Source organism: Vibrio sp. Hep-1b-8 (assembly GCF_006124995.1).
In the GTDB taxonomy this organism is placed as follows: Bacteria; Pseudomonadota; Gammaproteobacteria; order Enterobacterales; family Vibrionaceae; genus Vibrio.
The window spans coordinates 1-57671 of the sequence record NZ_QEWN01000008.1 but is presented as its reverse complement, the minus strand read 5'-3'; the positions used below and the strand labels follow the sequence as shown (position 1 = coordinate 57671).

The 57671-nt window shown below is 45.1% G+C and carries 50 protein-coding genes and 2 pseudogenes (1 of these 52 running past the window's edge); 14 read left to right on the top strand and 38 right to left on the bottom strand.

The features are described 5' to 3' along the window. From menE to DA100_RS03065, 6 genes are all read right to left on the bottom strand, one after another. Window positions 1-708: the 5' portion of an o-succinylbenzoate--CoA ligase gene (menE, locus tag DA100_RS03090; RefSeq protein WP_138970828.1), read on the bottom strand. 663 nt of this gene lie to the left of the window's left edge; 708 of the gene's 1371 nt are visible here — the first part of the coding sequence; it begins with the start codon at window positions 706-708; its stop codon lies off the left edge, out of view. Further along, the gene (gene menC / locus DA100_RS03085; protein WP_138970827.1) at window positions 705-1694 is read right to left on the bottom strand and encodes an o-succinylbenzoate synthase; all 990 of its coding nucleotides are present in this window, start codon (window positions 1692-1694) and stop codon (window positions 705-707) included. The genes menE and menC overlap by 4 nt, the downstream gene beginning before the upstream one ends. Window positions 1695-1857: 163 nt before the next feature. Next, window positions 1858-2724: a 1,4-dihydroxy-2-naphthoyl-CoA synthase gene (gene menB / locus DA100_RS03080; RefSeq protein WP_138970826.1), complete on the bottom strand. Its 867-nt coding sequence runs from the start codon at window positions 2722-2724 to the stop codon at window positions 1858-1860. Between the two features lie 38 nt (window positions 2725-2762). Next, the gene (gene menH / locus DA100_RS03075; protein WP_138970825.1) at window positions 2763-3551 is read right to left on the bottom strand and encodes a 2-succinyl-6-hydroxy-2,4-cyclohexadiene-1-carboxylate synthase; all 789 of its coding nucleotides are present in this window, start codon (window positions 3549-3551) and stop codon (window positions 2763-2765) included. Then, entirely contained in the window at window positions 3541-5271 is a 1731-nt protein-coding gene (gene menD, locus DA100_RS03070) for a 2-succinyl-5-enolpyruvyl-6-hydroxy-3-cyclohexene-1-carboxylic-acid synthase (RefSeq protein ID WP_138970824.1), read from the bottom strand. Before menD ends, menH begins: the two co-directional genes overlap by 11 nt. Beyond that, the gene (locus tag DA100_RS03065) at window positions 5272-6612 is read right to left on the bottom strand and encodes an isochorismate synthase (RefSeq protein WP_138970823.1); all 1341 of its coding nucleotides are present in this window, start codon (window positions 6610-6612) and stop codon (window positions 5272-5274) included. It lies immediately after the preceding gene. 186 nt (window positions 6613-6798) lie between these two features. Between DA100_RS03065 and DA100_RS03060 the strand changes: the two genes are divergently transcribed. Both DA100_RS03060 and yfbR read left to right on the top strand, forming a co-directional pair. Next, entirely contained in the window at window positions 6799-8013 is a 1215-nt protein-coding gene (locus tag DA100_RS03060) for a pyridoxal phosphate-dependent aminotransferase (protein WP_138970822.1), read from the top strand. Between the two features lie 73 nt (window positions 8014-8086). Next, entirely contained in the window at window positions 8087-8695 is a 609-nt protein-coding gene (gene yfbR, locus DA100_RS03055; protein ID WP_138970821.1) for a 5'-deoxynucleotidase, read from the top strand. A gap of 16 nt (window positions 8696-8711) precedes the next feature. Here the strand turns inward: yfbR and DA100_RS21575 are convergent. Next, window positions 8712-8846, bottom strand: a pseudogene (locus tag DA100_RS21575) (LysR family transcriptional regulator); the annotation flags it as partial. Between the two features lie 224 nt (window positions 8847-9070). On the opposite strand from DA100_RS21575, the gene DA100_RS03045 reads away from it, so the two are divergent. Further along, entirely contained in the window at window positions 9071-10387 is a 1317-nt protein-coding gene (locus DA100_RS03045) for an anti-phage deoxyguanosine triphosphatase (RefSeq protein WP_138970820.1), read from the top strand. Window positions 10388-10496: 109 nt separating this feature from the next. Here DA100_RS03045 and DA100_RS03040 read toward each other — a convergent pair whose 3' ends face one another. After that, window positions 10497-11105: a DTW domain-containing protein gene (locus tag DA100_RS03040; protein ID WP_138970819.1), complete on the bottom strand. Its 609-nt coding sequence runs from the start codon at window positions 11103-11105 to the stop codon at window positions 10497-10499. Window positions 11106-11108: 3 nt separating this feature from the next. Between DA100_RS03040 and rrtA the strand changes: the two genes are divergently transcribed. Both rrtA and DA100_RS03030 read left to right on the top strand, forming a co-directional pair. Further along, window positions 11109-11672: a rhombosortase gene (rrtA, locus tag DA100_RS03035; protein ID WP_138970818.1), complete on the top strand. Its 564-nt coding sequence runs from the start codon at window positions 11109-11111 to the stop codon at window positions 11670-11672. A 103-nt stretch (window positions 11673-11775) separates the two neighbouring features. Beyond that, entirely contained in the window at window positions 11776-13212 is a 1437-nt protein-coding gene (locus DA100_RS03030) for a DEAD/DEAH box helicase (protein WP_138970817.1), read from the top strand. Window positions 13213-13320: 108 nt separating this feature from the next. Here the strand turns inward: DA100_RS03030 and DA100_RS03025 are convergent, their stop codons facing one another. The 5 genes from DA100_RS03025 to sohB form a co-directional block, all read right to left on the bottom strand. Beyond that, the gene (locus DA100_RS03025) at window positions 13321-13767 is read right to left on the bottom strand and encodes a PTS sugar transporter subunit IIA (protein ID WP_171052122.1); all 447 of its coding nucleotides are present in this window, start codon (window positions 13765-13767) and stop codon (window positions 13321-13323) included. Next, window positions 13764-15020 (bottom strand): PTS ascorbate transporter subunit IIC, encoded by a 1257-nt coding sequence (locus tag DA100_RS03020; RefSeq protein ID WP_138970815.1) that lies wholly within the window; start codon window positions 15018-15020, stop codon window positions 13764-13766. Before DA100_RS03020 ends, DA100_RS03025 begins: the two co-directional genes overlap by 4 nt. 12 nt (window positions 15021-15032) lie before the next feature. Beyond that, window positions 15033-15302 carry a PTS sugar transporter subunit IIB gene (locus tag DA100_RS03015; RefSeq protein WP_138970814.1) on the bottom strand — a complete coding sequence of 90 codons (270 nt, stop codon included), beginning with the start codon at window positions 15300-15302 and terminating at the stop codon, window positions 15033-15035. Window positions 15303-15580: 278 nt separating this feature from the next. Beyond that, window positions 15581-16063 carry a hypothetical protein gene (locus DA100_RS03010; protein WP_138970813.1) on the bottom strand — a complete coding sequence of 161 codons (483 nt, stop codon included), beginning with the start codon at window positions 16061-16063 and terminating at the stop codon, window positions 15581-15583. A gap of 202 nt (window positions 16064-16265) precedes the next feature. Further along, window positions 16266-17327, bottom strand: coding sequence for a protease SohB (sohB, locus tag DA100_RS03005; protein WP_138970812.1), 1062 nt, complete (start codon window positions 17325-17327; stop codon window positions 16266-16268). A gap of 87 nt (window positions 17328-17414) precedes the next feature. Here sohB and DA100_RS03000 point away from each other — a divergent pair, with 87 nt between their 5' ends. From DA100_RS03000 to DA100_RS02985, 4 genes are all read left to right on the top strand, one after another. After that, on the top strand, window positions 17415-18158 hold the full coding sequence (locus tag DA100_RS03000; protein ID WP_138970811.1) for a YciK family oxidoreductase: 744 nt from the start codon (window positions 17415-17417) through the stop codon (window positions 18156-18158). Between the two features lie 144 nt (window positions 18159-18302). Beyond that, on the top strand, window positions 18303-18980 hold the full coding sequence (gene imuA, locus DA100_RS02995) for a translesion DNA synthesis-associated protein ImuA (RefSeq protein ID WP_138970810.1): 678 nt from the start codon (window positions 18303-18305) through the stop codon (window positions 18978-18980). 2 nt (window positions 18981-18982) lie between these two features. Continuing rightward, window positions 18983-20383, top strand: a complete 1401-nt coding sequence (locus tag DA100_RS02990) for a DNA polymerase Y family protein (RefSeq protein ID WP_138970809.1) — start codon at window positions 18983-18985, stop codon at window positions 20381-20383. 11 nt (window positions 20384-20394) lie between these two features. After that, window positions 20395-23466 (top strand): error-prone DNA polymerase, encoded by a 3072-nt coding sequence (locus DA100_RS02985; RefSeq protein ID WP_138970808.1) that lies wholly within the window; start codon window positions 20395-20397, stop codon window positions 23464-23466. Window positions 23467-23544: 78 nt separating this feature from the next. Here the strand turns inward: DA100_RS02985 and DA100_RS02980 are convergent, their stop codons facing one another. Continuing rightward, entirely contained in the window at window positions 23545-24492 is a 948-nt protein-coding gene (locus DA100_RS02980; RefSeq protein ID WP_138970807.1) for a chemotaxis protein CheV, read from the bottom strand. Between the two features lie 129 nt (window positions 24493-24621). Beyond that, window positions 24622-25839, bottom strand: coding sequence for an ROK family protein (locus DA100_RS02975; protein ID WP_138970806.1), 1218 nt, complete (start codon window positions 25837-25839; stop codon window positions 24622-24624). A 339-nt stretch (window positions 25840-26178) separates the two neighbouring features. Here DA100_RS02975 and pyk point away from each other — a divergent pair, with 339 nt between their 5' ends. Further along, window positions 26179-27621 carry a pyruvate kinase gene (gene pyk / locus DA100_RS02970; RefSeq protein ID WP_138970805.1) on the top strand — a complete coding sequence of 481 codons (1443 nt, stop codon included), beginning with the start codon at window positions 26179-26181 and terminating at the stop codon, window positions 27619-27621. A 43-nt stretch (window positions 27622-27664) separates the two neighbouring features. Here the strand turns inward: pyk and DA100_RS02965 are convergent, their stop codons facing one another. Both DA100_RS02965 and DA100_RS02960 read right to left on the bottom strand, forming a co-directional pair. Beyond that, complete coding sequence (locus DA100_RS02965) at window positions 27665-28813, bottom strand: patatin-like phospholipase family protein (protein ID WP_138970804.1); 1149 nt, start codon at window positions 28811-28813, stop codon at window positions 27665-27667. A gap of 7 nt (window positions 28814-28820) precedes the next feature. Next, window positions 28821-28913, bottom strand: coding sequence for a YnhF family membrane protein (locus DA100_RS02960; RefSeq protein WP_138970803.1), 93 nt, complete (start codon window positions 28911-28913; stop codon window positions 28821-28823). A gap of 132 nt (window positions 28914-29045) precedes the next feature. Between DA100_RS02960 and DA100_RS02955 the strand changes: the two genes are divergently transcribed. After that, window positions 29046-29633 (top strand): outer membrane beta-barrel protein, encoded by a 588-nt coding sequence (locus DA100_RS02955; protein WP_138970802.1) that lies wholly within the window; start codon window positions 29046-29048, stop codon window positions 29631-29633. A gap of 77 nt (window positions 29634-29710) precedes the next feature. Here DA100_RS02955 and ptsG read toward each other — a convergent pair whose 3' ends face one another. From ptsG to yceD, 14 genes are all read right to left on the bottom strand, one after another. After that, window positions 29711-31141, bottom strand: coding sequence for a PTS glucose transporter subunit IIBC (gene ptsG / locus DA100_RS02950; RefSeq protein WP_138970801.1), 1431 nt, complete (start codon window positions 31139-31141; stop codon window positions 29711-29713). Window positions 31142-31585: 444 nt separating this feature from the next. Further along, window positions 31586-32353 (bottom strand): TatD family hydrolase, encoded by a 768-nt coding sequence (locus DA100_RS02945; RefSeq protein WP_138970800.1) that lies wholly within the window; start codon window positions 32351-32353, stop codon window positions 31586-31588. Continuing rightward, complete coding sequence (gene holB / locus DA100_RS02940) at window positions 32344-33306, bottom strand: DNA polymerase III subunit delta' (protein WP_138970799.1); 963 nt, start codon at window positions 33304-33306, stop codon at window positions 32344-32346. The genes DA100_RS02945 and holB overlap by 10 nt, the downstream gene beginning before the upstream one ends. Window positions 33307-33309: 3 nt before the next feature. After that, window positions 33310-33939, bottom strand: coding sequence for a dTMP kinase (gene tmk, locus DA100_RS02935; RefSeq protein WP_138970798.1), 630 nt, complete (start codon window positions 33937-33939; stop codon window positions 33310-33312). Then, on the bottom strand, window positions 33936-34952 hold the full coding sequence (gene mltG / locus DA100_RS02930; RefSeq protein WP_138970797.1) for an endolytic transglycosylase MltG: 1017 nt from the start codon (window positions 34950-34952) through the stop codon (window positions 33936-33938). The genes tmk and mltG overlap by 4 nt, the downstream gene beginning before the upstream one ends. Next, window positions 34949-35752, bottom strand: coding sequence for an aminodeoxychorismate lyase (gene pabC, locus DA100_RS02925; RefSeq protein ID WP_138970796.1), 804 nt, complete (start codon window positions 35750-35752; stop codon window positions 34949-34951). Before pabC ends, mltG begins: the two co-directional genes overlap by 4 nt. A gap of 112 nt (window positions 35753-35864) precedes the next feature. Then, entirely contained in the window at window positions 35865-37106 is a 1242-nt protein-coding gene (gene fabF, locus DA100_RS02920) for a beta-ketoacyl-ACP synthase II (protein WP_138970795.1), read from the bottom strand. A gap of 90 nt (window positions 37107-37196) precedes the next feature. Continuing rightward, window positions 37197-37430, bottom strand: a complete 234-nt coding sequence (gene acpP, locus DA100_RS02915; protein WP_004406112.1) for an acyl carrier protein — start codon at window positions 37428-37430, stop codon at window positions 37197-37199. Window positions 37431-37736: 306 nt separating this feature from the next. Beyond that, on the bottom strand, window positions 37737-38471 hold the full coding sequence (gene fabG, locus DA100_RS02910; RefSeq protein ID WP_171052126.1) for a 3-oxoacyl-ACP reductase FabG: 735 nt from the start codon (window positions 38469-38471) through the stop codon (window positions 37737-37739). 27 nt (window positions 38472-38498) lie between these two features. After that, window positions 38499-39422: an ACP S-malonyltransferase gene (gene fabD, locus DA100_RS02905; RefSeq protein WP_138970793.1), complete on the bottom strand. Its 924-nt coding sequence runs from the start codon at window positions 39420-39422 to the stop codon at window positions 38499-38501. A 66-nt stretch (window positions 39423-39488) separates the two neighbouring features. Next, the gene (locus DA100_RS02900) at window positions 39489-40439 is read right to left on the bottom strand and encodes a beta-ketoacyl-ACP synthase III (protein ID WP_138970792.1); all 951 of its coding nucleotides are present in this window, start codon (window positions 40437-40439) and stop codon (window positions 39489-39491) included. A 5-nt stretch (window positions 40440-40444) separates the two neighbouring features. Next, window positions 40445-41470 carry a phosphate acyltransferase PlsX gene (gene plsX, locus DA100_RS02895; protein ID WP_138970791.1) on the bottom strand — a complete coding sequence of 342 codons (1026 nt, stop codon included), beginning with the start codon at window positions 41468-41470 and terminating at the stop codon, window positions 40445-40447. 9 nt (window positions 41471-41479) lie between these two features. Continuing rightward, window positions 41480-41650: a 50S ribosomal protein L32 gene (gene rpmF, locus DA100_RS02890; RefSeq protein ID WP_004414666.1), complete on the bottom strand. Its 171-nt coding sequence runs from the start codon at window positions 41648-41650 to the stop codon at window positions 41480-41482. Window positions 41651-41681: 31 nt separating this feature from the next. Beyond that, complete coding sequence (yceD, locus tag DA100_RS02885) at window positions 41682-42209, bottom strand: 23S rRNA accumulation protein YceD (protein WP_138970790.1); 528 nt, start codon at window positions 42207-42209, stop codon at window positions 41682-41684. A gap of 148 nt (window positions 42210-42357) precedes the next feature. Between yceD and DA100_RS02880 the strand changes: the two genes are divergently transcribed. Then, window positions 42358-42939, top strand: coding sequence for a nucleoside triphosphate pyrophosphatase (locus DA100_RS02880; protein ID WP_138970789.1), 582 nt, complete (start codon window positions 42358-42360; stop codon window positions 42937-42939). On the opposite strand, the gene rluC is transcribed toward DA100_RS02880, so the two are convergent. Further along, a complete protein-coding gene (rluC, locus tag DA100_RS02875; RefSeq protein ID WP_138970788.1) occupies window positions 42936-43889 on the bottom strand; it encodes a 23S rRNA pseudouridine(955/2504/2580) synthase RluC in 954 nt (317 codons plus the stop codon). The genes DA100_RS02880 and rluC overlap by 4 nt on opposite strands. 572 nt (window positions 43890-44461) lie before the next feature. Here rluC and rne point away from each other — a divergent pair. Both rne and DA100_RS02865 read left to right on the top strand, forming a co-directional pair. Next, window positions 44462-47461 (top strand): ribonuclease E, encoded by a 3000-nt coding sequence (gene rne, locus DA100_RS02870; protein WP_138970787.1) that lies wholly within the window; start codon window positions 44462-44464, stop codon window positions 47459-47461. A gap of 325 nt (window positions 47462-47786) precedes the next feature. Next, the gene (locus DA100_RS02865) at window positions 47787-49346 is read left to right on the top strand and encodes a SulP family inorganic anion transporter (protein ID WP_138970786.1); all 1560 of its coding nucleotides are present in this window, start codon (window positions 47787-47789) and stop codon (window positions 49344-49346) included. A 314-nt stretch (window positions 49347-49660) separates the two neighbouring features. On the opposite strand, the gene DA100_RS02860 is transcribed toward DA100_RS02865, so the two are convergent. The 6 genes and pseudogenes from DA100_RS02860 to DA100_RS21565 all read right to left on the bottom strand — a co-directional run. Then, the gene (locus tag DA100_RS02860) at window positions 49661-50539 is read right to left on the bottom strand and encodes an HAD family acid phosphatase (protein WP_240800870.1); all 879 of its coding nucleotides are present in this window, start codon (window positions 50537-50539) and stop codon (window positions 49661-49663) included. Window positions 50540-51169: 630 nt separating this feature from the next. After that, a complete protein-coding gene (locus DA100_RS02855; protein WP_171052121.1) occupies window positions 51170-52390 on the bottom strand; it encodes a restriction endonuclease subunit S in 1221 nt (406 codons plus the stop codon). Between the two features lie 2 nt (window positions 52391-52392). Further along, entirely contained in the window at window positions 52393-53871 is a 1479-nt protein-coding gene (locus tag DA100_RS02850; RefSeq protein ID WP_138970784.1) for a class I SAM-dependent DNA methyltransferase, read from the bottom strand. Next, window positions 53871-55778, bottom strand: a complete 1908-nt coding sequence (locus DA100_RS02845; protein ID WP_206208546.1) for an AAA family ATPase — start codon at window positions 55776-55778, stop codon at window positions 53871-53873. Before DA100_RS02845 ends, DA100_RS02850 begins: the two co-directional genes overlap by 1 nt. 73 nt (window positions 55779-55851) lie before the next feature. Further along, window positions 55852-56994 carry a type I restriction-modification enzyme R subunit C-terminal domain-containing protein gene (locus tag DA100_RS21570; RefSeq protein ID WP_346763716.1) on the bottom strand — a complete coding sequence of 381 codons (1143 nt, stop codon included), beginning with the start codon at window positions 56992-56994 and terminating at the stop codon, window positions 55852-55854. Window positions 56995-57120: 126 nt separating this feature from the next. After that, window positions 57121-57546, bottom strand: a pseudogene (locus DA100_RS21565) (DEAD/DEAH box helicase family protein); the annotation flags it as partial. Window positions 57547-57671 lie beyond the last annotated feature (125 nt).

The following is a 57671-nucleotide window of genomic DNA, read 5'->3' as shown; positions in this document are numbered from 1 at the left end:
ATCGAGCAAGCGTTTTAGCTGGGTTGCGACCAGTGATGCATGGCTGACATCCGAAATATCTTCGCTTAAATTACCTGTACCTATTTTGAGAGTTGCGCCAGTCGCAAGCCAACGATAGACAATCGCTAAACCAGATACGTGGTACATAGGCAAACTCAATAACCAAGTATCACCTGGCTGGAAGTGAAATTTTTCGAGTAGACCCTGCGCTGAGGCAAGATGGTGCTGCGATGTATGAGCAACCGCTTTCGGTATGCCCGTTGAACCAGATGTAAATACAATCGAAGCGATAGATTTGTTTTGGTAATGGCTGTGCCAATCTTCGATTTCAAACTCTGACACTTGAACATGATACCCCGTCGTAGGCACAGGTGTACCTTGATCCGACCATAGGTAAGCATTGTCTGGATTGGGGTACAGGGTTGCCAGTTTGCTTTTAAGCTCACTTTCACTCTGCGGCATAGTAAGCGCACAAATGGCTCCCTGTTCGAGGCAGGCGAGATAAAGCAGCAACAATTGAGGACTGTTCTTACCCACGCAAGTAACTAGGTCGCCAACGGATACGCCTTGTTTACCTAAAGATGCAGCTAGGCGTTGTACTTTTTCGGCGAGTTCAAGCCAAGTGTAACCTTGCTCAGGAGTCTCTAAAGCATACAAAGATGGGCTCAGTTGAGCCCATTTATTGACAGGTGATAACTCTGCTTTCATTCTGACTGCCAAATCAATGCTTGGTCCGACAATGAAGTCAGTGGCAATTCGCAACCTGGCCAAGCAACTTCTAGCTGCTGAGCGAACAAACCCACAGTATCAAGACCTGGTATTTCGTCAGGTAACTGCCAATGTGCCAGTCTAGCCAACTGAGTTAAACCAAGACTTGATTCAATACTCGAACTCACAACCGCTTTGATCCCCAGTTCCTTAGCTCTTTGAATCAACGCGATACAGCGTTCAACAGAGCCAAGTAAAGTCGGCTTGATGACGATCGCTTTAGCACCATTGAGATCTTCAAGCTTAAAATCATCGCGACGAATCGCATGCTGAAGCGTCTCATCCCAAGCGATAGCAATTCCAGTATCAATCGCAAAAGAAAAACTGTCACCCGGCACTTGGCAGGGCTCTTCGATAAAGGCAATACGTCCTCTTAACGAAGGCGCGATCTTCTTAGCAAACTGTTGCGCTTTTTCAGCACTCCAAGCTCGGTTGGCATCTAATCTTAGTGTGAGGTCAGGAATAGACTCCAAAAATAGACTCACTAACATCCCGTCACGAATAGGCTCATACAGCCCGACTTTGATTTTTGCTACTTTCTGACCGCTCATTGCGTTGAGCTTAGGAATGAGCTCATCAGGATCCCCTGAGCAGAGTGGAGCAGCTTGATACACACCGTGCTGTGGAAGCTGTTGCGTCAATTCCATTTGCGCCATTGAAAGACCAAACGCAACCGATGGATACAGACCATCAAAATTAAGCTCCGCGCCTTGTTGCCACAAAGCCAGTTGCTCGACGAGCTGTGAATAGGCTTCATCCATGGTCTCAATACTAAAACCCGCAAGAGGAGCAACTTCACCAAGACCAGTGTCACCGTCAAGCGCTAACTCTACGACAAAACCTTCGCGCTGTTTCAACCTCTGATCACGCAGTATCACACCGCTGTCCATCGGCAGTTCATAGCGATAGAGTTTGGCTGATCTCATAACAATATCCTTTTCATTATTGATATAAATGTAGCATGCATTGGATATTTCACCCGTTCGTTCGCAAACATCTAGGTTATCGCTTCTACAGCAAGTCGAGGACGTGAAAGATGACGCATCCTCGAATCGCTATCACGATTAGAACTAAGATATTAACGACAAATTATGGGTTGCGTGGAAACTTGTTAAAGTCCGGACGGCGCTTTTCATTGAAAGCATTGCGACCTTCCTGACCTTCTTCAGTCATGTAGAACATCATGGTTGCGTTGCCAGCTAGCTCTTGAAGACCCGCTTGACCATCACAATCTGCGTTCAACGCGGCCTTAAGACAACGAAGCGCCATTGGGCTGTGCTGTAATGTCTCACGACACCAACGTACGGTTTCTTTCTCAAGATCTTCTAGAGGCACCACGGTATTGACTAGCCCCATGTCTAGCGCTTCCTTCGCATCATAGAAACGACATAAGAACCAGATTTCACGAGCTTTTTTCTGACCAACAATACGTGCCATGTATGACGCGCCCCACCCCCCATCAAAGGAACCTACTTTAGGGCCAGTTTGACCAAACTGTGCATTCTCAGCGGCAATCGTCAGATCACACATCATATGCAGTACGTGACCACCGCCTACAGCCCAACCTGCAACCGAAGCGATAACAGGCTTCGGACAAGTACGAATCTGACGTTGGAAATCCAAAACGTTTAAGTGGTGCGTACCTGAGTCATCTCTGTAACCACCGTAATCGCCACGAATTTTCTGGTCACCGCCAGAACAAAACGCTTTCTCACCTAAACCGGTAAGGATAATAACGCCGATACCTTCGTCATAACGTGCATCGGCAAGCGCGTTGATCATCTCTTTTACCGTTTGAGGGCGGAACGCATTACGAACCTGTGGGCGGGCGATAGTAATCTTAGCGATACCATCTTCAGATTTGTGGTACTGAATATCTTCATATTCACCGCTGCAGTCATTCCAGTGTACTGGTGCGTATAATTCTTCTTCTGAGATACCGACTGTTTTTGCCATGGTGATTCCTGTTTGTTTACCAATTGACTCAAAACAAACTATACAAAGGTTTGTTTTATTTGAGTTTTAACGATTTCGGCAAAAGCTTGGGGCTGTTCAACATGAACATTATGCCCAGCCTCTGCAACTTGGCTGAAAGACAAACCGCTTCGTTTGGCCAACTGACTAAACTTATCGTCTTTCTCGCCACAAATATAATGTACTGCTACTGCGGATGAGCTGAGCGCATCCAACAAATAATCTTGCTTTGCCAGCGAGGTCGCTAGCATCATGTTTGCCACTTGTGGCCCTAGGTTAGCACTGCGTTTAGCGATCAGTTTTTGTCTTTGCGCATGATTTAGTGAACTAAACACCGCCTGCTGATACCAATCGCTTAGCACCTGTTCAATTGGCTGATTCGTAAAACGTTCAGCCCACTGAACATCGTACTCCCACCTTGCTGCTCTATCCATTGGGGATGGCAAACCAAAGTTTCCCCCTTCAACAATCAATTGCTGAATATTAAGCCCCGCAAAGTGATTGTTCACCACACCATTCATTGCGATGCGACCACCCATTGAGTAACCAATCAGTACTATAGGTCGATGAGGCTCGAACTGGGTGAGAAGAGTGTCAGATATTTGATCACAACACTCTTTAAAATTGTTACAACTGTTCAACCCACTCAAGCCATGACCGGGTAAATCAAGACAAACGGAAGGGTAATTACTTAGGTAATCTATTGTCTGTTGCCAATCTTTTCCACAACCCAGTAAGCCATGCAAAAAGACCAGCACTGGCTGTGCTGGGTTATGGGCCAAATGCTGAGAAGCCTGACTATAAAGCATGAATCTGTTGCGTAAATTCTCTTAACTGACGGGAAGCTTGCTCCGCGGGCGTTTGCACTTCGATAACCAATCCACCCACACCATTCTCAACATGGTTGTCGATCAGTTGCTGATATTCCGCCAACGTTTCTGGCTTAGCGTAAGCAAGATGAAACTGTCGAGCGGCATGTTCAAACTCAAAGCCATGGGGCATTTGATACAAAGCTTGTTTTTGTTGCTCTGGAACAGGCAGTAAATCAAAGATGGCACCACCATCATTATTGGTCACCACGATGACAACCGGTGTTTGCTCATGGGTAAACAGCGCTAATGAGTTGATATCGTATAAAAGCGATGTATCGCCAATGAAGAGAACCGTTGGCTGTTTATTTGCCCGTACCACTCCCGCAGCACTAGCGACTATGCCATCAATCCCTGACGCCCCTCGATTGCTATAAACTTCAACGCCATCAAAACGGGCAAACATATCCAAAAGGCGTACAAACAGACTATTGCCGATAAACAATTGTGCTTGCTTAGGCAGTTGAGGCGCGGTTAGAGCCAAAGCGATTTCAGATAGAGGCGCATCGCACGAGAGATGCAACGAAGCCAAACTATTGACCTGTTCAGAGACAGCACACAACTCATCAGCCCAACCTGAATTCGTTTGAGCAATTGGCGGCAATATCGCTAACAAGTGCGAGATCCAACTCTCTACAGAGGCAAGATGATGCACTTGCATCATATGGCTCGCGTTATTACGGTCGAAACTCGGCGCAACATAGTGATAATCGGCACCGGTGGTTTTGATATGCTTAGCTAACCACTGATTCAGACGCTTCGATACGATGCGCGAACCCAGTTGCAAAACTAACTCACACTGCTGTAAGGCTTCCGATTGATTGCTGTTCTGCAACCATAGATCGTAGTGTGACCAAGCCGAGCTTTGTCCGGACTGTGGGTCACACATGATTGGCCAACCTAGCCGCTCAGCCAACTGTTTGGCAGCAGATGCTTCACTGCGCGTCACACTACCAAGCACTATCAGGCCGTTTCTTCGCGAAAAATCACTGACATTCAGTTGTGGACTCTGCAATGGGTAACTCTTACTCGTAAACGGTTTGTCGCTTTGCCACCACAAGCCCAATTGGTCACTATAGCTTTGGTATAAACCCTTAGGTTCAGCGCTATAAAGTGGTTCAGGAAATGGGCAGTTAACATGAATCGCACAGCCCTTTTGCTGTTGCTCAGCCAGCGCTTGGTCGATTGTCGTTAGCACCCAATTGAGTGGAATATTCAACGATGGACTGGGTAGGTCAACCGCACAGGTCACATGGCTAGAAAAGATCCCAAGTTGGTTGATGGCTTGGTTAGCACCACAGCCAACCAGTTCGACGGGTCTGTCCGCGGTAAGCACCACCAGCTTTTCGCCAGTAAGTTTTGCTTCCGCAATAGCGGGAAGAAGATTCGCGACTGCCGTTCCTGATGTCACAACAACAGCGACAGGTTTACCACTTGCTTTCGCAAGGCCTAACGCCAAAAATCCCAGCCCACGCTCATCAAAATGCGTGTGGAGGTTTAGTTGTGGATTTTCATCCGCTTCCAATGTCAAAGGCGTTGAGCGAGAGCCAGGAGCGATACAAATTTCACGCACACCAAATCGGGTCAGTTCTTCAAGTATTACCTGACTCCAAATGCGGTTTATCACTGCTTGATTAGCACTTAAAACTTCCGCGTTCATCTAAGAAGCGACTCCTAACGGTGCGTTATCTGATATCAGAGACAACAGTGTCGACATTTTTTTATCCAGCTCTTGCCATTCATATTCCGCCACCGAGCCAGGAACAATACCTGCACCGGCAAATAACTGGACATGGTCATCGAGGATCAGGGCGCTGCGAATTGCGACACAAAACTCAGCTCTCTGGTGACTGATAAAGCCCATCGAGCCTGCGTACCAACCACGAGCAAAGGGTTCATGTTGCTGAATAAATGCCATCGATTCTTTGCGCGGCAAGCCCGCAACTGCTGCGGTTGGCTGTAACGCACTCAACAACTGCACGCCATTAACACCTTTATTCAAGTGGGCGTGAATGCTGCGTTTTAGGTGCTGAACCTTACGTAAACGAACTAAGCGAGCCTCTTGTTCCACCTCTACATGTTCAGAGTGCGGAGCTAGACGCTCGATAATATCGTCTACAACATATTGATTTTCATTGAGGTTCTTGCTGTCGTTGGCCAACCAGTTAGCCAGTTCCATATCCTGAGTGGCATTGCTACCTCGTCCTATCGTACCGGCGAGCGCTTCCGTATAAAGTTCCTGATCTTGACGCAGGTAAAGACGTTCCGGCGTTGATCCGATAAAACTATGCTTCCTATCTAACGACAGTAAAAAGTGAAAACTATGGTGATTGTGTAGATAGCTTGATTTTAAAAACTGAGCCGCACATAAGGGCGCATCAAGCGTGACCTCTGTTTTACGAGCCAAAACGACCTTTTTAAACTCGTTATTGCTAATGCCTGTCAGGACTTTATCTACCAACTCCCCCCACTGACACTTATCAGGCGTATGCTGGATATTTTCGACATGTGCCGTAACGGGCATAAGAGGTTTAACGTCAAGCTGCAATTTGCATAGGCTAGCGAGAGTGCGGTGTTTTTCTGCCGTTAAGTTCACCGCAATAGACCAACTGTTATCAAAGCGAATCAGCTCTATCTGCGGTAGAAAAAAGAACGAAGACATGCAGCGACGATTCTTGCTCGTCTGTCCGTCAAATGAACGCCCTCCCCATATACGCTGATCTTCAGCCAATATGGCATAAGCGGGCGCAGGGTCGACAAATGTATGTAACTGGCCTAGCGCGACCACTTCTTCACGAGTATCGCGCGATTGCCAATAGAACTGAGGGAAAATCGGCTGAGCCTCAAGCCAGTCGATAAACGCAAAGTCCGGTTTTTCCTCAAGAACTTGAACCAGACGAGTGATACCGTCTCCTGCATCCTTTACGCGTTCGATCAGTTCAGTAACGGCTTGATGAAAATTAGACAAATCAGCCTCGTATGCATGGGGATTGTTATTCATTGTAGGTGGTTACTCTATTTATAGACCCCTCTCAAATCAAGGTTGTGGTGAATGTTTTGCAAAATCCTGTGATAACGGGCGTGCTACAAGTTGTTATTTCTTGCCATTCAACCAGATTTTTATTCTAAAAAAATTCTTTTTGATGTACTTTAATAAAGAAATTCAATTATTTTTAGGTTTTAATCAATGCAAAATATCGGGATGTCGTCGAAACTCGATAATGTCTGCTATGACATTAGGGGTCCGGTACTAAAACATGCTAAACGCATGGAAGAAGAGGGGCATAAAATACTAAAGCTAAACATCGGAAACCCCGCCCCATTTGGCTTTGACGCACCTGACGAAATCCTAGTCGATGTAATCCGTAACTTGCCTACTTCGCAAGGCTACTGTGATTCAAAAGGAATTTATTCAGCTCGTAAAGCCGTCGTTCAGTATTATCAGCGCAAGGGAATTCATTCACTAGACGTCGAAGACGTCTACATTGGTAACGGCGTCTCTGAGCTGATCGTTATGGCAATGCAAGCGTTGCTAAACAATGGTGACGAAATGCTCGTCCCTGCACCTGACTACCCGCTATGGACCGCTTCCGTCGCTCTTTCCGGTGGTAATGCGGTGCACTACATGTGTGATGAAGAAGCGGATTGGTATCCAGACCTTGACGACATCAAGCGTAAAATCACGCCAAAAACACGCGGCATCGTATTAATCAACCCGAATAACCCAACCGGTGCAGTATACAGCCGTGACTTCCTACTTGAAGTGATCGAGATTGCACGTCAGCATAAACTCATCATCTTCGCTGATGAAATCTACGACAAAGTTCTTTACGACGGCGCAACACATACTTCCGTTGCAACCCTAACCGACGATGTCATCGTGATGACGTTCAATGGATTGTCGAAAGCTTATCGCGTGTGTGGTTTCCGTGGCGGTTGGATGTTTATGACGGGCCCTAAACATATGGCCAAAGGCTATATAAACGGTCTCGATATGCTAGCGTCAATGCGACTCTGTGCTAACGTGCCGATGCAACATGCGATTCAAACTGCATTAGGTGGTTATCAAAGTATTAATGAATTGATTCTGCCTGGTGGTCGTCTGCTCGAACAGCGTGATCGCGCATGGGAATTGATTAACCAGATCCCAGGGGTATCGTGTGTCAAACCGAAAGGGGCGATGTACTTGTTCCCAAAAATTGATACTAAGGTTTACAACATCAAAGATGACCAGAAGATGGTGCTCGATTTCTTGGTGCAAGAAAAAGTACTGCTTGTTCAGGGGACAGGGTTTAACTGGCCTAAACCTGATCACTTCCGCATCGTGACTTTACCTCACGTCGAAGATCTTGAAGTTGCGATCGGTCGCTTTGAACGCTTCCTGTCGACCTATAGTCAGTAGTAATTAGCTTCAATCTCTCATATTCTTAAAGGGCACTCACTGAGTGCCCTTTTTCATTTCATGGAGTAGAGAAATGTCAGATAGTCCAAACAAAGTTGTTCAGGAAAGCCACTTTTTTGCCCACTTGGCGCGCATGAAACTGATTCAGCGTTGGCCGTTGATGCGTTCAGTATCAAGTGAAAACATCTCAGAACACAGCTTACAGGTTGCTTTCGTTGCCCACGCTTTGGCACTGATCAAAAACAAGAAGTTTGGCGGCAACCTTAACCCAGAAAGAATCGCTATCTTAGGTATGTACCATGACACCAGTGAAGTGTTAACCGGTGATTTACCAACACCCGTTAAGTACTACAATCCAGAGATAGCCAAAGAATACAAAAAGATTGAGGCTGCCGCAGAAAAGAAACTGTTATCTATGCTGCCCGAAGAATTTCACGATGATTTCACCCCATATTTAATCTCCCAACAAGCGCATTCCGATGATGCCATGATAGTTAAGCAAGCCGATACCATTTGCGCCTATCTGAAATGTCTCGAAGAACTGAGTGCCGGCAATCATGAGTATGCGCTGGCGAAAAAACGCTTAGATGTCACCTTAAAGCAACGCTTTACCCCAGAGATGGAATATTTCCTAAATACCTTCGCACCAAGCTTCGAGCTCTCTTTAGACGAGATCAGCTAATACAGCTTGTTGCCACTTAATTACGATGCCAGAACGCGTTAAGCAAATATTCAATCAATACTTTCTTACGTTTCGGCATCAGTTGCCTATCTGCATAAACAAGACTCACCTGTACTTCAGGCATCTTGTACTCAGGTAATAAGCGCAGCAACAGGCACAAGCAAGTCTGATTGCGACCATGCAACGCGACGCCGCTATTATGGCCTACAACGATGTATTTCTGATGATGACGGCTTTTCTCGCCGTGGCTGCTGTTTTAATTTTAAGTATGAAGGACTAGCCTATGGATCAAGTGGCAAAATTTTCATAGTTTTCTGCCACTTGAAGTCCTCTCTGCATCGGTGTACGGTTAGGAAAAACAGAGGGGTATTGCCTATGACGTTTCAAATCAGCGATTTATGGCATCAACGTCATGATGATGAACATAAGATTCGTCGTGATGACCACCGCAGCCCATATCAACGCGATCGTGCCCGTATTCTTCATTCTGCTGCCTTTCGCCGCCTACAAGCGAAAACTCAGGTTCACGGCAAAAGTTTCGATGACTTCCACCGCACTCGTTTAACGCATTCATTAGAAGCCGCTCAACTAGGCACCGGAATTGTCGCGCAATTGAAAAAGAAACAACCAGAGTTTCGTGATCTGCTGCCCAGTGACAGTTTGATTGATTCACTTTGCCTTGCACATGACATTGGCCACCCACCCTACGGGCATGGTGGAGAAGTTGCACTTAACTACATGATGCGCAAACACGGTGGATTCGAAGGCAATGCACAGACATTTCGTATCGTCACTAAACTCGAACCTTACACTGAACATTTCGGTATGAACCTAACTCGTCGAACGCTACTTGGGCTCATCAAGTATCCGGCAATGATCAGTCAAACACGAGCAGTGACCCTCCCAGACAGTGTCTCCCATCAACGCAAACTCCGTGCACGCGACTGGATGCCTGCTAAAGGACTTTATGATTGTGATCGCTCACTGTTTGACTGGTTGCTCGAACCTCTGAGCGAAAAAGACAAACAGCTTTTCAGTACGATGCGCGATGAAAAACTGCCTGATACCGAACACAAAAAGACTCGCTATAAGTCTATCGATTGTTCGATTATGGAGCTGGCCGATGATATCGCCTACGGTGTGCATGATCTTGAAGACGCCTTGGTACTTGGAATGGTCAATCGCCACCAATGGATTGAAGGGGCGGCCAGTCAGTTATCGGAATGTGGCGACACATGGTTTGAACAACATATCGATTCCATCACCGACATGTTGTTTGCAGGCACTCACTACCAGCGCAAAGATGCGATTGGTGGGATGGTCAACGCGCTATTGACCAGTATATCTATTAAACCAGTTGATGCCTGTTTTGCGTGTGAACTGCTTTCATTCAATGCCTATCTTGAACCTAAGATGGCTAAGGCTTTAGACATTCTTAAACACTTCGTTAGTGACTACGTTATTCAAGTACCGCATGTACAGGTAGTCGAGTACAAAGGCCAACAGATCATCATGGATATTTTCGAAGCGCTCAGTGCAGATCCTGAGCGATTGTTACCTACTCAAGTTCGTTTGCAGTGGGCAGCAAAACACGACCCGAGTGAAGGATATAGGGTAATCGCCGATTACATTTCATCGATGACAGATGGACATGCCCAGCGCCTGCATCAGCAGCTATTTTCATCACACTAGCAATCGTTGCGCTTTAACAAATCAGGAGCCAAATGGCTCCTGATTCTATTTAGTCAGCCATAAAGGCATCCAACTTTGCCGTCAGTTCCTGTTTTTCTAGGCATTTTAATTAACTCAGATAGTTTTTCTCAAACACCCCCGGTGGCATCTGCTTTATCTGAAACTCTATCATGTGGTTAAAAGCCTCAATCAGTGGCCTAAACTCGTTTTCTGGCTCAAGGAGCGACAAAATATGATAGCCAGCCTCAACAGTCGACAAACTGTTGTCACTTGGCGCTTTGCGGATACGGTAGTTGCCTTGTAGGTCATCAGGTAAACGTATCAAAGGAAGAGAATGCAGATTGGTCGATAAGTGCCAAATTTTATAGGCTTTTTTCCATGTACCATCGAGTAAGATAATGCGTATCTTGGTATCTTCAGTTAGCTTCTCGGCGACTTCCGTATGCGCTAACGCCCCTTCTCCTGGATAGAGTACAAAGTGATGACACTGAGCTTCATTCAGCAAAGCATTGAGTTCAGCGTGCTGCGAGAAATCTTCGCCTTCAAAGCAGTAACTGTTGGCCAGCGACAATTTTAATATACGTGCAGTGCCCATAGGTCTGGTCGTCTCGCTGTGATGCTGTAGAATAACCAGCTCAACATTTGATGTTAAACTTTGTATCCACTTACATATACAAGCTTTGAGTGACTTTCCACATTGAGAACAATATCGGGACATAGTGTGCGCTTATTTCTTCTGTTAATCGCTATAAGTTTAGTGTGCTTGGGTCTGCAATTCGATCCCTTAGCGTCGCAAGTAAATTGGCATCGCTACTGGATTAACCAAGGCCAATGGTGGCGAATCCTAACAGGAAATTTCACTCATACCAACTTTGCTCACCTCACGATGAATCTGGCGGGTCTATGGGTGATTTGTTTCGTTTTTAAGCCAACAGCCAAGAGTTTAGCGCTCATATTGATTGCAACTAGCCTTTGTATTGGTATTCTCAATTTGTTTACCACTATGAATGGCTATGTCGGACTATCAGGCACATTACATGGCATCTTCGCCTATTTCGCCACCTTAGAAGCCCTACAAGAGCGTAAAAGCAGTTGGCTATTGGTGGTTGGTGTGATGCTTAAAGTGACGTGGGAACTCACCATGGGAGCCGCCCAGTCAACCAGCGATCTTATCAACGCACCGGTTGCCGTTGAAGCTCACTTATTCGGTGCGCTGTCTGGCTTGGTATTCGCTCTGATGGTCTATTTCATCAAGAGAAAATCCCAACCTCTGACCACTGCGTAATAATTTGGTTGATGTTCATCGTCAAAGGGCTCAGAATGGCGCCCTTTTTCACGCATAACCAATGTGCGTGAATATTACGCATTTATTATACAGAGTACACACTATGGGTTTTACCTCCTTAGGCCTTTCTGCCCCGATTCTCAAAGCAATTGAGGAACAGGGTTACGACAAACCATCTCCAATTCAGGAGCAAGCTATCCCTGCCGTACTTAACGGTCAGGATGTCATGGCAGCAGCACAGACAGGTACAGGTAAAACAGCCGGTTTCACTCTTCCTATCCTTGAACGCCTAGACAATGGTACACGAGTAAGGGGCAATCATGTCCGTGCGTTAATCTTGACGCCGACTCGTGAGCTGGCTGCACAAGTTCAAGAGAATGTATTCAAGTACAGTCGTTATCAGAAACTGACTTCCACCGTTGTGTTTGGCGGTGTGAAAATTAACCCTCAAATGATGAAGCTTCGTAAAGGTAGCGACATTGTTGTGGCTACGCCAGGACGTCTACTCGACCTTTACCAGCAAAACGCGATTAAGTTTGAGCAGCTTGAAGTTTTGGTTCTTGATGAAGCCGACCGCATGCTTGACATGGGTTTTATCCGCGATATTCGTAAGATCCTAAATTTATTACCAGCAAAACGTCAGAACTTACTGTTTTCGGCCACCTTTTCACCAGAGATCCGCGAACTGGCAAAGGGATTGGTAAACAATCCAGTCGAGATTTCGGTTAACCCTGAAAACTCGACAGCAGTGACCATTGAGCAAAGCATCTACCCAGCAGACAAGCGCAAAAAAGCACCGATGCTAGTCAAACTGATTAAAGATGGCGACTGGAAACAGGTGCTGGTGTTCTGCCGTACCAAGCATGGTGCGAACCGTTTAGCGCTGTTCCTCAATAATGAGAACATTACAGCAGCCGCTATTCACGGCAACAAAAGCCAAGGCGCACGTACTCGAGCACTGGCTGACTTTAAATCCGGTGATATCCGAGTTTTAGTTGCGACAGATATCGCCGCACGTGGTATCGATATTCCACAGCTGCCACAAGTTGTTAACTTTGAGCTGCCCAATGTCTCCGAAGACTACGTTCATCGTATCGGTCGTACAGGTCGTGCAGGTGAAGTAGGCAAAGCGATCTCTTTAGTAGAAGCGGATGAGGCGGGTGATTTATTTGGTATTGAACGTTTGATTCAACAAGTACTGCCGCGTTTTGAGCTGGAAGGCTTTAAACCGGTTAACGAGTTGCCAGAATCAAAACTAGATACACGCCCTATCAAGGCGAAAAAACCTAAGAAGCCTAAGACTGGCCACCAAGATGGTCAACGCTCAGGAGATAATGCCCGTGGCAATAAGCCAGCAAGCAAAAATAAACGCCATTTCGGTCATAGTAAGCCAAGTGGAGAAAGCAAACCTACTAACGTTAAGCATGGCGAAGGAAAAGCGAAAGGCCGTTCTGGTAGCAGTAAGCCATCAAACGGTAAACCGTCTAACCGACGCCCTAACCGCGCAAAAGCACCTCGCAGTTCTGCATCAAGCCAATAGCAGGCTCATCGTTTAAGGCTAAACGACTCCGTTTAGACCACTGAAGTGAGTTAAAAAAGCCCTCGTGACTAGCGAGGGCTTAAACTTTCAGGAAGGGGGATCACTTAATCAGTATCTTTTGAGAATCTCAGCAATCGCAGACTCATTTTCAGCTGCAATAATCGCTTCAACATCCTCATCGTTTTGAAACAGTTCAGACAAAGCAACAATAGTTTGTATATGGCTGTTTGAATCCAACGCTGCCAAAGTGACTGAGAAGAACACATCACCATTATCTTCTGACTCTAAATCAACACCATGTCTAAACACTGTGATTTGTAATGCAGCTTCATTCACACCATCTTCTGGTCGCGCATGAGGCATGGCGATTTTGGGCGCCAAAACATAGTACGCACCGATTTCTTTATGCTTAGTTTTAATCGCTTCTAGATAACTTGCTTCTACCTTGCCCTGCTCTAACAACTTTGAGCAAGTAATGTTTAGTGCTGCATCAACCGTTAAGTTCTGCTCATTTGAGATAACAATATTGTCGCCAATAAGATTCAAAAGACTCATGATACTAACCAACCTAGAATCAGACCAACTACACCAAAATCAAAGTCAGCAAACGTCGTCGCTTCAAGCCCTAGACCACCCAGTACTGGAAGTAGCAACATAGGCAGGAAGGAAATACATAGACCTTGCGTAAATGAACCCAATACTGCACCACGAAGACCACCCGTTGCGTTACCATAGACGCCAGCTGCACCTCCTACGAAGAAGTGAGGTACGACACCCGCAACGATAATAGTCCAGTCAAACATGCCCTGAATACCCATCGCCACAAGACCAGCTGAAAACGATGACAGGAAGCCGATAAGCACAGCATTTGGTGCCACAGGGAATACCATCGGACAGTCTAGTGCTGGTTTTGCACCCGGTACCAATTTGTCAGAGATGCCTTTAAATGCCGGGACAATCTCAGCGATAAGCATCTTCACACCTTGCAGGACAATGTAAACCCCACCGGCAAATGTTAGTGATTGCATAAAGGTAAAGACGACCCAATTCTGTCCACCAGACACTGTCTCAACAAAATCACCACCAGCGATAATAGATGCGAACATAAAGAACACCGCCATTGTCGTAGCAACGGCTACCGGAGTATCACGCAAGAACATTAGGCTTTTTGGTACATTGATATCTTCTGTTGTTTTCGAAGTATCACCGAACTTACTGCCGATGTAGCCCGAAACTAGGTAAGAAAAGGTAGAGAAGTGGCCCATCGCGAGTTGATCTGTGCCCATGACTTTCTCTGTATATTTCTGCGCAAGCGCTGGCATGATCACCATTAAAGAGCCGACAATCACCGAGCCCATTGCAACTAATATTGCACCTTTAATGCCTGCTGTCGATAGAATTACCGCAACGAGCATTGACATAAACATCGTGTGGTGACCCGTTAGGAAAATATATTTCAATGGAGTAAAACGAGCCAACAAAATATTAACCACGAAGGCAAAGAACATAATGAGTGCCATTTCATAGCCAAATACTTCTTGTGCTAATGCTACGATAGCTTCATTATTTGGAATCACTCCGCTTACACCAAAAGCTTCTGTGAATACTGTTGAAAAATGATTTAATGCTCCAACAAGAGCACCAGCACCAAAACCCAAAATTAGGAAACCCATTACGGTTTTAATTGTGCCTTTCAAAATAGTAGAAATATCAGATTTTTGCGCAACAAGACCGATAAAGGCGATTAATCCGACCATGATTGCTGGCTCTTTTAATAAGCCAAGCATAAACTCAAAAAAGCTTGCCATAATAGAATTCCCTTACATGAAGTTCTTTAATTGCTCTTCAATAGAAGCTTTATCAAAAATATTAGCAAGGCTGACAATATTGTTTTTTCCTGCCTCTGCTAACTGATTTGCCACGTCTGTTGCCGCAACCCAAATATCAGCATTACTTGATGCAGCTGATGATAAATCTTCATGATCAACTTCAGCGGAAAAGCCAAGTTTATTAACGACTTCTTTTACAGCCATTTCCATCATTAGTGATGTACCAAGACCATTACCGCACACAACCATAATCTTTTTCATAATATTCATCTCGTAGGGGTTTTAATCGAAAGCTATTTCGCTTTCGTTTCTTTGTTGAAATGAATCATATCCAAATGGTCCGAAAACGGAATAGATCACCATCACAAAATCAAAATGACCTTGTGACGCAGGTCTCGTAAATTAAAGTTAAAACCAGCGAAATTAACACTAAGCAAGCAAAAGGAGCTGTGGCAATTGAGTCTATTTCTAGTTCGTTATTTCCAGAGTGAATGGAAGTGTGATCTGGCAATATGAATGAGGTTAAATAATAGCGTGAATTATTTCCCGTAATCGATAAGCATTTTCTTTAGAAGACTATTAACATCTTTGGTCTTTTTATTTCTCTTAGTCAGTGCACTTAAAGAAGTCGGCATTTCTGGCTTAGAAATTTCTGATTCATCGTCTAAACGATCTCGAAGTTTTTGAACAGCAGGAAGTAGCATACGGATTTCTTCACCATATTCATTTTCAAGAACCACTATATTTTCAGATTCCACTTGAATAATGGTTAAGATACCGTGTTTAACCGATTCTACTTTTTCTCCAACCATAGAAGATTGCGGTGGAACGGAGCGATCTGAGACTTGTCCACTACGGAGTTTAGCAGCAGTAATTGATCGAATATTCCCAGTATTTTCAAACGCAACAATAACTGTATGTGTATTGTAGTATTCAATCACAGTTACATAGCCATGTTTTTTTGTTTCAAATCGAGCACCTATCTGCATATCATGTGGTGCTTCTTGTTTTTTTATTAACATCCAGTATACCTAGGACTTCATGTAAAATCCGACATAGAGTAAGTATATACTCTATAGACAACATTATAAATGGCTACCATTTCGCATAATTCAGGTTAACTTTTAAATGACTTCGCCTTTCTTGCCGCTTTTAACACCTCATATAATACAAATAAAAAAGCGCCATTTGAGATAGGCGCTTTGATTCTGCATGATTAGTCATTTAGATGATTGGGCGCTGGCCACGGTCAATCAACTTCATCAGAACGTTGTCAGCCGCCTCTCCGGCAAGACCTGCAAGCTTTGAGGTCAGCTTCTTCTTCTCTACATAATGAATGGCTAGTACGGTTTTGTCCTTGCACGCTTCAACGACAATGTCATCTGACGTTTTAATCTCATCAACCAAACCAAGTTTATAGGCTTGGGTACCAAACCAATGCTCGCCCGTCGCGACTTTATCTAACTCTAATGCAGGACGACGTTCACGGATAAAATCTTTAAAAAGATCATGCGTCTCTTCTAGCTCTTGCTTGAATTTCTCGCGTGCTTTATCTGTGTTTTCTCCAAACATAGTCAGCGTGCGCTTGTATTCGCCGGCCGTCAGTTGCTCATATTCAATATCGTACTTTTTCAGCACTTTATTGAAGTTTGGTAACTGGGCAATCACGCCAATAGAACCGACGATGGCAAATGGTGCTGAAACAATCTTATCGGCGATGCAGGCCATCATATAGCCCCCGCTTGCCGCGACTTTATCAACAGCAATCGTCAAAGGAAGTTTTGCTGCCTTGATACGATCCAGTTGAGACGAAGCAAGGCCGTAGCCATGTACCATGCCACCACCAGACTCTAATCGTAGTAACACTTCATCACCTTCACGGGCTACAGCTAAAATCGCCGTCACTTCCTCACGCAGCGAAGCCACTTCTTTAGCATCAATACTACCTTTAAAATCAAGGACAAACAGATGAGGTTCACGTTTGCTATCCAGTTCACCCTCTTTTGATGCCTTCTTAATCTCTTTTTCGCGTGCTTTATTCTGTTCTTTCTCTTGCTTCTTCTCAGCCTTATCGCGAGCCTTGATGAAAGCATCGTCATGTAAGTAATGTTCTAGCTGTTCAACGGTATTTTTATGCTGCTCTGTTAAGTTGGTGATTTCGAGTTCACCCTTGGCAGCACCACTTTTTCCGCTCACTGCTTTAGCAATAACCAATATCGCAATCACCGCGACTACAACAGTCACAATCTTGGCCAAAAACAGGCCATAGTCCAACAAAAATTCCAATGTGAGATCCCCAAATGTGCGAATTAGTGTATTGTAACAACCAAGTTATGGATTCATAAAGCAGAACATTACAAAAGGATACACATCGTGGAATATGCTGTTTCTTCAGATGCCCTGAAAGGTAAAGTCATTCTGGTGACTGGCGCAGGTGCCGGCATCGGTAAGCAAGCGGCGCTCTCTTATGCAGAGCACGGCGCTACCGTGATTTTACTTGGTCGTACAGTGAAAAAGCTGGAGCAGACTTACGACGAAATCGAAGCGGCTGGTTATCCTCAACCAGCGATTATCCCGCTTGATATGAAAGGCGCGACTAAACAAAACTACCTCGATATGGTTGATACCATTGAGGGTCAGTTTGGTCGTTTAGACGGTGTTTTGCACAATGCCAGCTTACTCGGTGTCATTAGCCCATTTGATCAGATCGGTGAAGACACTTACGACGATATCATGCAGGTTAACGTTAAAGCGCAATTTCTGATGACTCAAGCTGTGCTGCCTCTACTGCATAAATCGCCAGATGCTCGCATCATTTTTACCTCATCAACGGTTGGTCATAGTGGCCGTGCATTCTGGGGAACTTATGCGATGTCCAAGTTTGCGACTGAGGGGATGATGCAGATCCTTGCTGACGAATTGAGCGAAAGCAACATTCGTGTCAACGCCATCAATCCAGGTGCGACTCGAACAGGCATGCGTGCTAAAGCTTATCCTGCTGAAGATGCAGACTTGCTAAAAACACCTCTCGATATTATGCCGCTCTATCTGTACCTGATGTCAGCAGAGAGCAAGTCCGTAAACGGTGAGTGTATCGACGCACAATCAAAACGATAAACGTAAAAAACTATTTTACATTGCAATCAACGCCTTGTGGTCTGTTTCTAATCGCACAAGGCGTTTTTTTATCCATTTAAATCTCTCTCCTCTTGCCGTTCATACTCAATAAATTATACTGTACATATATACAGGTAAATTATTATGTATGAATTAATCGAGCATCTGAAGAAAAAACAGTGGCTTTGGTCAGGAATCCAAACACCTGAACACCACGATTACTACTCAACAGGCTATGAACTCTTGGATCAAAAGCTCGAAGGTGGCTTTCCAAAATATGGCGTCGTCGAGTTACAAAGTGAGACCAGCATTGGTGAATTACGCCTAGTGCTGCCACACCTGAAAAACACCAGCCAAGATCGATTATCTGTCTTCATTCAAGCACCGGGTTACTTATGTGCTGAGCAGCTTCATCATTTGGGCTTAGACACGAATAAAGTCCTGATGATCTCCCCTCGCAACCCGCACCAAGCATTGTGGGCGGCTGAACAGTGCCTGCGCAGTGGCGCGTGTAGCAATGTGTTGCTTTGGCATCCTGAGCTTGAAGTTCACCAAGCCAGACGACTGCAAGTCGCAAGTGAACGTGGCAACTGCCTGCACTTCGTCTTTAAAAGCGTAGCAAAAAGTCTCTTTTCTCTACCTGTCAGCTTAACTATGACATTGCTGCCCCACCCGCTTGGTATTGAAGTGACCATCACTAAACGCAAAGGAGGCTGGCCACAGGGCAGTTTCGTCATCGATATGAGTGCAAGTTGGCCAAGTTTAACCCTGCAACCTAAAGCACCCGTCGTTATCCCATTCCCGATCCGTCAACAAGGCTAACTATGCAAAGTTGGATCTACCTTCATTTCCCAACCTTGCAGCTGGATGCATTATTTGCAGAAAACAGCGCATCACCACTGGCGATTGTTGAATCAAGCCATTTTAAAGTGGTGCAATGTAACCAAGCGGCTCTCGACGAAGGTATTCAGCTAGGTATGGGGTTGGGCAGTGCCAGTGCTTTGTGCCAGAAGCTACAAGTTCACCCCTACGATCCGAAAATCGAACAGCAAACGTTGCTCAATATTGCCCAATGGCTTTATATGGTCACATCTGATATTTGCTTATTTCCTCCGCAAGGCGTGTTATTAAAAGTCACGGGTATGCTGTCACTCTACGGAGGGTTGAACGCCTATTGGCAACGGGTCTCTCACCATCTTGAAAAGTTACAGCTTAACTATCTGTACTCGATCGGATTCTCGCCATTCTCGGCCATGCTGTTAGCCAAATCAGGTGTCGCACTACTGACGCTCGATAAAGAGAAAATTATCTCGGCGATGGCCCCTTTTCCGCTCTTTGCTACTGAATTAGAGCACAAGCAAGTTGAAAAACTGCAACGAGTTGGAGTGACGACCCTTGAGCAGCTTCTCGCCTTACCGATGCAAGAGGTCGCTCGTCGTTTTGATATTGATCTCGTCAACTACGTAGGACGTCTGATGGGGCAATTCAAACATCCTATCACGTTTTATCACCCCCCTGAACATTTTGAATGCTATCAAGAACTTCTGTTCGACATCGAAAATGTCCAATGGCTAGAAAAACCTTTAACCAAACTACTCGATAAACTCGAATGCTTCCTGACGCTACGCAATCAAGTGGGCTACGAGCTGGCACTGCGATTACATCAACGCGATAAAGAAGAGTGCACAGTCAGCTTTTATTCCGCTAGTGGGGATTATCTCACCACACGATGGCTGACTCTTTGTCGCCTAACAATGGAGTCAATCAAACTGGAGGCTCCGGTTCAAGGATTAACCTTGCGTCTCATTCGCGCCGGAGAGCTAGAATCCACCAGCGCCGATCTCTTTAACGGCGTGCAAGGCGAACAGGCCGAACTGGAACTGATAGGTCTTCTGCAAGCGAAGCTAGGTAATGAACACGTGCGTAAAGCCGCTCACAGCCATGATCCTCGTCCTGAAAAGGCGACCTTTCTCTGTGACCCAACTCTACCAATCCCTATACGTCATATCAGTTATCGCTTACGTCCGAGTTTATTGTTATATAAACCCGAGCCGTTAATGGAAAAGATTGCCATTATTCAAGGTCCTGAACGTCTCGTTACTGGCTGGTGGGATGGCGATGATATGACCCGTGATTACTTCGTTGCTCGCAGTCACGCAGGACGTTGGCTATGGGTATTTCGTAATCAGGATCACCTGTGGTTCGTCCACGGGATGTTTAGCTGACGAGTGTTGATATGACTTACGCTGAACTGTTTTGTCAAAGTAACTTCTCTTTTCTTAGCGGCGCTTCGCATGCTGAAGAGTTGATCTTACAAGCGGACTTTCTTCGCTATCACTCGCTGGCTATCACTGACGAGTGCTCTGTTGCGGGAGTCGTCCGAGCTTATAGCGCCAGCCAACAGCATAATCTTAATATTAAGCTGATTATAGGCAGCATGTTCTGGCTCAATGACGACTGTCAGATCGTTCTGTTATGCCCCAACAGAGAGGCCTATGCAGAGCTTTGTCGAATTATCACCAATGCTAGGAGACGTTCTGAAAAAGGCAGCTATCAGCTGTCAGAATGGGATTTGATGTCGGCTAAGCGTTGCTTGCTCATCTGGCTTCCTTGTCATAGAACCACTGACAATAAGTGGGGACATTGGCTCACTCAGCATCACCGACATCGACTTTGGGTTGGCGTACAGCGTCATCTTAAATCCGATGACAAACAATACCTAGAACACTGTCAGCAACTCGCCACTCACCATCAATTACCCATTACCGCTTGTGGTGGCGTATTAATGCATACCGCGACTCGTTTACCACTGCAACACACTCTGACTGCAATAAAGCACGGTTGTAGCGTGAGTGAAATAGGTGAGCAGCGATTAACAAACACCGAACGAACACTACGCAGTCAGGAAAAGCTCACTAAGTTGTTTAAAGCTGAATGGTTGCAAGAAAGTATAGCGGTTGCCAACCGCTGTACCTTCAGTTTAGGAGAGCTTCAATACGAATATCCAAGCGAGCTGGTCCCCGATGGACACACGCCGATGAGTTACCTAACCAAGTTAGTTGAACATGGTAAAAAGCTGCGCTTTCCAGATGGCGTTCCAAGTGATATCGAAACGACGATTAATAAAGAGCTCGCACTGATCGACGAGCTTAATTATCCATTCTATTTTTTGACCATTCATGACATCGTCATGTTCGCCAAAAACAACCATATCCTCTATCAGGGTCGGGGGTCAGCCGCCAACTCAGTCGTCTGTTACTGCTTAGAGATTACCTCTGTGGATCCCAGAAAAATCTCCGTCCTGTTCGAACGGTTCATCAGCCGTGAACGCGATGAGCCGCCGGATATTGATGTCGATTTTGAGCATGAACGACGCGAAGAAGTCATCCAGTATATTTATCAAAAATATGGTCGCGAACGTGCCGCACTCGCCGCTACGGTCATTTCGTACCGTTTCAAAAGCGCCGTGCGTGATGTAGGTAAAGCGTTGGGAATCGAAGAGAGTCAGTTGGATTACTTTATCAAAAATATCAATCGCCGCGACCGAGCTCAGGGATGGCAAGCTCAGATAGTGGAGCTTGGTCTTCAACCAGACTCGCTAAAGGGGGAACAGTTCATCTCGTTGGTGAATGATATTCTTGGTTTTCCACGTCATCTCTCGCAACATGTGGGCGGTTTTATTATTGCCGCAGGGCCGCTATATGAGCTCGTCCCAGTAGAAAACGCATCGATGGTAGACAGAACCGTTATTCAATGGGATAAGGATGATCTAGAGTCACTGAAACTGTTGAAAGTAGACGTATTAGCCCTAGGAATGCTGACTGCGATTCGTAAATGCTTTGACCTCATTGAACGTCTCCACCACCGTACACTCACCATCGCGGAAATCACCCGGCGTCAGGATGATAGCAAGGTCTACCGCATGATTCAGAAAGCCGATACTGTCGGTGTGTTTCAAATCGAATCTCGGGCACAAATGAGCATGCTACCACGCTTAAAACCCGCCTGCTATTACGATCTCGTCATCCAGATTGCCATTGTTCGTCCTGGCCCGATTCAAGGTGACATGGTTCATCCCTACCTAAAACGCAGAAATGGCGAAGAAAGTGTCGAGTACCCATCACAAGAGGTGCGCAGCGTACTCGAGAGGACTCTCGGTGTGCCTATTTTTCAGGAACAAGTGATTAAAATTGCCATGGTGGCTGCGGGCTTCAGTGGGGGGGAAGCGGATCAACTTCGCCGTGCTATGGCCGCGTGGAAAAAGAGTGGTGACTTAGTCAAATTCAAAACCAAGCTGATAGAAGGCATGCTCGCCAGAGGCTATGAGATTGAGTTTGCTGAACGCATCTTCGCCCAGATACTTGGATTTGGTGAATACGGCTTTCCAGAAAGTCACTCAGCCTCTTTTGCAGTACTTGCTTATTGCTCGGCATGGCTCAAGCATTACTACCCTGAGGCTTTTTATACATCGCTTCTCAATAGCCTGCCGATGGGTTTTTATAGTGCCTCACAACTCGTACAAGACGCTCGTCGCCATGGTGTTCATATTTTGCCAGTCTGTGTGAATGCCTCACAATACGATCACCACGTCGTTTGTGAACAGGGGAAGTGGGCAATTCGGCTTGGACTCAGACAAATCAAAGGCTTCAGCACTCAGAGTGCTAAACAATTGCTCCATGCCAGAGCCGAAACGAGATTTACTCATATCAATCAACTTAAACATATTGGTCTCAACCAACGTGATCTTGAGCTGCTAGCGTCCGCCAACGCCATGCATAGTCTAAGTAATAATCGCTATCAGACCCGCTGGGCAATGATGGACACTCTCTCTGAGCTCCCTCTATTTCAGCATATGCAAGAAGCTGAATTCCCCACTGTGAATGTACCTTCCGAAAGTCAAACTATCCTTGAAGATTATGCCGCGACTGGGCTATCTCTTGCCAAGCATCCTATCACTCTATTGGATGAAAGCGGTGTTCTCGGTCGCTTTACTCGTATGCGTGATTTGGCACAGAAAGCACATCAGTCTTTAGTCACGGTGACAGGTGTCGTAACGGGGAAACAGTCACCTGGCACCGCCGCAGGAGTGACGTTTTTCACGCTCGAAGATGATACAGGCAACATCAATGTCGTGGTTTGGAAAGCAACCTCACGGGCCCAAAAAGCCGCCTATTTGACCGCAAAGATCTTGCAGGTGAAAGGGATTCTAGAGAAAGAAGGGGATGTTCATCATGTTATTGCCGGCCGTTTGATCGATATGACCGATAAGCTGCAAGATTTACGCAGTAAATCGCGGGACTTTCACTAAATTCAACGATATAAGCCCATTATAAATTAAGCAAAAGGGAGCAATGCTCCCTTTAATCAATACAGATATCGATAATCTCTATTTATTCAATACATCGCGCAGACGATCTTGCGCCACTTGAACCAATAAGTCCGGCTGGAACTTAGAAATAAAACGGTCACAGCCTACCTTTTTCACCATGGCATCATTAAAACTGCCACTGAGAGAAGTATTGAGTGTGACAAAAAGATCTTTCATTCGGGGATCACTACGAACTTCATGAGTCAGCTTGTAGCCATCCATTTCTGGCATTTCGGCATCTGTGATCATCAACAACAGGTCTTCAACGACGTTCTTACCTTCGTCGCACCACGACTTAAGTAAATTGAGCGCTTCTAAGCCATCGCGACATTCAATAATATTCAGGCCAAGCTGTGACAAAGTACCACGCACTTGAGTACGTGCTGTCGAAGAATCATCAACAATCAGAACGTTACGACCAACCATCTCGGTCACCAAATCATGATCAAGAACCCCTTCCGAGATAGAAATGTCATAGTCAATAATCTCAGCCAGCACCTTCTCGACATCGATGATTTCAACGATATCTAGATTGTCACCACCTTTAACATGCGTGATCGCCGTTAAGTAGTTTGCTCGACCTGCGGTTTTTGGCGGAGGCTGAATTTCCGTCCATGCGGTATTAACGATATTGCGCACCTGACCAACCAGAAACCCTTGTATGGTTCGGTTATATTCCGTGATGATCAGATTTTCTTCTTGATTCTCTAGACGAGATGGAGGAAAACCAATTGCGGCACGCAAATCAATAACAGGAACGGAGACACCACGAAGAGAAGCAACGCCGGTGATATGGTGATGCGAACCGGGCATTTTGGTCAACGGTGGAACCTTGATCACTTCACGTACTTTGAATACGTTGATGGCGAAAACCTGCCTGCTATTCAAGCTAAACAACAGAAGCTCTAGGCGGTTTTCACCCACTAGATTAGTTCGCTGATCAACGGTATTTAAAACTCCAGACATACTACTTCTCGACCGATGTGTATATAACAAAAGTAGTCTATAGCAAGACTAACGTAAAAATAAACCCATATATCATTCAAGATTATATGGGTTTACTAGAAAGATAAAGGAACTACAGCTCAGAAACTACTATCCTTCGATAACCTTCATCAACAATAGACCATCATAAAGAGCTTGCTTGATTAATGCCGCTCCTGGCATCGTCGCCTGCTTATAGAAGCGTGACTCTACGAGCTCTAAGTCTTGGTGATACACGGGTAAGCTTTGCTCTTCAATACAAGTTTGAATCGCAGGGTAAAGTACTTCTTTCGCTTGGTTAATCACCCCACCAATCAACACCTTTTCTGGGTTGAAGAGGTTAATCACAATTGCAATCGCAGAGCCAAGGTAACGGCCAAGTTTTTCAATCACATCAACAGCGAGCGGGTCGCCATTTTCAGCCGCTTCACAGATATCTTCTACGGTGATCTCTTCTATTTCCGACAGGGAAGAAGCTTCGCCCTGAGCGATACGCTGCGTCACCTCCCCCCTAATTGCCTGAGAACTGGCAACCGTTTCTAGACACCCACGGTTTCCACAATGACATAACTTGCCATTGGGATCGATTTGGATATGACCGAGTTCACCAATATTGCCATGACGCCCTTGCAGTACGCGTCCATCCAGCACAATCCCCGCACCTAAGCCGTGGTGAATAGAGATCAGAACCGAATTCTCATTATCTTGCGAATGACCGAACAGCTTCTCAGCTAAAGCCCATGCGCGCGTATCGTTGGCAATAAATACTGGCAACCCCGTCACCTTGTATATTTCTGGCCCTAACGGCAGATTCTCAACATTGTAGTGCGGCATCTGCAACACTATCCCCTGCTCAGAGTTAACGAGACCTGGTAAAGTAATCGCGATACTGGTTACGCGATCTAACTGCTCTGAGTAGGTTTGAAAAAACTCATCAATTTCATGAAGTAAGCGAGCGAGAACATCATCTTGGTCCACTTCATGGATATCGATTTTGGTGTCGATTAGAACGTCCCCACCCAGCTCATGCAAAGCGATTGTTAAGTAGCCACGTCCAAGACGCATAGATAGGAACTGCCAACCTTCATTGTTGACTTGCAAACCAACAGCAGGACGTCCACGACTGGTCGCTTCTTGAACCGTGGTTTCATGAATAAGATGCGCTTCGATGAGCTCTCGGGTGATTTTGGTAATGCTAGCTGGCGCCAGCTCACTCTGTTTGGAGAGGTCAATCCGCGAAATAGGTCCTTTTTGATCAATAAGTTTATATACGCGGCCAGCATTGACCTGCTTGATATGATCAATATGGCCGGGTTGAGCCATGTACATAGAGTGCTCCAAATATCAACAACTCGACAATTTTTTTACTTTGCGAAGTAATTGTGAAGAGCTTTGATAGATTGCCGTGACAAGTGTCACGTATAAACATGATTCTTTGTGTTCCTAATCAAATAGCGAAGGATTTATCACAAATCGATTCGCATTTTTTTGCGTTAATAAATATCTCTTCAATCACCTTTTCACAGACCGACATCGAATTGTAATGTGATTTATTAGCACAGATTTTACTCAGGTATATACTTATAGCTAACCTGACGTAAGTACGGAAAAAAGCACAGGTGCCGCACGTTAACGAGTACGCGGCAAAGTCAAACCAAGGAGATCCGAATGACTGCAATCCAAAGAAGAACAAAAATTGTCTCTACTCTAGGACCTTCTACCGATCAACCCGGCATGCTGGAAGCAATTATCGAAGCTGGGGTCAATGTAGTACGGATGAACTTCTCGCACGGAACCGCAGACGATCATCGTGAGCGAGCAACACGAGTTCGTAACATCGCTGCAAAACTGGGCACTCATGTCGCAATTCTGGGAGACCTTCAAGGCCCAAAAATTCGTGTATCCACATTTAAAGAAGGCAAAATCACCCTCTCTATCGGCGATATTTTCACTCTCGACAGCGCCTTACCTCCGGGTGAAGGCAATAAGGATGCAGTCGGTCTTGACTATAAAGAACTACCAAACGATGTCTCGACAGGCGACATTCTACTGCTTGACGATGGCCGTGTTCAGCTACAGGTCATTGCTGTTAACGGTACAGAAGTCCGTACCAAAGTTATTATTGGTGGCCCGCTATCAAACAACAAAGGGATAAACAAAAAAGGCGGTGGTCTCTCTGCTGAAGCGCTCACAGAGAAGGACAAGAAAGATATCAAGCTCGCAGCCGAAATTAACGTTGACTACCTTGCGGTTTCATTTCCTCGCAACGGGGAAGATATGAAGTATGCCCGCAGACTCGCGACCGATGCAGGGCTACAGACCCGTCTCGTCGCCAAAGTGGAACGTGCCGAAACAGTAGAGAGTGAAGCTAACATTGACGACATCATCATTGCTTCGGATGCGGTGATGGTTGCGCGTGGTGATTTAGGGGTCGAAATTGGTGACCCAGAGCTTGTGGGTGTTCAAAAACAACTTATCCGCAGAGCTCGAGCACTCAACCGAACCGTTATCACGGCGACGCAGATGATGGAGTCGATGATGGAAAACCCAATGCCGACTCGTGCCGAAGTAATGGACGTAGCCAATGCGGTCTTAGACGGCACCGATGCCGTTATGTTGTCAGGTGAAACCGCTGCGGGCAAATACCCACTGGAAACTGTTCGCTCGATGGCAGAAGTCTGTTTAGGGGCAGAGAAAATGTCCGCTGTAAACCGTTCTAGCTACCGAATGGAGTCCGTATTTGAGACAGGTGAAGAGACGATTGCAATGTCAACAATGTTTGCAGCAAACCACATGCGTGGAATCAAAGGCATTGTGACACTGACTGAATCCGGTCGTACCGCGCTTATGATGTCTCGCTTGAGCTCGGGGCTACCAATCTTCGCTCTCTCACGCAATGAAAGTACGCTCAATTTATCGGCGCTTTATCGCGGCGTATTCCCTGTCTTCTTTGATGATAAGTCAGCGACGGGGCTCGCCACGGCCGAAGCCGCTGTCGCCACCTTGAAGCAACGTGGATTATTAGACGATGGTGACCTAGTGATTATTACTCAGGGGGATGTAATGGACGTAGTTGGTTCAACCAACTGTATGCGTATCTTAGCTGCATAACAAGTCAGCACTCTGCAACCGTTAAGGGAGCGTATCAGCTCCCTTATTTACATACGACGGCAAGTTTGTCAGTACACTGAGAAAACGCTTCTACAAAACGAAATCCAGCGTCTAAACCCGTCTGGTAGTCATGCAGCAGATCTTCTCGCTCACTCATTAGTGAACTCGATTTCAGCGCTTGTTCGGGCCTAATTTGGATAACAAAACAGTCATCAGGTGGCGAATGCAAAAACTCTTGGGTCAACGAATAGGTTTGATAGTGCACCATCAGCATATCCGCTAGGCCTGAATCAAACTTGTCCCCCAACAAATGGCTAAGTCGATAAACATCATCCGCACCAAATAGCCAACGTCCACCATTTAGTGATTCAAGATGTTTATGCTCTATTTTTTCCCGCTTAGCACGCTCAACCTGCTCGGCGAAAAACAGGTGCCAATCGTGTTTCCAGCGTCCAAGCCTTTCCTGAAAATGACCATGAATGAGATTAAACGAATCACGTAACCACATATTTTCCAATTGCTGAGTCTCAACAGGAGGCTTATCTAATAGATCATCACCTTCAGTCCGAATGACAACGATGCAACGCGCCTCTCTGCGCCACGCCTCCTGGACGGGTATCGAAGCAGAAACACCCCCATCGACATACTCGCCGTGAGGAAACTGTACTGGTTGATGATACAAACGAGGAATCGCACACGTGGCTATGAGCACCTTTTTCCAATCTTCTTGCAACATTGGTAGGTAGTGGTCAAACAAACGCTCAGTATCGGTTACAGCGGCGTAGGCATGCCGATTTGCGAGTACCCTTCGGCCTAAATCTATATCTAGCCGGTACGGATAGTCGCTAATCTTATCCAAAGCCCAATCTAAACCAAGATACTGCTTACGACGAATATAACGAAACAGGTGAAAAAACTCAGAGTCAGTCGTCAGGTCGAGAATAAACGAGCGGCCAATACCTCTTTGGCGGCATAGGAAAGCGCACAAGTTCAATGCACCAGCCGATGTGCCATAAAAGGAGTGGAAGGGATCAAAATTGGAAAGGAGAAATGCATCAAGAACACCAGAGGTAAAAATCCCCCTTTGGCCGCCTCCCTGAGCAACCAAAGCATTGTTACCGCCAGTGTACTTTTTGAGCCTTTCAGTATCGAGTTGTACAGCAGCGTTGGTGATAACACCGCAGTTTTTCATCGAATGGCTACGCCGTCATAACAGCAGTAACAGCAAATCCGAGAAGAACAGCAAATACTGTCACTGTAATGATTAGGGCAAACTTCAGATCGTGTTGCATAGACACCTCCTTTATTGTGTAACAAAGTAATAACATCTATGTGAGCCATCTTCAATTAATACGTATTTTTTGTGTGGCATTATGATGTTAGCGTCACAATTAACGCATTACTGATCGGGAAAGAGGCTATAAATGAAACTCAAACATACCATGCCAATACTGTTACTTGTAACCAGTCCCGTGGCCTTTGCTGAGATACACATTTCACCTTGGATTGGCTACACCGCGGGAGGGAGTGTTGAAGACCAAGCTCAGAACAAACTCGACTTAACCAGCTCACCAAGCTTTGCCCTGTCCATTGAAAGTGATATTGACAACGGTCGCATTGGGCTATTCTACAGCCAGCAAAATAGTGAAGTGGAAAACATCAACCTCAACTCATCCATCCACTACTTGCATCTGCAAAGCAGCATCTACTATCCGGTCGAGGACAAAATCTCAGCTTACTTGGGTATCGGGCTTGGAGCATCGTATATCAATGCGGATTGGGTTAAAGACGAAGTAGGGTTTTCAGCGAGTATCTTTACGGGAATTGAATACCGAGTGTCAGACTCACTTGCGCTTAACACTCATATTCGTTGGCTAGGAACGGTCGTGGATAACGAAACCACTGGAATATGCCAATTCAACAACAGTAGCAATGACTCCTGCGTGATTAAATTCCAAACAGATTGGATGAACCAATTCTCCGCAAATCTTGGGATTAGCTGGCGCTTTTAGTCGTACACCGATACATCTTCAGAGCATGAAAATAAGAAAGGAGGCTAATGCCTCCTTTTAATCAGTATGGGGATAGATTAACCGTGGTTACGAATCCACTCATCCATTTCTGTTTTCAGGTTGTCAGACTTAGTACCGAAGATAGCCTGAACACCACCTGCTACAACAACAACACCAGCAGCGCCTAGCTGTTTTAGTTTGTCTTGGTCAACAGCGGCTGTGTCTGCAACGGCAACACGTAGGCGAGTGATACATGCGTCAAGACCAGTGATGTTAGCTTTACCGCCGAATGCAGCAACTAGTTCACCTGCAAGGTCAGAACCTGTCGCAACAGTTGCCTCTTCTGACTCATCTTCACGACCAGGAGTCTTAAGGTCCATAGCTTTGATTACTGCGCGGAATACCACGTAGTAGATTGCAGCGTAAACTAGGCCTACAGCAACCATCAGACCCATCTTCTGAGAGTTACCAGAAAGAACTAGGAAGTCGATTAGACCGTGTGAGAATGAAGTACCGTGTACAAAACCTAGAGTGTTAGCAACAACGTACGCAGAACCAGCTAGTAGAGCGTGAATTCCGTAAAGCACAGGAGCAACGAATAGGAATGAGAACTCGATTGGCTCAGTGATACCTGTTAGGAATGAAGTCAGTGCAGCAGAAGCCATGATACCCATTACTTTCGCACGGTTCTCTGGTTTAGCAGAGTGAGCGATAGCGATAGCAGCAGCTGGTAGACCGAACATCTTGAACATGTAACCACCCGCTAGCTGACCGAAGCCATTGCCCGCAGCACGAGAAGCCTCATCAGCCACTAGGTAACAAGTAAGTACGCCGTTTTGAGTTTCGCCAGCAGCGTTAAAACAAGTACCTGCTTCGAAGAAGAATGGTACGTTCCATACGTGGTGAAGACCGAATGGGATTAGTGAACGCTCAACGATACCGTAGATACCGAATGCAACTTGTGGGTTTTGGTGAGCAGCCCAGTCAGAGAATGATGCGATAGCACCACCGATTGGAGGCCAAACAACTGAAAGAACGATACCAAGACCAATCGCTGTAAAACCAGTGATGATTGGCACAGCACGTTTACCAGCGAAGAAACCCAAGTATTCTGGAAGTTGGATCTTGAAGAAGCGGTTGAATGCCCATGCAGCAACACCACCTACTAGGATACCACCAAGAACACCAGTATCGATGTTCTCAACACCCATAACACCAGCCATTACGCCTAGTGTTGCAGTCATGATGCCGTAACCGACGATTGCAGCAAGACCAGCTACACCGTCGTTGTTAGTAAAGCCAAGTGCCACACCTACTGCGAACAGTAGTGCCATTTGACCAAATACTGAACCGCCCGCTTGTTCCATCAAATTCGATACGATACCTGGAATAAAGCCTAGGTCGGCAGCGCCTACACCTAATAAAATACCTGCAACTGGTAACACCGATACTGGTAGCATCAGAGCTTTACCAACTTTTTGCAGGTTAGCAAAAAGGTTCTTAAACATGTTTATGCTCCTGAAAAATTATAAAAATTATTGGGCTCTAACGGCACACCCCCGTAGCCTTAAATGTTAGCACCCAAAGAAAATGTAACCACATATGACAGTATATTTTCTGCCTCTAAATATATATTGTTGGTAATCAAACTTTCTAGCGAGTTACGAAATTTAGTTTCAAACTAATATATAGATCACAAACCAAAAGCTGATTTGAAATGGATTTCATCCTAATAACATCTTGTTTTTATTGATAAAATTCATACCACTTATTAATTTCGATGGGTAAATAAAATAGACACGGTTGTTATTTCATGTAACAAAATTACAACCCGTACATTTTTAGTTCTCATCTTCAACATATTTAGTAAACAAGGCTAAAAAAACGGTAGCACGTGATCTTGGACACAAAAAAAAGGAGCTTGCGCTCCTTTTTCGTACAAATCTCATTTTCTATCTCAAAAAAAGATTCCTGAAGTTTTCGCTGGTTTTTTGCCCAACCTCACCGAGTGAACACCCTTTAAGCTGTGCAATGTAGGAAGCCACCTCCACTACATACGCTGGTTGGTTCTGTTTACCTCGATGAGGAACGGGAGCTAAATAAGGTGAGTCGGTCTCAATAAGCAGCCTTTCAAGTGGTAAAGCTTTCACAACTTCTTTCAGCTCGGTGGCTTGGCGAAAGGTCACGATCCCAGAAATTGATATATAAAAACCCATTTCCATTGCGGCTTGAGCGAAAGGAAGATCCTCAGTGAAACAATGAATAACCCCACCACATTTTTCCGCATGGCCATTCGCCAAAATATTCAATGTATCCTGACGTGCATTGCGAGTGTGGATAATGAGCGGCTTGTTCAGCTTTACCGCCAACTCAACTTGCTGCTCAAAGCGCAGCTTTTGAAGTTCTGCGGTCTCAGGCTGGTAGTGGTAATCAAGACCCGTTTCACCAATAGCCACAACTTTGGGGTGAGAGGCATATTCATGAAGTTGATCGAGTGCGAAATCGCTTTCAACATCGAGAGGATGAACACCACAAGATGCATAGACATTATCGTATGGTTCAATCAACTCAATCATATTAGGAAAAGAGTCAAGCGTAACACCAACAGACAGTAGATCAGTCACATTGGCCGCTTTCGCCTTAGCAACCACATCCTCTATGCCATTGTGTAGCTCTTGATAATCTAATTTGTCTAAGTGACAGTGAGAATCTACGAACATATGTCCCCATTAAATTTGAACAGCCAATCAAGAATAAGCAACTCAGCATTTAACCCAGAGTGTAGTCTAAGCTGCTCTATGAGTTTGATTAATTCCTCAGTCTGTGTATACAACTTCTGATAGTCCACTAGCTGTGCTACTTGAGCAGCCCCAGGTGTAAAAGACGAGGTGTGCAAACCGTAGTGAACCTTTTGTGCATCTGCAAGCAGATACCATATCCAATTCAGTGATTCGCTAGGCTCTTGAGCAAGATCTTTAGCCAATTTGACAACATCCCCTTGCTGTCGACATAGGGCAAGAAACTGCGATTCGAGCTCAAGATAGTGACTCACTTTACCCTGTTGAACAAACGTCAATGTCGCGAGAGGCGCATTACCATTAATATGGGCAGCATAAGCAGGCACTTCACCAATCGACTGTTCGCTCAACCATTTGGCAACCGATTGAGATTCAGGAGCGGCCAAGTGCCACTGCTGACAACGGCTAGTAATTGTTGGTAATAGTGAGTGTGAACGATGTGTTACCAGTAAGAACAAACAGCTCGAAGAAGGCTCTTCTAACGTTTTAAGCAGGGCATTCGCCGCCGACTCATTCATCGCTTCGACAGGATAAATAACAAACAACCTTGCCCCAGATAGCTGTGACGATTCCTGCGCGAGTCGATTACATTGGCGAATCTGCTCGACAGTGATCGTCTTGCCCTCTTTTTCAGGCTGGATGATGTGATAGTCAGGGTGGCTTTTAGACTCCATCAACTGACATGAGTGGCAAAACCCACAAGCCTCAGCGGGATAGTTTTGACACATAACAGCCCGACTAAACTGCTCGATTAGTTGCTCGATACCCATCCCTTGTTGCGCGACGACAAGAGACGCATTAGAAAAACGGTCAGTTTGTAGATTTGCCTGCCACTCCTGCCATAAGTCAGCCAGCCAAGGATAAAGTTGGTTCATAGGCTACGCGTTCACCCAATCACTTAACACGGCAGAGATATCCGCAGCAACCTTTGCAATAGCTTGCTCTGCATTGATAATCACAACAGAATCATCTTGATCAGCAATTTCCAAATAGCGTTCGCGTGTTCTGTCAAAAAAGCTCATGTCCATTTTTTCAATGCGGTCAAGCTCACCGCGCCCTCGAGCACGTTCTAAGCCTACACGAGGATCGAGGTCAAGATAAAGCGTTAAGTCGGGTTTGAAATCTCCCAAGGTAGTTTTTTTGAGGGCCTGCATGGTTTCATGAGGAATCTGACGGCCACCACCTTGATAAGCTTGAGAAGACATATCATGACGGTCACCAACCACCCAGACACCATCAGCAAGGGCTGGTTTTATCACATTCTCAACCAATTGAACTCTGGCTGCATACATCAATAGCAGTTCCGTCATGTCCTGCAACTCTTCACCTTGGTGCTCTTGTTTCACAAGGGTACGAAGTTTTTCCGCCAATGCGGTACCACCAGGCTCACGTGTCTGCTGAATACGCTCAATCCCCGCCTGTTTGAGAGTTTCTAGAACAGCTTGAATCGCCGTGCTTTTACCAGCCCCTTCTAGGCCTTCGATAACGATGAATTTTGCGTTTTTCATTTGTTACTTCTTAATTGTTTTAGATACGCTTGAACAGCGCGGTTGTGTTCAGCCAATGTTTTAGAGAAAACGTGACCACCCTTACCGCTTGCGACAAAATAAAGATAGTTGCTATCTTCAGGATTCAACGCTGCGGCGATGGAGGCCTCACCAGGCATAGCGATCGGTGTTGGCGGCAATCCAAAAATGGTATAGGTGTTATAAGGTGTCGGAGTACGCAGATCTTTTTTGCGAATATTGCCGTCGTACTTGTCTCCCATGCCATAGATAACCGTAGGATCCGTTTGTAGTCGCATACGTTTATTGAGGCGATTTATAAACACTGCGGCAACACGTTCACGCTCCGATTCAACAGCCGTCTCTTTCTCTATAATAGAGGCAAGAATTAGGGCCTCGTACGATGTTTTAAGGGGTAAATTCGCCTGACGTTTTTCCCAGTGATCATCAAGCACTGCCTGAAGCTTAGCCGCAGCTCGCTTGATAATATCAAGATCGGACGCACCAAATGTGTAGTGGTATGTTTCTGCGAGTAGCAAACCCTCAAGCTTTTGATGTGGTAAACCCACTAACTCCGCGATTTCGGCCTCACTAAGTCCCATTAACTCGTGTTCTAAGTATGGCGATACTTCTAAAATTTCTCGCCACTCTTTGAATGTAGAACCTTCGACAAAAGTGATCGCAAACTGATGCTCTTTACCTTGTTTAAATTGCATCAAGGCTTGCTTAAGATCAAGGCCAGGCTCAAGAAGGTAGGTTCCTGCCCTAAGCTGGGTGAGTTCGGGATGAAAACGGCGTACGAACTGAACCATATCGCTCGTTTCTATCAAATCAGCTTTGGTTAGATTAGCCAAAACACGATTAAAACTCGTTCCTGATTCAATCGTGAAAATTTCGGCTTGTTCGATCTTTATAGGTTGATCCACATAGTGTTGAACCTGCTTGGCAACATAGAAGTAGCCAGCCGCAGCAAGTGCGACTACCAATAGCAGAAAAAGAGTGATTTTTTTTATCACGAGTTAACCATCTCCTGAATTCGTTTAGTTATTGTTCCTATTGCAAACGTCTTTTCACCTATCTGGTTTACCGGTGCAACACCAAGAATTGAGTTGGTGATAAATACTTCGTCGGCGTCTAGCACATCTGTCAAAGCGAAGTTGCTGACTTCGATTGCGATGCCATTCGCCTTGGCCCACTCCAAAACGACCCGTCTCATCACACCCGAAACCCCCGACTTAGAGAGATCAGGAGTACATAACTGGTTACCGCGAAGCCAAAACACGTTTGCCATGGTAGTTTCTATGACATGATCATCGATATCGAGTGCAATACCATCAGGTAAATGAGCGCCATCCATTTCGGCTTTCAGTAGCACCTGTTCAAGACGATTGTTGTGCTTATGCCCAGCCAATAGTGGGTTGTGTCCAAGCCGCGTGGTGCATATACCGAGCGACAATCCTTGCTCTAGCCATTGTTCATAATGAGGCGGATAAATAAAGTCGCTAATAGTAACATTTGGTGAGTCCACTTGAGTAGGGCTATATCCCCTACCCCCTTCGCCACGACTAATATGGAGTTTGATACCAGCCCTATTATCTGATCTCACCACTCTGTCCAACCACTGCTCTACCTGCTGCCAATCAGGATGAGGGATTTGTAACAAGTCCAAGCAAGCGTTCATGCGATCTCTATGATATGACCAGTATTGAATGGTGCCATTTCTTGTCAGCATAGTGGTAAAACAGCCATCGCCGTATTGGAATGATCGATCGGTTAAAGAGATAAAATCAGAGGGACTGCCGTTAACCAAGAACATGTCACTTCCTTATATTTGTCTCGCATCGAAGCGCGTGAAAATCTTGGCTTATTAAATAACAAAACGGCTTAATGCCAAAGCATTAAGCCGTTTTAAACCAGAAAAAGTCTAATTAGATCTTTTTAAAGACTAACGAACCGTTAGTACCGCCAAAGCCGAACGAGTTACAAATTGCATACTCCATCGATACTTCTTTAGCTGTATGAGGAACAAGATCAATATCTAGGCCTTCCTCTGGATTGTCTAGGTTGATTGTTGGTGGAACAATTTGGTCAACCAGAGACATCACAGTGATAATAGCTTCTACAGAGCCTGCAGCACCCAGTAGGTGACCAGTCATTGATTTAGTTGAAGAAACTTTAACTTGCTTAGCACCCTCTTCACCTAGAGCGCGCTTAACGCCTTTGATTTCTGCCACATCACCTGCTGGAGTTGATGTACCGTGAGCGTTAACGTAGCCTACCTGAACACCAGTAATACCAGCATCACGCATCGCGGCTTCCATTGCTAGCGCACCACCTGAACCGTCTTCACTAGGTGAAGTCATGTGGTAAGCGTCACCAGACATACCAAAGCCAACAAGCTCAGCATAAATCTTCGCACCACGCGCTTTAGCGTGTTCGTACTCTTCAAGAACCATCATGCCAGCACCGTCACCGAGAACGAAACCATCGCGGTCTTTATCCCAAGGACGAGAAGCTTTTTGTGGCTCATCGTTACGAGTTGACAGTGCTTTCGCAGCACCAAAGCCTGCCATACCGAGTGGCGTAGACGCTTTTTCAGCACCACCTGCAACCATAGCGTCAGCATCACCGTATGCAATCATACGTGCCGCATGGCCGATGTTATGAAGACCTGTAGTACACGCCGTCGAGATCGCGATGTTAGGACCGCGAAGACCACGCATAATAGATAAGTTACCTGCAACCATATTTACGATGGTTGATGGAACGAAGAATGGGCTAACTTTACGTGGGCCTTTTTCAACAAGAGCAGTATGGCCTGCTTCGATGAGATCTAGACCACCGATGCCTGAACCAATCGCTACGCCTACACGAGGTGCATTTTCTTCGTTGATTTGTAAACCAGAGTCATCTAAAGCTTGGATACCAGCTGCAATGCCGTACTGGATGAATAAATCCATTTTACGCGCATCTTTCTTAGACATGTATTCAGTACAGTCAAAGTCTTTCACTAGGCCCGCAAAGCGAGTTGAGAAATTTTCGGTATCAAAGTGTTCAATATTTACAATACCACTTTGACCAGCTAGCAAGGCTTTCCAAGATGATTCTACGGTGTTGCCTACCGGTGACAACATACCCATGCCAGTGACAACAACACGACGCTTGGACACGATTTTATTCTCCGGAATTGAAATGATTCTATGGAAGGATAGAAGTGTTAAAAAGAACACAGGCGGCCAGAAGGCCGCCTGGGAGAGATATTACTGAGCGCTGTTTACGTAGTCGATTGCAGCTTGAACAGTAGTGATTTTCTCAGCTTCTTCGTCTGGAATCTCAGTGTCGAATTCTTCTTCTAGAGCCATTACTAGTTCAACAGTGTCTAGAGAATCAGCACCTAGATCGTCAACGAATGAAGCTTCGTTTTTAACTTCAGCTTCGTCTACACCTAGCTGCTCAACAATGATTTTCTTTACGCGTTCTTCGATGTTGCTCATTTTTTCTTTTCCTTTACAGATTTCGCCTAATGCGATGATTCCGTAGTTTATTCGAACTACTGAAAGTTGCAAGAGGGACCTTGCTGGTCAAACCACAATTTTAGCGATTTTAACCGAAATTCAATACATTTTTGACTTAAATCATGCACAAATCTTGCGCATGTTCTCATCATCAACCACAAACTATAGGCTATTTTTATGACAATAAGTAGCCTAGTTGACGACAAATCGTGCAAATTCACTTAGCTGGCAGAAATTTGAGTGAAAATTAATGAAAAAGTTCACCTTTTCTGTCAGGAAAGCGTTTTACACCATGTACATGCCGCCATTTACATGCAAAGTTTCACCAGTAATATACGCAGCTTCTGGAGAAGCCAGGAAAACGACTGCTGAAGCGATTTCACGTGGATCACCTAAACGACCTGCTGGTACGTTAGAAAGTGTTGCTGCACGTTGGTCGTCGTTAAGCGCTTTCGTCATATCCGTTTCGATAAAACCAGGGGCAACTGTGTTTACCGTTACGCCACGAGAAGCCACTTCACGAGCCATCGATTTAGTGAAACCAATTACGCCAGCTTTAGCCGCTGCATAGTTAGCCTGACCAGCGTTACCCATAGTACCCACAACAGAGCCTACGTTGATAATGCGACCAGCACGTTTCTTCATCATGCCGCGCAGTACGGCTTTAGACATACGGAAGATTGGCGTTAGGTTAGTGTCGATGATGTCATCCCACTCAGAGTCTTTCATACGCATTAGTAGGTTATCACGAGTGATACCAGCGTTGTTCACTAGAATGTCGATTGCACCGAACTCGTCGTTAATAGTCTTAAGCGTTGCTTCAATTGACTCAACGTCAGTGACGTTTAGTGCGAGACCTTTACCATTTTCACCAAGGTACTCGCTGATCGCCGCAGCACCACTTTCAGACGTTGCTGTACCAATAACGGTTGCACCGCGCTCAACAAGCAGTTCAGCGATAGCGCGACCAATACCACGACTAGCACCAGTTACTAGAGCAATCTTGCCTTCTAGGTTCATCATGTTCGTTATTCCTTAAATTCTTTATTACTTAGCAGCGTCTAGAGATGCAACATCATTCACAGCTGCGCCGCCTAGCGTCTTAACAATGCGTTTTGTCAGGCCAGTGAGAACTTTACCAGGGCCAAGTTCCAATAGCGTCTCAACACCTTGCTCACTCATCAGTTGCACGCTTTCAGTCCAACGAACTGGGCTGTATAGCTGGCGTACCAGTGCGTCTTTGATTTTCGCTGGGTCCGTTTCTGCTGCGACATCAACGTTGTTAATCACTGGGAACTGAGGTGTGTTAAATTCGATCTCTTCAAGAGCAACCGCTAGCTTGTCAGCCGCAGGCTTCATTAGTGCACAGTGTGAAGGTACTGATACAGGTAGAGGAAGTGCACGCTTAGCGCCCGCTTCTTTACAAAGTGCGCCTGCACGTTCTACCGCATCTTTACTACCAGCGATGACTACCTGACCTGGAGAGTTAAAGTTAACTGGTGATACAACGTCACCTTGTGCTGCTTCTTCACACGCTTTCGCAATTGCATCATCGTCTAAACCAATGATTGCGTACATTGCACCTGTGCCAGCTGGCACTGCTTCTTGCATTAGCTGACCACGAAGCTGAACAAGCTTAATCGCTTGTTTAAAGTCAATAACACCCGCACAAACTAGCGCAGAGTATTCACCTAGGCTGTGACCCGCTAGGTTAGCTGGTTGCTCAAGGCCAAGCTCTTGCCACACACGCCAGATAGCAACAGAAGAAGCTAGCAATGCTGGCTGAGTACGGTGCGTTTGATTGAGATCTTCAGCAGGACCATTTTGGACCAATGCCCATAGGTCGTAGCCAAGAGCGTCAGACGCTTCAGCAAATGTTTGTTTAACTACGTCATACTGTTCGCCAAGTTCAGCGAGCATACCTACAGCTTGAGAACCCTGACCTGGAAATACGATAGCAAACTTGCTCATTTTCTTTTCCTTAAAACAAAGTAAGAAAGATGCGACTAAGCACCTTAATCATAAATTTCGTCTGGCTTAGAATTTGACTAAAGCCGAGCCCCATGTGAAGCCGCCACCGAATGCTTCAAGCAACAGTGTCTGGCCACGCTTGATACGCCCATCACGTACGGCTTCATCTAGCGCAGTTGGTACCGTCGCCGCCGACGTGTTGCCGTGTCTATCTAGGGTAATGACCACTTGATCCAGTGACATTGATAACTTTTTGGCCGTAGCAGAAATAATGCGATAGTTCGCCTGATGTGGAACTAACCAGTCTAATTCAGACTTGTGCATGTCATTCGCGGCAAGCGTATCTTTAACCAGCTTAGAAAGCTGAGTCACCGCAACCTTGAACACTTCATTACCTGCCATGTGTAACCACTTGTCAGCGTCTTTACCACGTTCAGGTACTTCAAGGCTGAGTAGCTCACCAAAGCGACCATCTGAATAAATGTGAGTCGAAAGAATGCCTGGTTCTTCGCTCTGCCCTACTACGACTGCACCCGCACCGTCACCAAACAAAATAATGGTTGAACGGTCTGTCGGGTCACAAGTTTTAGAAAGTGCGTCAGAACCAATCACCAGCACATTTTTGCACATGCCCGATTTGATATGTTGATCCGCAACAGACAGAGCATATACAAAACCTGAACATGCCGCTGCTAAGTCAAATGCTGGACAACCTTTTATCTCAAGCTTGGCTTGAACCTGACATGCAGACGATGGGAAGGTATGGCTGCCACTCGTTGTCGCGACAATAATAAGGTCAATATCGTTTTTATCGATACCTGCCATTTCAATCGCATTTTTCGCAGCGATATAACCCATGTCGGCAACTGTCTCGTTCTCAGCAGCAATGCGACGTTCTTTAATACCCGTGCGAGTAACAATCCACTCATCACTAGTATCTACCATTTTCTCTAGGTCTGCGTTAGTACGCACCTGAGATGGCAGGTAGCTGCCAGTACCTAAAATTTTGCTATACATGAAGACTAATAATGCCTCTCGAGTAAAACCGCTTCCAAACGATCGCTAATACGGCTGGGTACTTGTCGTTTGACCTCATGCAGTGCTTCACCAATCGCGTTGATGACTGCGTCTACGTCAGCACTTCCGTGGCTTTTTATGACAATGCCGCGCAATCCTAGCAAACTTGCGCCGTTATACTGGTCGGGGTTCAATGTTTTTAGCTCATTAAATAAGCCAGAAAATAATTTTCTTGCAATCCAACCTTTTAGAGATGAGGTCATCATGCTCGATTTTAACTTATCAATAAATAGCTGAGCTGTGCCTTCACAGGCTTTAAGACAAACATTGCCCACGAAACCATCACAAACAACAACATCTGCGGCATCGTGTAATAGCTGGTTACCTTCAATGTAACCAACAAAATTAACCGAATGAGTCTGAGCGAGCATCTCCGCGCAACGCTTTACAAGGTCATTACCTTTAATTTCCTCGGCGCCGATATTGAGAATCGCGACACGAGGCGCTCGCTGCAAATATTGCTCGGCCAGAGCGCTACCCATGACAGCGAATTGAAACAGTGAATCGGCATCACTTGATACATTCGCCCCTAAATCGAGCATCCAGGTTCGTCCCCCGGAGGCGGTAGGTAACGCAGAGATAAGAGCAGGCCTTTCGATTCCAGGTAACAATTTCAACTTGAAACGAGACAGTGCCATCAAAGCGCCCGTGTTACCACAACTTACGCAAGCGTCCGCTTGATTTTCAGCGACCAATTCAATTGCAGTGGCCATCGACGTGCCGTGGCTATTTCTAAGTGCAAGAGAAGGTTTTTCTGAGTTGGAGATCACTCGGTCAGTATGCTGGATACTCAAACGCGTATCCTGTTTATAACCAAGAGAAGATAATTGAGACGTGATCGCGGTTTGATCACCAATAAGGATCACTTTTAGCTCTGGGAAATGCGACAGTGCCTGCACGGCGGCAGGCACTGTGACGCGAGGACCGAAATCCCCGCCCATTGCATCAAGTGCAACGGTTATATTTTGCAAAGGTCAACCTTACTTGTTGATAACCTTTTTGCCACGGTAGTAACCTTCAGCAGTTACGTTGTGGCGTAGGTGAGTTTCACCTGAAGTTGCGTCTACAGAAAGTGCTGCTGTAGTTAGGGCATCGTGTGAACGACGCATGCCACGCATTGAACGTGATTTCTTGCTCTTTTGTACGGCCATTGACCCTACTCCTATGTAAGTTCTTAAAGAATTACTTCTTTAAGCTTTTTAAAACGTCAAATGGATTCGGTTTCTTTTCTTCCACAATTTCTTCTGGAAGTTTACCAAACACCATATTATCTGAATCAACGCTACAGTCCGCTTCATCGTGCATTGCTATTTGAGGCAAGTTTAGAATGAACTCGTCTTCAACTAACTGTATTAGGTCTATTTCACCGTACTCGTTCAGATCTACCAAATCGTACTCTTCCGGTGCTTCCTCTTCAGTCTTTTCACCGTAATACGGTGTATAAGTGAATTGGACGTCGCACTCATGTGCGAAAACCTCATTACAGCGTTGACACTCTAAGTCGACCACGATGTTAGCTTTACCAGAGATAACAACGAGTCGCTGCTCATCTAAGTCAAATGACATTGACACTTGGGCGTCGCGTTTAACGCCTTCAACTGATTCCTCTAAGCGCTTAAAGAGACTAACTTGAATAATACCTTCAACATCTAGTCGCTTTTGAGCAGCGCGTGACGGATCAATCGTACGCGGTATTTTTACCTTTTGCATAGGGCGCGAATTTTATCTTCCAAATCGTTTAGAGTCAAAGAAAAAGGGCAAAAAGTTGTACTTTTTTTCCTTCTCCTCAAGAGAGCTAGTATCACAACCATAATATAGATTAAGCTCACACTAACCCGCTGTTAGATTGTAAATTAAAATGCAGAATTACCAACTAGTTTTAGCCTCAACATCACCATACCGCCAACAACTGCTCAATAAATTGGCAGTTTCATTTATTACTGCCTCTCCACAATTTGATGAAACACCCTTAGAGCACGAAACACCTATTGAGCTAGTTTCACGCTTAGCCAAAGGAAAAGCAGAGTCATGTCAGGTTGAAGAAACGGCTTTGATCATTGGTGGCGACCAAGTGTGTGTGATTGATGGTCGAATCATTGGTAAACCACTTACCGAGCAAAAAGCGATTGAGCAATTGACACAACAAAGTGGTCAATCGATTCAGTTTTTCACTGGTTTGGCTGTGCACAACAACCTCACCAAGCAGACAGAGGTTAAGGTTGACACCTTTACGGTCCATTTTCGCTCACTAAGCCAACAGCAAATAGAAAGTTACGTGGCTAAAGAGCAACCACTATACTGTGCTGGCAGCTTCAAGAGTGAAGGTTTGGGTATCGCGCTATTCGAGCGACTCGAAGGTAAAGATCCAAACACCTTGGTCGGATTACCATTGATCGACTTGATTGATATGTTACGCAACCAAGGGGTTGAGGTGCTCTAACGAGCAGCACTTGCTCTTAGACCTGCCAGTGCCTTTTCTAACTTCAGTTCCATCGGCGCATTAATTTCCATCCATTCATCATTAGAAGGGTGCTGAAACTTAATATTCGCCGCATGAAGGAAAAGACGATCTAGCCCTACTTTCGCCGTGTATGCATCAAAACGTCGGTCACCGTATCTGTCGTCCCACGCTATCGGATGACCCGTGTACTGAGTATGCACGCGAATTTGATGGGTACGACCCGTAATAGGGCTTGCTTGTATCAGTGTTGCATCGGCAAACTTCTCGATAATCTTAAATCGAGTTTCTGATGGTTTACCGTTAGGGTTCACTCGCACAATGCTGTTAACTTCATTTTTAAGCAAAGGGGCGCTGACAACCTTACAACTGCTTTTCCACTCACCCATGACTAAAGCGAAGTAATACTTCTGAACGGTCTTTTCACGAAATTGCGCTTGTAAGTGACGTAGCGCTGAACGTTTTTTCGCCACCAACAAGATTCCCGACGTATCTCGGTCAATGCGATGCACCAGTTCCAGAAAACGTGCTTCTGGACGTAACGCCCTTAACGCTTCAATGGCTCCAAACTTTAGACCACTTCCGCCATGCACTGCTGTACCTGAAGGTTTATTTAAAACCAACATATGATCATCTTCATAGATAATCATGTGCTCAAGCTCAGCCACCTTATTTAACTTTGTACTAGGGGCAACTTCATCGGCTTTTTCTTCAACGGTGACTGGTGGAATTCGGATCAGATCCCCAGCTTTCAGCTTATATTCCGCTTTGACACGTTTTTTATTTACTCGAACCTCTCCCTTACGCAAGATTCGATAAACCATGCTTTTAGGGATACTTTTCAACTGGTTGCGCAAGAAGTTATCAATACGCTGACCCGCCATATCTTCGTCTATGTCGACAAACTGGACTTTTGTTCTTATTTCACTCATCTGATTATTCTATCATTCAAAGTTGCGCAAAATCACATTTTCTTCGCAACATATTGGAAAATGGCTCAACTAATAATGGATGCAAGATCCGCTACGAATAAAAATTCATCGACTTTATTACAATTTCATAAATTAGGCTCAATAAAACCTATAAAACAGATACTTACGGAAAATAAAATCGGCTTTTTTAGCGAATTATTATAAAGCAGATTGCTGACTTTAATGGGTACTGCTATAGTTCACCCCTGCAATAAGTGATTTGGTTGCCTTTTAAACAAACCAACTCATTTTTGAGCAATAATTTGAGTAGCCCGTTAATTTACCAAAATGCAGCACACGGCGTAAGACATTTTTGAAATTAACAATCTTGTCACCCTACTCGTCGCCGATCATGTTGAGTGTTTACCGCCAATAATGCGGCTCACAAGCTAAACGAGAAAGCTTGTGAGACTGAAGTGCCCGAGCGCATCCCTCCAGCCGGGAGGCTGCAAAGATTAAGCCATGGGATCTGGCACCATGAAAGCGATAGCAATGACAAGTAATAAAACAAAGAATGACAACGAGATTTATCAATGAAAAGAATGTTAATTAACGCAACTCAAAAAGAAGAGTTGCGTGTTGCTTTGGTTGATGGTCAGCGCCTGTACGATTTGGATATCGAAAGCCCTGGACATGAATCAAAAAAAGCAAATATCTACAAAGGACGTATCACTCGCATCGAACCTAGCCTTGAAGCGGCTTTCGTTGACTATGGTGCAGAAAGACACGGCTTCCTCCCTCTTAAAGAAATTGCCCGCGAATATTTCCCTGAAGGTTACACCTACCAAGGTCGTCCAAGCATTAAAGAAGTGCTTACTGAAGGCCAAGAAGTAATCGTACAAGTTGAAAAAGAAGAACGCGGTAGCAAGGGCGCAGCTCTTACTACGTTCATCTCGCTTGCGGGTAGCTACCTAGTTCTTATGCCAAATAACCCTCGTGCCGGTGGTATTTCTCGCCGTATCGAAGGTGATGAGCGTACTCAACTCAAATCAGCACTTAGCACATTAGAACTACCGCAAGGTATGGGCCTAATTGTTCGTACTGCGGGTGTTGGTAAGAGTGCAGAAGAACTTGAGTGGGATTTAAACGTGCTTTTGAACCACTGGGGCGCAATTAAGCAAGCTTCAGATGCAAACGCGGCACCTTTCCTAATCCACCAGGAAAGCAACGTTATTGTTCGAGCGATTCGTGATTACCTACGTCGTGACATTGGCGAAATTCTTATCGATAGCAACACCATTTACGAACGTGCTCTTGAGCACATCCGTTTGGTTCGTCCAGACTTCGTAAATCGTGTTAAGAAATACGATGGTGAAGTTCCGCTGTTTAGTCACTACCAAATAGAGAGCCAAATTGAGTCGGCCTTCCAACGTGAAGTTCGTCTTCCATCGGGTGGTTCAATCGTTATTGACCCAACAGAAGCTCTTACATCTATCGACATTAACTCTGCTCGCGCAACTAAGGGCGGTGACATCGAAGAGACAGCGTTAAACACTAACTTAGAGGCAGCGGAAGAAATTGCACGTCAACTTCGTCTACGCGATCTCGGTGGTCTAGTGGTTATCGACTTTATCGATATGACTCCAGTTCGACACCAGCGTGAAGTAGAGAACCGACTACGCGACTCTGTTCGCATGGATCGTGCACGTGTACAAATAGGCCGAATTTCTCGCTTCGGTTTGTTAGAAATGTCTCGTCAACGTCTTAGCCCTTCGCTAGCAGAAGCAAGTCACCATATTTGCCCTCGCTGTACAGGTACTGGCGTAGTTCGTGACAACGAATCTCTTGCATTGTCTGTTCTTCGTCTGATTGAAGAAGAGGCATTGAAAGACAATACAGCTCAGGTTCTTGCAGTTGTACCTGTGCCTATCGCTTCTTACCTATTAAATGAGAAGCGCCGCTCAGTGAACCACATTGAGCGCATTCAAGACGTTAAAATTACTGTTGTACCAAATTCTGATATGGAAACGCCGCACTTTGACGTGATCCGTATCCGCGAAGGCGAAGAGTTTGATCTTCTCTCTTACCTATTGCCTCAGAAAATCGAAGCAATGAAAGAGGCTGAAGGTAAAGAACCTGCAGAAGTTGATATTAAGCCTAAGAAAATTGAAGAGCCTGCTCTGAAAGGTTTCGCGGCACCAACACAGTCAGCACCTGCTCCTAGCCCAGTAAAAGCGCCTGAGAAGAAAGCAGACAACGCGGAACAACAAGAGTCACAACCTGGTCTTGTAAGCCGCTTCTTTAAAGCTTTAGGCAGCTTCCTTTTCGGCTCTTCACAAAAAGAGCAGGATCAAGAGAAGCAACAGCAGAACGAGCGTAAAGACGGTAACCGTAACAACCGTAACCGCCGTAATCGCAATGATAACCGTCGTCGCAGCAACCGCGATAACCGCAACGAAAGTCGTAACGAAAACCGTGAAGACAAGCGCGATAATAAGCGTAAGAACACACGTGACGAAGCGAAGAGCGAAGTAAAAGCGAACGAACGTAGTAAGCAGCAACAAAACCGTAAGCCTAAACAGGAACCACGTCGTAACAAGCGTGACGATGTTAAGGCAAGCAAAGTTGCTGAAGAAGGCCTGAAACTGGCGGCTGATGCACAACTTAATGAGAAGCCAGAAGCAGCTAAAGAACGTTCTGAAGAGAAAGCGGCAAAAGTGAAAGAGCGCCGCCAGCGTCGCAAACTTTCTAAACAAGTTCGTGTTAAAGATCAAGAGGCACAAGCTAAAGCTGACGAAGAAGCAAAACTGATTGCTAGCGATGCTAAAGCAGAAATGTTCGAAGAGGCTGTTGTGGAAGCTGAAGCAGAAGAGTCTGCTGAGCAACCAAAACAACGTCGTAACCGTCGTTCACCTCGTCACTTACGTGCTAGTGGACAACGTCGCCGTCGCGGTCGTGACCGTCGTCCTAACCCATTCCGTTTACGTAAGGGTGGCGTAGCCTCTCCTGAGATGGCGATGGGTAAAGTGATGCCAAGCTACGGTATTATTAAGCCAGCACCTAAACAGGCGAAGGCTGATAAAGTTGAGGCTCCTGTGGTTGAAGCGGTTGTCGTTGAAACAGCAACGAGCACTTTAGGTGGTTTCGCTTGCCCAGAAATGGCAATGGGTAAAGTCATCATTCGCCGTGAAGAACCAGTAATTGTTGAAGCGCAACAAGCTGTGGTTACTGAAGTGGCTGATGAAGCTCCAGCGGTTGAAAACGAAATCGTTGAAGTTGCAGTGGTTGAAGTTGAAACAGTTGAGGTTGAGGCGGTTGAAACGGCTCCAGTAGCTGAGGTTGTAGAGCAATCTGAGCCTACAGTTATTCAAGCTGAGCCAGTTATCGAAGCCACAACTTCTGAAATCTTGGTACCTCAAGGCTTTAAAGGTCACGCAAGTGCTCCTATGGCAAAAGCCCCAGGCAACAAAGAGATGAAAGAGATCACTGTAGTCTCAGCTCCGCTTAAAGAAGACCGTTACCAGTCTCGTGGCGCAGGCAGCCAAGTTGCTACAAACCAAGCTGGCGCAGTAATGACCAAACCTCAGTTTTAGTCATCACTGATCTGTTGATAAACAGCCTCTAGTTAGAGGCTGTTTTTTTATCTCTTGCAAACTTCAATGTAAGCAAACACCCACAATGAAACTGATTAAGCGATTTGCATCTATTGATCACAAATATGGTTCAATACTGGCTCCAATCTTGAACTTAATCACACTTTTCGGTAGCATTCGCCGACTCGACCTGAATCTATACTCTACGTAGTTAACCACCGAGAGTATTTCATTTAGTCACTCTGCTCTTTTACATTGCATTTTGCCCAGTGACGACTAAATACAATTCAGACTACTTATAACCACTTAGCCAAACTGAGCAAACATGTTTGAATTCCCACAATTTTCAAAACACTCTGTAAAAAATGATGTTTTATCAGGTTTAACCGTTGCACTTGCCTTGGTTCCTGAAGCCGTCGCATTCGCTTTTGTCGCGGGTGTTGACCCAATGGTCGGATTATACGCCGCTTTCATCGTTGGCCTAATCACCTCAATTTTTGGCGGTCGTCCAGGAATGATCTCTGGTGCAACAGGCGCGATGGCCGTTGTTATGGTCTCTCTGGTTGCGTCACACGGCGTACAATACCTCTTCGCCGCTATCTTGCTCGCAGGTATCCTACAGATTGCTGCTGGTCTATTTAAACTCGGCAAATTCATTCGTATCGTGCCACATCCTGTTATGATCGGTTTCGTTAATGGTTTGGCGATTGTGATCTTCTTAGCTCAGCTTGGTCAATTTAAAGCGCCGGATCTCAATGGTATGCTGACTTGGTTACCACAAGACCAGATGATGTTGATGCTTGGTCTCGTGGCGCTTACGATGGCTATCATTCATTTCTTACCTAAGTTCACAACTGCCGTCCCTTCATCGCTGGTTGCGATTGTGACTGTAACAGCACTCGTTGTTGGCTTAGATCTTGAAACGCGTACTGTTGTTGACTTCCTGCGCACCATGTCTGGTGACGAAGCGGCTACTCTAGCGGGTTCACTGCCGACTTTCTCTGTTCCAGCCGTTCCGTTTACGTTAGAGACTCTGCAAATCATCCTGCCATACGCAATTATTCTTGCGGCTATCGGCCTGATTGAGTCGCTACTGACTCTGACCGTACTGGATGAAATGACGAACACACGCGGCCAGTCTAACCGTGAGTGTATCGGTCAGGGTATGGCAAACATGACCTGTTCCGTATTTGGGGCAATGGGTGGTTGTGCGATGATTGGTCAATCAATGATCAACGTTAACTCAGGTGGCCGTGGTCGCCTGTCGGGCATCGTCGCGGCAGTTGCACTGCTGATGTTCATCCTATTTGCTTCCGCGCTGATCGAAATGATTCCACTCGCGGCACTTGTTGGTGTGATGTTCATGGTGGTTATCGGCACATTTGAATGGGCAACCTTTAAACTCGCTCGTCGTGTACCTAAGCAAGATTTCTTTGTTATTGTATTGGTAACCGTCGTTACCGTACTCACTGACCTTGCTATCGCTGTCTTTGTCGGTGTGATTGCGTCCGCTCTGATGTTTGCTTGGCAGCACGCTAAACACATTTACGCGGATACCTGCATTAATGAGGAAGGCTCAAAAGAGTACAAGATCCACGGTCCAGTATTCTTTGGCTCAGTGGCTAATTTCCTAGAAATTTTCGATGCAATCAAAGACCCTAGCGATGTTATTGTCGATTTCGCAGATTCACGCGTCACTGACCATTCTGCTATCGAAGCGATTGAAACCCTTGCAGAGCGCTATTCTGCTCAAGGTAAGACATTACATCTGCGCCATTTAAGCCCTGACTGTCATAAACTGCTCCACAAAGCGGGTAGTCTGGTCGAAATTAACGTCAAAGAAGACCCAAGCTACAAGGTCGCCACAGACGTGCTTGCGGGCTAATCCGCTCACATATGCAAAGGGCTTCCAAATGGAAGCCCTTTTCTTTGTTATATCGTTAGACTTATAAAGGGGTCTATACCGAAACTGCAAAAATTTCCGAACTGACACTGCCCCTTTGAGCGACATCGCTATATGAGTAGATTGGCTATCGGTGAGTTTAGCCAACTGACTGACGAGTTTACAGTTGCTGCTTACTTTAAGTGTAGCAATAATTAGGGGGAACATAGCGAACCCAATTTGGCTGACACCAGATTTTAAGCACCCTTCAATTTAAGCCCCACTTGGGGCTTAAATGTTAGTTGTATCATTTAGAATTAGTTGCCGTCCCAAGCAGATTTTGTAGCGGCGTTAATGAGGACTTCTCGGTTTTCTTTACTCTGAGGTGGCTCTGAATCACCAAAAATAGCTGCGATCCAATGACCATCGGTTGGATTAGGAAAAAGAATGTACTTGCTACCGTATAGCTCTTTATCTTGTTCCATTTTAGCTATACGACCATCTACATCACCTTTGATGTAGTATTTACGCTTAAAGTCATTCAAGTTATCGCCAAGAAAGACAATGACGTTATAGTCTTTTAAAATTTCTTTCTGACGCGTTTCTTTGTTGGATGTGTCCATGAGTACAGTCAGATGAGAGTCGTCTTTCAAAGGGAATCCCATTGCCAGAATATTTTGTTTGGCTAGCTCCCATGTCGGAGCTCCTTGATTGCGTGAAGTGACATAGAAAATATCGACATTTTTGCTATTCACATATTCAAGAAAATCACTTGCTCCAAACGATGGGATCATACCATTAGTTGGAACCCATTCATCCCAAATTGGATCTTCGAAGAAATCCTTGTTGTGTTTTATTAAGTGTCCCCAATATTCAAGAGGAAGTACCAGAGTATCATCAAGATCTGTCACGATAGCTAAAGGTTTGTCTCCTTTTTTGTGTTCCGAAAGTGCTTTATCAATGTGCATTTTCGCCACATTGAACCCTTGATAATAGAGTGCTCGATATTCTGCTGCTGTTTGTTTCCAAGCAACAGCATAGCCTAGTAAGTTATTTTCATTAGTCGTTTCGGCAGCGGAAGATAGATTTGGAAGTAGAGCCGCTAAGGTAGCTATACTAACGGTAGTAATGTTTTTCATTAGTTTTTTCATTGTCAAGTTCAATCCTTTTGTGTAAACAACGGCTTTATTAAACATGATGCTTACTAATTTGAAGTAACGTTCGACATGCTCGCAAGCATAAGCAATTGATCTGTTATCAACAAACTCAACGGACAACCCCTAGGCAAAAGGTCACATAATCGACAATTGAGGAAAATTCGCCTATTTGCCCATTTGTTTTTTTGACGGGATCAATAAATGGGCATACGGAAGCTAGCTCATTGTTGGACAATTATTGGTTAGAGTAAAAAACCAACTAAAGATCAACGCAATACCATTGGTTTGAATTAATACTCACTTAATATATATAAATCACAAGCAACCAAGGGGCCGAGCTTGAGAACCTGAAATCATCATTAATTCGAGATGTCAAAGGACTTGCGATCTCGAGAAAAGCCAGAGCAGATCAGAGGTCTATAGCTGCTCTGATTTGCACCTGAAAAAGAAGTGTGTATGCAGTCAACACCGAGTTTGAATCAGCAGAGAGCTTTCCCTTTCTAGCGCACGTCTGTTAGCTGACTCTTTAATGGAAGGGCGAGCATAAAAGCTCGCACCTGCACCTATCAGAACCGCCTTTGAGTGCGAGAGCAATTCTTCAAGCTTGCTGCTAGCTTCTCCGAACTCTATTTGTTCAAAAGCTGTAGTATCGAGTGCCTTACTCCCTCCTTAGAGCTCGCCTTTAAAGGCGGAATCGAGAATTGAAGCCTTCAGGCCTGCTAAATAAGATAATTTGTCAGTCAACTCTTTACTCACTTCATTGGTCTTTTCAACTAAGGCATCCAGAGATTCACATATGGATTTTTGTTCATCAATCGGGGGCAAGAAGAATTCAAAGTTGAATAAATGGTTGCGGTTGACCTTTGGCATTCCAGCTCGACTGGAACCTTCAATTGCATATTGAGTAAACAGATCAGACAACAGTAGATAAAATAAAAAATCTCTGTTCATCTTTTGGTTGTCTGGTTTTAAAGGATAAATGTCTGCACTACAGATACCAGATATCGATGGCCTAGCGACTTTCATCAGATACGGTCGTATTTTACTGTACAAAACCATACTGTTATCAAAAGGAAACTTACCTGAAATAAGCTTTTCTTCCCTAGCTGTTTTGAGTCCTATCAGTTCACCACTAAACGACGTAATGTTTGCTCCACCAATATGGAACATATCTAAATATTCTTCCTCTCTAGGATCACACAATTTTGAAGTGATTTGGCAAACATCATTCAGTCTAACCTTATCCCAATGCTCTTGCTTTGTAAGCATGGAGCTTAGTGAACTTTTTAGTAGCGCATCTGCCAATGTGACACTTTCCTGCAAATGCTTGATGGCGGTGTCGATGCGGGTGAGCAGTGCATCGAGTTTTTCGACAATGTGTTTTTGTTCTGAATATGGCGCTAACGGAACTGGTGTGCTCTTTAGTTTTTTTATATTTGTTCGAGTGATTGCTGCCCCAGAAATATCTCCCAGAAGGAAGCTCTGTCCAACATGAGATTGGAGATAATAATTCAAGTATTTAGGTAGTATTAATGAGCGATTTTGCTTTATTAGCGCAACACTCGATAGTAATGAAAATGGCTCATCTAATTCATTTAGGCAGCACGTACCAGTCATCGCTCCATCTTTTGTTAACAACTGATCTTCAAGCTCAGGAGCGCACCTTGCGTAAATTTCATCATGAATATCTTGATCTATGTATGAGATGTCATCCAGTTTCATGCCATTATTTTTAATATTCTTTGATGTAATGTATTTGAATCTACCGGGCTCCCATTCTGAGTGCTGAACCTTGGGGCTATGGTGAGTTCCATCAGTAATTTTTTCAGATACATCATCGAGATATTTCCAGCACCATGCCTCTGGCAAAGCGTATTGAACCTGTTTCATGCTCATTTCTCCGCCAACAGGTCTTCAATTTCATCCAACAGGCCAGACACCAGTTTCTCTTTGGTGCGGATCTGTTTGAGAATATCGCTTGGCGCTAAATGCTCGGCATCTTTCTGTTTGGCTGGGTTTTTCGCAGATAGGTCATAGTCTTCAGCCAATTTACTGGCTGAAACTGTCCAGGAACGTTCGGTAGTTTCGCGTCTGCTATACAGTTCAACAAACTCTTTTAGGTGCTCGTCGGTGATCGGTTTATTTTTGGTGAGTTTTTGCTCCGGCTCACATTCGTAATACCAGACATCGCTAGTGCCGCCACTACGCACAAAAAACAGCACGTTGGTTTTAACACCCGAATATGGCAAAAATACCCCAGCAGGCAGGCTTAGAATGGTGTGCAGGTTAAAGTTTTCCAGCAGTTCCTGTTTGACTTGTTTAAACGCGCTGTTGGTTTGGAAGAGTACGCCTTCTGGCACTACAATGGCTGCCTTGCCGCCACTTTTCAGGGTTTTCATAAAGTGCTGTAAAAACAGCAATTCAGTTGCGTTACTCTGGATGGGGAAGTTTTGCTGAATTTGCGACTTCTCTTTACCACCAAATGGCGGGTTAGCCAGAATAATGTCATAACGGTCTTTTTCCTGAATGTCGCGGATATTCTGAGTCAGGGTATTACCACGGAATAAATTGGGTGACTCGATACCATGCAAAATCATGTTCATCATACCCATAACATAAGCCAGTGAGGTTTTTTCAAAGCCAAAGAAAGTATCGCGCTGGATAAAGTCCCATTGCTCGGTAGAAAGCGCACTCTTTTGGGCTTTTAAGTGGTCAAAGGCTTCGACTAAGAATCCGCACGAGCCAGCCGCTGCATCGTAAATGGTTTGCCCTGCTTGTGGATCAATAGCCTTGATCATGGCGCGTACCACGGGGCGCGGCGTGTAAAACTCGCCCGCATAACCACCAGCATCCCCCATGTTTTGCAACAAACCTTCATAGACTAGCGAGAGCTCAAATAGGTCATTTTCAGACTGGAAGTTAAGGCTATCGACAATATCTAGCACTTCACGCAGTGTATGGCCCGAGGCAACCTTGTTGTCTAAATACTGGAAGATGGCACCAATTTTATAGGCGAAGGATTTAGGGTCTGAACCCGTAATAGCGGCATTGGCAAAGCTCTTTAAGTAAGGAAACAACTCGTTATTAACGTAATCGGTTAAGTCATCACCCGTGCGAACTTTGTTGATGTCTAACTTGCCATCGGCGTTTTTCGGGCAGGCCCAATTTGACCAACGATGCTCTTCATCTAAGACGGGTTGATAGTCTTTACCAGACAGTACCGCTTCATCTTCTTTTTCAGACTCGTAATCATCCAAAAACTTTAAGAACAACACCCACGAGGTTTGCTCGGTATAGTGCATAGCGCCACTAATGCCATCGTCGCGGCGCAGTATGTCTGTAATTCGGTCAATCTTTTGTTGTAATGACATTATCGTAATTTCTCTTTAATAAACTGGTACATCTTGGTGATGTCTTCGCTGATTTCTGCGGGCTTCATTTTTTCAATATATTGAGTTGCTAGAACGAGGTTAAACCCTTTGGGGGCTTCTGTATTTTCGATGTAACTAGACACGAGTTTCTTGACCAATGATGAATCTAACGTGGCTAAAGACTCATTAAATGAAGGAACTAACTTGAAGGGCTTTACGTCATCGCCATAGACTTTCTTAAACTCATGAAGAAGTTCAGGATTCATTTGTTTTTGTTCTGATTTACTTAGTTCTTTTTCACTTAAAAGAGAGCACAAACCATCCTCCATGGTGATTTTATAGTCGCCATTTTGCCCGTCTCGAAGGCAAGACGCTTCTCCAAAATAAATGGTATTTAACATATCAACATCAGACTTGTTCATAGCAGAGTATGACAACAAGTAGTGTTTAATCTCTCTGCGTTGCCAAGCCAAGACAGTTGTGTCAAATGCTGAATTGTTGATCTGATATTTGTTAGGATCTACACCTTGAACAGCAAGAGAGCATTTATCAGTACCAATATCTTGATATGGCAGACTATCTCGATCACAAATAAGGATAACATTAGTTGTTTGGACAGGTTGGTTAGCTACAAATGTTGCATAAGTCGATACCCATTTCATCTTCTTTTCTGCAAATGACTCCGAGTGACTATTCCATCCAGAGTTCAATCGTACGGGTAGTATACTTTTAAAACTATCAATGATCTGTTCACGATCAAATGCGTTAGTCGATAGCTTACGAAGAACAAGTAATTTGAAAATATCCCAATCATTTTCATGATCGACAAGAACGACTATTTTATACAATGAACATTCTTTGAATTTTATTTGGCTTATGTTACTCAAAGCCTTTAGGCGATCATTAAGTTCGATGTTATTTGCTGCTGGAGAAACAACTCTTTTACTTACCACATTAATATCATTTATTTCTAGCTGAGATATTGAATCCAACAGGTGTGATGTTGTAAGTACATAACCATTAATTTTTTTAAGTATTTCCCATAACCGCTCAACATTTTTGAAATGCAGATGTGAGTCTGCTTCATCCAACAAAAACAGGGTATTCGGTGAATCAAAAAGATCAATCAACGCATATAGAAAGAGCAGTTGGTATTCACCATCGCTCAGTTGGTCAAGTTCTATCCCACCTTTAAATACGAGCTTATAGCCTTTTTTATCAATGAAGTAATCATTGTCTGCCGCTTGGGTAAAAAAGCTCACTTCAGGATCAAACGCTGTATTTTGAGCTTGATTATTGGCTTCACCAGCCTCTATACCCTCTTCACCTGTTTGTGGTTGTCTTGGGTAATCGAACGAAACATCGATCAGTCGGTTTGCTGGTATTTCAATAGTTCGCTTACGTAGCGGTTGCTCAAACTCATAGTCTCTAGAGTGAAAGGTGCTGATGAAGCTGTCTAACGAACGGAAGTAAGGCGTGTTTCGTAATGTATCAACTTCGCCATTTTCTTCGCGCTTCAGGGCATCCTGAACTCGATTGACGTAGTTTTTATCGACTTTGAATGCGCATTTTAAGCACGTAGTTTGGTCATCACCTTCAAGTGTTGATTCAGTAACATAGCCTCGTTCGCGCAAAAATGAACGAACTTTGCCACTACGCTTAGTCGCCGTTGCGAGGAAAATGAGTAATTTTGACCAGGGCTTGTCAAAGTAAAGGCACTCTAAACCCAAACCTCTACCCGCTTTACGTTCACGTTTTAAGTAAATACCAAACTTTTCAGAGTAGTTTTCATTCTGTCCTGAAGAGAAGCACACCACATTAAGGTGGAGATGTGCGCGCTTGTTTAACCGCTCTTCAAATACTGACTGCAAGATACTGGATTTACCGCTGCCATTTTCACCAATCAAGGTCGCTACCTTGTTGATATGTAGAGTCTGCGGCTGGTCGTACAGCAGGTTAGGTGCGAGTGTTAATTCCATTTCAATTCACGTGATAAAGCTGTTGTTGTAATTGCTTAAAAGCCGCCAGCAAATAGGCTGGTTTTCCACCGAATGCTGTTGAAGCGTCTTTCACTGTACCCAAGCCTGATAGCTCGATGAGAGCAGGCAAGCGCTCGCGTGATAACTCCGAGCTGCCAGTTTGCTCATAACGATTGAGCACAAAGTGCAAAAACTGCTGTGCCTTTTCTTGTTGGTACTGATTAAAGAAGGTGCTGTTAGTGCGTACTTGATTGGCACGAGCTTTGCGGGTTGCCATGGGCTGTTCAAAGGCTAAAAAAGCCAGCAGATCGAAGATATCGCACTCTTCTGCTTCAAACATGCGTCGTAGCGTGGCGAGTTGTTCTTTATCAAAACCTGCTTGTACAAGTTTACCGAGCAAGGTTTCGCGCTCATCTGGGTCTGACCAAATCTGCCGCAATTCCTCAACCGATTTAAACAACCCTGGTAATTGTGTGATCAAGCGCTCAACAAATTCTTGCACAGTGAGAGGTTTGCCGTTTTCATCGATATAACGAGTTTCAACGTCAATGACCTTCAGTTCCCGGTGTTTGCCGAGCTTTACTTTCAACCGAGGTTTTGTCTCACCCGGTTCAGGCTCTGGGCCATCTGTTCCTCCGGGTGGTTCTGGTGTGTATGGCGGTGGTTTGGGCTCCCCTGTGCCACCGGGCTCTGGTGCTTCAGGCTCGCCATCCCAATCTTTGTCATAAAACTTATTGGTTGCACCGCGAAAATCGACAATGGTGAAATAGTCTTTTCCATCAAAAACACGGGTACCGCGACCGACTATTTGTTTAAACTCCACCATTGAGCCGACGGTTCTATCCAACACTACGTTACGCACATTGCGGGCATCTACCCCGGTGGTTAACATTTGCGAGGAGGTAATGATAGTGGGAATGTCTTTGTCGTTATCTTGGAATTTTTCCAGTAGCTCGCGGCCGACTTTGCCCTCATCACTGGTCACGCGCACACAATAGTGCGGGTCTTTCACTTTTTTGTGTTTGTTGATCATGTCACGCATGGTCAGTGCATGATTTTGGTTTTCGCAAAATACGATGGTTTTTTCTAGTGGATTGATATTGTCCAAAATGGCTTTTGCGACCAGTTCGGTACGATCATCCACGATGATTTTTTTGTCGTAATCTTCAACCTGATAGACGTCTTGCCCTGATTCACCTTCGATTACTTGGTCATCTTTGGTTAGCACCAGCTCGTCTAAGTTGGTACGTACCCGCTTAACACGATATGGTGTTAAGAAACCATCGTTGATGCCATCTTTTAATGAGTATTCAAATGCTGGTGTACCAAAGTAGTCGTAGGTATCCACATTAGCTTCACGTTTTGGTGTAGCTGTTAGGCCGACATGTACCGCACTGCCAAAATGATCGAGTATGGCTCGCCAAGAGCCTGTCTCATTAGCACTGCCACGGTGACACTCGTCAATCATTACAAGGTCGAAAAAATCACTTGGATACGCTTTGTAGTAGCCTTCAATACTTTCACGCTCAGCAATGGCTTGGTAGATAGCAAAAAAGATATGCGCATTAGTTGGCACGACTCCACCCCGCTTGCGTACCTCCTCACCGTTTATTTTGATTAGATCTTTTTCGTATGGATTGAAAGTGTTAATGGCTTGATCCGCCAAAATATTGCGATCGGCTAAAAACAAAATTCTAGGCCTACGTGTACCCGGAGATTCTTTGTTCCAACGTGAATATACCCCTGATCATTGAAAATGCTTGATTTTATTTAGAATCAGGATCATGCTACGAACCATGAAAATTACACTGACTCCTCAGC

Coding starts and splice junctions, on each gene's coding strand:
- menC (WP_138970827.1), bottom strand. CDS start 1,694: ATGAGATCAGCCAAACTCTATCGCTATGAACTGCCGATGGACAGCGGT.
- menB (WP_138970826.1), bottom strand. CDS start 2,724: ATGGCAAAAACAGTCGGTATCTCAGAAGAAGAATTATACGCACCAGTA.
- menH (WP_138970825.1), bottom strand. CDS start 3,551: ATGCTTTATAGTCAGGCTTCTCAGCATTTGGCCCATAACCCAGCACAG.
- menD (WP_138970824.1), bottom strand. CDS start 5,271: ATGAACGCGGAAGTTTTAAGTGCTAATCAAGCAGTGATAAACCGCATT.
- DA100_RS03065 (WP_138970823.1), bottom strand. CDS start 6,612: ATGAATAACAATCCCCATGCATACGAGGCTGATTTGTCTAATTTTCAT.
- DA100_RS03060 (WP_138970822.1), top strand. CDS start 6,799: ATGCAAAATATCGGGATGTCGTCGAAACTCGATAATGTCTGCTATGAC.
- yfbR (WP_138970821.1), top strand. CDS start 8,087: ATGTCAGATAGTCCAAACAAAGTTGTTCAGGAAAGCCACTTTTTTGCC.
- DA100_RS03045 (WP_138970820.1), top strand. CDS start 9,071: ATGACGTTTCAAATCAGCGATTTATGGCATCAACGTCATGATGATGAA.
- DA100_RS03040 (WP_138970819.1), bottom strand. CDS start 11,105: ATGTCCCGATATTGTTCTCAATGTGGAAAGTCACTCAAAGCTTGTATA.
- DA100_RS03030 (WP_138970817.1), top strand. CDS start 11,776: ATGGGTTTTACCTCCTTAGGCCTTTCTGCCCCGATTCTCAAAGCAATT.
- DA100_RS03025 (WP_171052122.1), bottom strand. CDS start 13,767: ATGAGTCTTTTGAATCTTATTGGCGACAATATTGTTATCTCAAATGAG.
- DA100_RS03020 (WP_138970815.1), bottom strand. CDS start 15,020: ATGGCAAGCTTTTTTGAGTTTATGCTTGGCTTATTAAAAGAGCCAGCA.
- DA100_RS03015 (WP_138970814.1), bottom strand. CDS start 15,302: ATGAAAAAGATTATGGTTGTGTGCGGTAATGGTCTTGGTACATCACTA.
- DA100_RS03010 (WP_138970813.1), bottom strand. CDS start 16,063: ATGTTAATAAAAAAACAAGAAGCACCACATGATATGCAGATAGGTGCT.
- imuA (WP_138970810.1), top strand. CDS start 18,303: ATGTATGAATTAATCGAGCATCTGAAGAAAAAACAGTGGCTTTGGTCA.
- DA100_RS02990 (WP_138970809.1), top strand. CDS start 18,983: ATGCAAAGTTGGATCTACCTTCATTTCCCAACCTTGCAGCTGGATGCA.
- DA100_RS02985 (WP_138970808.1), top strand. CDS start 20,395: ATGACTTACGCTGAACTGTTTTGTCAAAGTAACTTCTCTTTTCTTAGC.
- DA100_RS02980 (WP_138970807.1), bottom strand. CDS start 24,492: ATGTCTGGAGTTTTAAATACCGTTGATCAGCGAACTAATCTAGTGGGT.
- DA100_RS02975 (WP_138970806.1), bottom strand. CDS start 25,839: ATGTACATGGCTCAACCCGGCCATATTGATCATATCAAGCAGGTCAAT.
- pyk (WP_138970805.1), top strand. CDS start 26,179: ATGACTGCAATCCAAAGAAGAACAAAAATTGTCTCTACTCTAGGACCT.
- DA100_RS02965 (WP_138970804.1), bottom strand. CDS start 28,813: ATGAAAAACTGCGGTGTTATCACCAACGCTGCTGTACAACTCGATACT.
- DA100_RS02960 (WP_138970803.1), bottom strand. CDS start 28,913: ATGCAACACGATCTGAAGTTTGCCCTAATCATTACAGTGACAGTATTT.
- DA100_RS02955 (WP_138970802.1), top strand. CDS start 29,046: ATGAAACTCAAACATACCATGCCAATACTGTTACTTGTAACCAGTCCC.
- ptsG (WP_138970801.1), bottom strand. CDS start 31,141: ATGTTTAAGAACCTTTTTGCTAACCTGCAAAAAGTTGGTAAAGCTCTG.
- DA100_RS02945 (WP_138970800.1), bottom strand. CDS start 32,353: ATGTTCGTAGATTCTCACTGTCACTTAGACAAATTAGATTATCAAGAG.
- holB (WP_138970799.1), bottom strand. CDS start 33,306: ATGAACCAACTTTATCCTTGGCTGGCTGACTTATGGCAGGAGTGGCAG.
- tmk (WP_138970798.1), bottom strand. CDS start 33,939: ATGAAAAACGCAAAATTCATCGTTATCGAAGGCCTAGAAGGGGCTGGT.
- pabC (WP_138970796.1), bottom strand. CDS start 35,752: ATGTTCTTGGTTAACGGCAGTCCCTCTGATTTTATCTCTTTAACCGAT.
- acpP (WP_004406112.1), bottom strand. CDS start 37,430: ATGAGCAACATCGAAGAACGCGTAAAGAAAATCATTGTTGAGCAGCTA.
- fabG (WP_171052126.1), bottom strand. CDS start 38,471: ATGAACCTAGAAGGCAAGATTGCTCTAGTAACTGGTGCTAGTCGTGGT.
- fabD (WP_138970793.1), bottom strand. CDS start 39,422: ATGAGCAAGTTTGCTATCGTATTTCCAGGTCAGGGTTCTCAAGCTGTA.
- DA100_RS02900 (WP_138970792.1), bottom strand. CDS start 40,439: ATGTATAGCAAAATTTTAGGTACTGGCAGCTACCTGCCATCTCAGGTG.
- rpmF (WP_004414666.1), bottom strand. CDS start 41,650: ATGGCCGTACAAAAGAGCAAGAAATCACGTTCAATGCGTGGCATGCGT.
- yceD (WP_138970790.1), bottom strand. CDS start 42,209: ATGCAAAAGGTAAAAATACCGCGTACGATTGATCCGTCACGCGCTGCT.
- DA100_RS02880 (WP_138970789.1), top strand. CDS start 42,358: ATGCAGAATTACCAACTAGTTTTAGCCTCAACATCACCATACCGCCAA.
- rluC (WP_138970788.1), bottom strand. CDS start 43,889: ATGAGTGAAATAAGAACAAAAGTCCAGTTTGTCGACATAGACGAAGAT.
- rne (WP_138970787.1), top strand. CDS start 44,462: ATGAAAAGAATGTTAATTAACGCAACTCAAAAAGAAGAGTTGCGTGTT.
- DA100_RS02865 (WP_138970786.1), top strand. CDS start 47,787: ATGTTTGAATTCCCACAATTTTCAAAACACTCTGTAAAAAATGATGTT.
- DA100_RS02860 (WP_240800870.1), bottom strand. CDS start 50,539: ATGTTTAATAAAGCCGTTGTTTACACAAAAGGATTGAACTTGACAATG.
- DA100_RS02855 (WP_171052121.1), bottom strand. CDS start 52,390: ATGAAACAGGTTCAATACGCTTTGCCAGAGGCATGGTGCTGGAAATAT.
- DA100_RS02850 (WP_138970784.1), bottom strand. CDS start 53,871: ATGTCATTACAACAAAAGATTGACCGAATTACAGACATACTGCGCCGC.